The sequence below is a fragment of the Bradyrhizobium sp. WSM2793 genome (assembly GCF_000379585.1).
Taxonomy (GTDB): domain Bacteria; phylum Pseudomonadota; class Alphaproteobacteria; order Rhizobiales; family Xanthobacteraceae; genus Bradyrhizobium.
The window spans coordinates 56,718-112,013 of the sequence record NZ_KB902782.1; the positions used below are offsets into that span (position 1 = coordinate 56,718).

At 65.3% G+C, this 55,296-nt stretch carries 58 protein-coding genes (1 of these 58 cut by a window edge); 38 read left to right on the top strand and 20 right to left on the bottom strand.

Annotation, left to right across the window (positions count from 1 at the left end; genetic code table 11):
• Positions 1-1,710, bottom strand: partial view of an aconitate hydratase AcnA gene (gene acnA, locus A3AS_RS0117570; protein ID WP_018318884.1) — the 5' portion only. It extends 1,011 nt beyond the left edge of the window; 1,710 of the gene's 2,721 nt are visible here — the first part of the coding sequence; it begins with the start codon at positions 1,708-1,710; its stop codon lies off the left edge, out of view.
• A gap of 238 nt (positions 1,711-1,948) precedes the next feature.
• On the opposite strand from acnA, the gene ccmA reads away from it, so the two are divergent.
• The 5 genes from ccmA (at position 1,949) to A3AS_RS0117595 (ending at position 5,179) form a co-directional block, all read left to right on the top strand.
• Entirely contained in the window at positions 1,949-2,551 is a 603-nt protein-coding gene (ccmA, locus tag A3AS_RS0117575) for a heme ABC exporter ATP-binding protein CcmA (protein ID WP_026202088.1), read from the top strand.
• Positions 2,552-2,852: 301 nt separating this feature from the next.
• Positions 2,853-3,521, top strand: a complete 669-nt coding sequence (gene ccmB, locus A3AS_RS0117580) for a heme exporter protein CcmB (protein WP_018318886.1) — start codon at positions 2,853-2,855, stop codon at positions 3,519-3,521.
• A 91-nt stretch (positions 3,522-3,612) separates the two neighbouring features.
• Positions 3,613-4,407, top strand: a complete 795-nt coding sequence (locus tag A3AS_RS0117585) for a heme ABC transporter permease (RefSeq protein ID WP_018318887.1) — start codon at positions 3,613-3,615, stop codon at positions 4,405-4,407.
• Entirely contained in the window at positions 4,404-4,586 is a 183-nt protein-coding gene (gene ccmD / locus A3AS_RS0117590) for a heme exporter protein CcmD (RefSeq protein ID WP_018318888.1), read from the top strand. The genes A3AS_RS0117585 and ccmD overlap by 4 nt, the downstream gene beginning before the upstream one ends.
• The gene (locus A3AS_RS0117595; protein WP_018318889.1) at positions 4,583-5,179 is read left to right on the top strand and encodes a DsbE family thiol:disulfide interchange protein; all 597 of its coding nucleotides are present in this window, start codon (positions 4,583-4,585) and stop codon (positions 5,177-5,179) included. The genes ccmD and A3AS_RS0117595 overlap by 4 nt, the downstream gene beginning before the upstream one ends.
• A 147-nt stretch (positions 5,180-5,326) precedes the next feature.
• On the opposite strand, the gene A3AS_RS0117600 is transcribed toward A3AS_RS0117595, so the two are convergent.
• Both A3AS_RS0117600 and ftsY read right to left on the bottom strand, forming a co-directional pair.
• Positions 5,327-5,929: a septation protein A gene (locus A3AS_RS0117600; RefSeq protein ID WP_018318890.1), complete on the bottom strand. Its 603-nt coding sequence runs from the start codon at positions 5,927-5,929 to the stop codon at positions 5,327-5,329.
• A 3-nt stretch (positions 5,930-5,932) separates the two neighbouring features.
• Positions 5,933-6,880, bottom strand: a complete 948-nt coding sequence (ftsY, locus tag A3AS_RS0117605) for a signal recognition particle-docking protein FtsY (RefSeq protein WP_018318891.1) — start codon at positions 6,878-6,880, stop codon at positions 5,933-5,935.
• Positions 6,881-6,940: 60 nt separating this feature from the next.
• Between ftsY and A3AS_RS0117610 the strand changes: the two genes are divergently transcribed.
• Both A3AS_RS0117610 and A3AS_RS0117615 read left to right on the top strand, forming a co-directional pair.
• On the top strand, positions 6,941-7,642 hold the full coding sequence (locus A3AS_RS0117610; RefSeq protein WP_026202090.1) for an RluA family pseudouridine synthase: 702 nt from the start codon (positions 6,941-6,943) through the stop codon (positions 7,640-7,642).
• 273 nt (positions 7,643-7,915) lie between these two features.
• Complete coding sequence (locus A3AS_RS0117615) at positions 7,916-9,025, top strand: DUF2336 domain-containing protein (RefSeq protein ID WP_018318893.1); 1,110 nt, start codon at positions 7,916-7,918, stop codon at positions 9,023-9,025.
• A gap of 204 nt (positions 9,026-9,229) precedes the next feature.
• On the opposite strand, the gene mtaB is transcribed toward A3AS_RS0117615, so the two are convergent.
• A complete protein-coding gene (mtaB, locus tag A3AS_RS0117620) occupies positions 9,230-10,483 on the bottom strand; it encodes a tRNA (N(6)-L-threonylcarbamoyladenosine(37)-C(2))-methylthiotransferase MtaB (RefSeq protein WP_018318894.1) in 1,254 nt (417 codons plus the stop codon).
• Positions 10,483-11,358 (bottom strand): diaminopimelate epimerase, encoded by an 876-nt coding sequence (gene dapF, locus A3AS_RS0117625; RefSeq protein WP_018318895.1) that lies wholly within the window; start codon positions 11,356-11,358, stop codon positions 10,483-10,485. Before dapF ends, mtaB begins: the two co-directional genes overlap by 1 nt.
• Before the next feature lie 244 nt (positions 11,359-11,602).
• Here dapF and A3AS_RS45100 point away from each other — a divergent pair, with 244 nt between their 5' ends.
• Positions 11,603-12,382 carry a GyrI-like domain-containing protein gene (locus A3AS_RS45100; RefSeq protein ID WP_018318896.1) on the top strand — a complete coding sequence of 260 codons (780 nt, stop codon included), beginning with the start codon at positions 11,603-11,605 and terminating at the stop codon, positions 12,380-12,382.
• 5 nt (positions 12,383-12,387) lie between these two features.
• On the top strand, positions 12,388-13,104 hold the full coding sequence (locus tag A3AS_RS0117635) for an SIMPL domain-containing protein (RefSeq protein WP_026202091.1): 717 nt from the start codon (positions 12,388-12,390) through the stop codon (positions 13,102-13,104).
• Positions 13,105-13,317: 213 nt separating this feature from the next.
• Here A3AS_RS0117635 and A3AS_RS0117640 read toward each other — a convergent pair whose 3' ends face one another.
• Positions 13,318-13,728, bottom strand: coding sequence for a hypothetical protein (locus tag A3AS_RS0117640; RefSeq protein ID WP_245283207.1), 411 nt, complete (start codon positions 13,726-13,728; stop codon positions 13,318-13,320).
• 176 nt (positions 13,729-13,904) lie between these two features.
• On the bottom strand, positions 13,905-14,969 hold the full coding sequence (locus A3AS_RS0117645; protein ID WP_018318899.1) for an MBL fold metallo-hydrolase: 1,065 nt from the start codon (positions 14,967-14,969) through the stop codon (positions 13,905-13,907).
• 458 nt (positions 14,970-15,427) lie between these two features.
• On the opposite strand from A3AS_RS0117645, the gene ffh reads away from it, so the two are divergent.
• The 7 genes from ffh to A3AS_RS0117685 all read left to right on the top strand — a co-directional run bounded on the left by ffh (position 15,428) and on the right by A3AS_RS0117685 (position 21,268).
• Positions 15,428-16,975 carry a signal recognition particle protein gene (ffh, locus tag A3AS_RS0117650; RefSeq protein ID WP_018318900.1) on the top strand — a complete coding sequence of 516 codons (1,548 nt, stop codon included), beginning with the start codon at positions 15,428-15,430 and terminating at the stop codon, positions 16,973-16,975.
• A gap of 86 nt (positions 16,976-17,061) precedes the next feature.
• Positions 17,062-17,394: a 30S ribosomal protein S16 gene (rpsP, locus tag A3AS_RS0117655; protein ID WP_008133080.1), complete on the top strand. Its 333-nt coding sequence runs from the start codon at positions 17,062-17,064 to the stop codon at positions 17,392-17,394.
• A 9-nt stretch (positions 17,395-17,403) separates the two neighbouring features.
• Complete coding sequence (gene rimM, locus A3AS_RS0117660; protein ID WP_018318901.1) at positions 17,404-17,949, top strand: ribosome maturation factor RimM; 546 nt, start codon at positions 17,404-17,406, stop codon at positions 17,947-17,949.
• 33 nt (positions 17,950-17,982) lie between these two features.
• Positions 17,983-18,738 (top strand): tRNA (guanosine(37)-N1)-methyltransferase TrmD, encoded by a 756-nt coding sequence (gene trmD, locus A3AS_RS0117665; protein ID WP_018318902.1) that lies wholly within the window; start codon positions 17,983-17,985, stop codon positions 18,736-18,738.
• A 110-nt stretch (positions 18,739-18,848) separates the two neighbouring features.
• Positions 18,849-19,229, top strand: coding sequence for a 50S ribosomal protein L19 (rplS, locus tag A3AS_RS0117670; RefSeq protein ID WP_018318903.1), 381 nt, complete (start codon positions 18,849-18,851; stop codon positions 19,227-19,229).
• Positions 19,230-19,557: 328 nt separating this feature from the next.
• Entirely contained in the window at positions 19,558-20,964 is a 1,407-nt protein-coding gene (gene leuC, locus A3AS_RS0117680; protein ID WP_018318905.1) for a 3-isopropylmalate dehydratase large subunit, read from the top strand.
• Between the two features lie 94 nt (positions 20,965-21,058).
• Positions 21,059-21,268 carry a hypothetical protein gene (locus tag A3AS_RS0117685; protein ID WP_018318906.1) on the top strand — a complete coding sequence of 70 codons (210 nt, stop codon included), beginning with the start codon at positions 21,059-21,061 and terminating at the stop codon, positions 21,266-21,268.
• 53 nt (positions 21,269-21,321) lie between these two features.
• On the opposite strand, the gene A3AS_RS0117690 is transcribed toward A3AS_RS0117685, so the two are convergent.
• On the bottom strand, positions 21,322-21,861 hold the full coding sequence (locus A3AS_RS0117690; protein WP_026202093.1) for a hypothetical protein: 540 nt from the start codon (positions 21,859-21,861) through the stop codon (positions 21,322-21,324).
• A 178-nt stretch (positions 21,862-22,039) separates the two neighbouring features.
• Here A3AS_RS0117690 and A3AS_RS0117695 point away from each other — a divergent pair, with 178 nt between their 5' ends.
• Entirely contained in the window at positions 22,040-22,339 is a 300-nt protein-coding gene (locus tag A3AS_RS0117695; protein ID WP_018318908.1) for a DUF1330 domain-containing protein, read from the top strand.
• A 4-nt stretch (positions 22,340-22,343) separates the two neighbouring features.
• On the opposite strand, the gene A3AS_RS0117700 is transcribed toward A3AS_RS0117695, so the two are convergent.
• Complete coding sequence (locus tag A3AS_RS0117700; RefSeq protein ID WP_026202094.1) at positions 22,344-22,604, bottom strand: hypothetical protein; 261 nt, start codon at positions 22,602-22,604, stop codon at positions 22,344-22,346.
• Between the two features lie 17 nt (positions 22,605-22,621).
• Positions 22,622-22,897, bottom strand: coding sequence for a hypothetical protein (locus A3AS_RS0117705; RefSeq protein WP_018318910.1), 276 nt, complete (start codon positions 22,895-22,897; stop codon positions 22,622-22,624).
• A gap of 252 nt (positions 22,898-23,149) precedes the next feature.
• Between A3AS_RS0117705 and A3AS_RS0117710 the strand changes: the two genes are divergently transcribed.
• The 5 genes from A3AS_RS0117710 to A3AS_RS43500 all read left to right on the top strand — a co-directional run bounded on the left by A3AS_RS0117710 (position 23,150) and on the right by A3AS_RS43500 (position 27,141).
• Positions 23,150-23,548 carry a metallopeptidase family protein gene (locus tag A3AS_RS0117710; RefSeq protein ID WP_018318911.1) on the top strand — a complete coding sequence of 133 codons (399 nt, stop codon included), beginning with the start codon at positions 23,150-23,152 and terminating at the stop codon, positions 23,546-23,548.
• Positions 23,549-23,848: 300 nt separating this feature from the next.
• Entirely contained in the window at positions 23,849-24,454 is a 606-nt protein-coding gene (gene leuD / locus A3AS_RS0117715) for a 3-isopropylmalate dehydratase small subunit (RefSeq protein ID WP_018318912.1), read from the top strand.
• Between the two features lie 77 nt (positions 24,455-24,531).
• Complete coding sequence (locus tag A3AS_RS0117720) at positions 24,532-25,317, top strand: hypothetical protein (RefSeq protein ID WP_018318913.1); 786 nt, start codon at positions 24,532-24,534, stop codon at positions 25,315-25,317.
• A 219-nt stretch (positions 25,318-25,536) separates the two neighbouring features.
• Positions 25,537-25,956, top strand: a complete 420-nt coding sequence (locus tag A3AS_RS0117725) for a hypothetical protein (RefSeq protein ID WP_018318914.1) — start codon at positions 25,537-25,539, stop codon at positions 25,954-25,956.
• 396 nt (positions 25,957-26,352) lie between these two features.
• Positions 26,353-27,141 carry a Crp/Fnr family transcriptional regulator gene (locus A3AS_RS43500; protein ID WP_018318915.1) on the top strand — a complete coding sequence of 263 codons (789 nt, stop codon included), beginning with the start codon at positions 26,353-26,355 and terminating at the stop codon, positions 27,139-27,141.
• Positions 27,142-27,145: 4 nt separating this feature from the next.
• Here the strand turns inward: A3AS_RS43500 and A3AS_RS0117735 are convergent, their stop codons facing one another.
• Entirely contained in the window at positions 27,146-28,027 is an 882-nt protein-coding gene (locus A3AS_RS0117735; RefSeq protein WP_018318916.1) for a CoA ester lyase, read from the bottom strand.
• Between the two features lie 111 nt (positions 28,028-28,138).
• Here A3AS_RS0117735 and A3AS_RS0117740 point away from each other — a divergent pair, with 111 nt between their 5' ends.
• A complete protein-coding gene (locus tag A3AS_RS0117740) occupies positions 28,139-28,783 on the top strand; it encodes a carbonic anhydrase (RefSeq protein ID WP_018318917.1) in 645 nt (214 codons plus the stop codon).
• Between the two features lie 117 nt (positions 28,784-28,900).
• Here A3AS_RS0117740 and A3AS_RS0117745 read toward each other — a convergent pair whose 3' ends face one another.
• Positions 28,901-29,935, bottom strand: coding sequence for an aspartate-semialdehyde dehydrogenase (locus tag A3AS_RS0117745; protein ID WP_018318918.1), 1,035 nt, complete (start codon positions 29,933-29,935; stop codon positions 28,901-28,903).
• Between the two features lie 116 nt (positions 29,936-30,051).
• Here A3AS_RS0117745 and A3AS_RS0117750 point away from each other — a divergent pair, with 116 nt between their 5' ends.
• Together A3AS_RS0117750 and A3AS_RS0117755 are read left to right on the top strand one after the other, a co-directional pair.
• Complete coding sequence (locus A3AS_RS0117750; protein ID WP_018318919.1) at positions 30,052-30,840, top strand: hypothetical protein; 789 nt, start codon at positions 30,052-30,054, stop codon at positions 30,838-30,840.
• Between the two features lie 157 nt (positions 30,841-30,997).
• Entirely contained in the window at positions 30,998-31,384 is a 387-nt protein-coding gene (locus A3AS_RS0117755; RefSeq protein ID WP_026202095.1) for a hypothetical protein, read from the top strand.
• 188 nt (positions 31,385-31,572) lie between these two features.
• On the opposite strand, the gene A3AS_RS0117760 is transcribed toward A3AS_RS0117755, so the two are convergent.
• Both A3AS_RS0117760 and leuB read right to left on the bottom strand, forming a co-directional pair.
• The gene (locus A3AS_RS0117760; RefSeq protein WP_371260681.1) at positions 31,573-32,127 is read right to left on the bottom strand and encodes a DapH/DapD/GlmU-related protein; all 555 of its coding nucleotides are present in this window, start codon (positions 32,125-32,127) and stop codon (positions 31,573-31,575) included.
• 215 nt (positions 32,128-32,342) lie between these two features.
• The gene (leuB, locus tag A3AS_RS0117765) at positions 32,343-33,455 is read right to left on the bottom strand and encodes a 3-isopropylmalate dehydrogenase (protein ID WP_018318921.1); all 1,113 of its coding nucleotides are present in this window, start codon (positions 33,453-33,455) and stop codon (positions 32,343-32,345) included.
• A 131-nt stretch (positions 33,456-33,586) separates the two neighbouring features.
• Between leuB and A3AS_RS0117770 the strand changes: the two genes are divergently transcribed.
• Positions 33,587-34,807, top strand: a complete 1,221-nt coding sequence (locus A3AS_RS0117770; RefSeq protein WP_026202096.1) for a YbfB/YjiJ family MFS transporter — start codon at positions 33,587-33,589, stop codon at positions 34,805-34,807.
• 107 nt (positions 34,808-34,914) lie between these two features.
• Here the strand turns inward: A3AS_RS0117770 and A3AS_RS0117775 are convergent, their stop codons facing one another.
• The 3 genes from A3AS_RS0117775 to A3AS_RS0117785 all read right to left on the bottom strand — a co-directional run bounded on the left by A3AS_RS0117775 (position 34,915) and on the right by A3AS_RS0117785 (position 37,134).
• Complete coding sequence (locus tag A3AS_RS0117775) at positions 34,915-35,697, bottom strand: molybdopterin-binding protein (protein WP_018318922.1); 783 nt, start codon at positions 35,695-35,697, stop codon at positions 34,915-34,917.
• A gap of 70 nt (positions 35,698-35,767) precedes the next feature.
• Positions 35,768-36,397 carry a cytochrome b/b6 domain-containing protein gene (locus A3AS_RS0117780; RefSeq protein ID WP_018318923.1) on the bottom strand — a complete coding sequence of 210 codons (630 nt, stop codon included), beginning with the start codon at positions 36,395-36,397 and terminating at the stop codon, positions 35,768-35,770.
• Between the two features lie 182 nt (positions 36,398-36,579).
• The gene (locus A3AS_RS0117785; RefSeq protein WP_018318924.1) at positions 36,580-37,134 is read right to left on the bottom strand and encodes a fasciclin domain-containing protein; all 555 of its coding nucleotides are present in this window, start codon (positions 37,132-37,134) and stop codon (positions 36,580-36,582) included.
• Here A3AS_RS0117785 and A3AS_RS47275 point away from each other — a divergent pair.
• Complete coding sequence (locus A3AS_RS47275) at positions 37,121-37,456, top strand: hypothetical protein (RefSeq protein ID WP_157644286.1); 336 nt, start codon at positions 37,121-37,123, stop codon at positions 37,454-37,456. The two genes, A3AS_RS0117785 and A3AS_RS47275, sit on opposite strands and share 14 nt — an antisense overlap.
• An 11-nt stretch (positions 37,457-37,467) precedes the next feature.
• Here the strand turns inward: A3AS_RS47275 and A3AS_RS0117790 are convergent, their stop codons facing one another.
• Positions 37,468-38,229 carry an SDR family oxidoreductase gene (locus tag A3AS_RS0117790; RefSeq protein ID WP_026202097.1) on the bottom strand — a complete coding sequence of 254 codons (762 nt, stop codon included), beginning with the start codon at positions 38,227-38,229 and terminating at the stop codon, positions 37,468-37,470.
• An 85-nt stretch (positions 38,230-38,314) separates the two neighbouring features.
• On the opposite strand from A3AS_RS0117790, the gene A3AS_RS0117795 reads away from it, so the two are divergent.
• A complete protein-coding gene (locus A3AS_RS0117795) occupies positions 38,315-39,844 on the top strand; it encodes a malonyl-CoA synthase (RefSeq protein WP_018318926.1) in 1,530 nt (509 codons plus the stop codon).
• 184 nt (positions 39,845-40,028) lie between these two features.
• Here the strand turns inward: A3AS_RS0117795 and A3AS_RS0117800 are convergent, their stop codons facing one another.
• On the bottom strand, positions 40,029-40,889 hold the full coding sequence (locus A3AS_RS0117800) for a sulfite exporter TauE/SafE family protein (protein ID WP_018318927.1): 861 nt from the start codon (positions 40,887-40,889) through the stop codon (positions 40,029-40,031).
• Between the two features lie 518 nt (positions 40,890-41,407).
• On the opposite strand from A3AS_RS0117800, the gene sdhC reads away from it, so the two are divergent.
• From sdhC to A3AS_RS45105, 10 genes are all read left to right on the top strand, one after another.
• Entirely contained in the window at positions 41,408-41,806 is a 399-nt protein-coding gene (sdhC, locus tag A3AS_RS0117805; protein WP_018318928.1) for a succinate dehydrogenase, cytochrome b556 subunit, read from the top strand.
• Positions 41,803-42,207 (top strand): succinate dehydrogenase, hydrophobic membrane anchor protein, encoded by a 405-nt coding sequence (sdhD, locus tag A3AS_RS0117810; RefSeq protein ID WP_018318929.1) that lies wholly within the window; start codon positions 41,803-41,805, stop codon positions 42,205-42,207. Before sdhC ends, sdhD begins: the two co-directional genes overlap by 4 nt.
• 3 nt (positions 42,208-42,210) lie before the next feature.
• Complete coding sequence (gene sdhA / locus A3AS_RS0117815) at positions 42,211-44,046, top strand: succinate dehydrogenase flavoprotein subunit (protein WP_018318930.1); 1,836 nt, start codon at positions 42,211-42,213, stop codon at positions 44,044-44,046.
• Positions 44,047-44,070: 24 nt separating this feature from the next.
• A complete protein-coding gene (locus tag A3AS_RS0117820; RefSeq protein WP_018318931.1) occupies positions 44,071-44,853 on the top strand; it encodes a succinate dehydrogenase iron-sulfur subunit in 783 nt (260 codons plus the stop codon).
• 188 nt (positions 44,854-45,041) lie between these two features.
• A complete protein-coding gene (locus tag A3AS_RS0117825) occupies positions 45,042-47,240 on the top strand; it encodes a hybrid sensor histidine kinase/response regulator (RefSeq protein ID WP_018318932.1) in 2,199 nt (732 codons plus the stop codon).
• A gap of 53 nt (positions 47,241-47,293) precedes the next feature.
• The gene (locus A3AS_RS0117830; protein WP_018318933.1) at positions 47,294-49,249 is read left to right on the top strand and encodes an ABC transporter ATP-binding protein/permease; all 1,956 of its coding nucleotides are present in this window, start codon (positions 47,294-47,296) and stop codon (positions 49,247-49,249) included.
• A 274-nt stretch (positions 49,250-49,523) separates the two neighbouring features.
• Positions 49,524-50,348 (top strand): FkbM family methyltransferase, encoded by an 825-nt coding sequence (locus A3AS_RS0117835; RefSeq protein ID WP_026202098.1) that lies wholly within the window; start codon positions 49,524-49,526, stop codon positions 50,346-50,348.
• A gap of 20 nt (positions 50,349-50,368) precedes the next feature.
• The gene (locus A3AS_RS0117840; RefSeq protein ID WP_018318935.1) at positions 50,369-50,755 is read left to right on the top strand and encodes a VOC family protein; all 387 of its coding nucleotides are present in this window, start codon (positions 50,369-50,371) and stop codon (positions 50,753-50,755) included.
• 84 nt (positions 50,756-50,839) lie between these two features.
• Positions 50,840-51,082 (top strand): hypothetical protein, encoded by a 243-nt coding sequence (locus A3AS_RS0117845; protein WP_026202099.1) that lies wholly within the window; start codon positions 50,840-50,842, stop codon positions 51,080-51,082.
• A gap of 186 nt (positions 51,083-51,268) precedes the next feature.
• The gene (locus A3AS_RS45105; RefSeq protein WP_018318937.1) at positions 51,269-53,386 is read left to right on the top strand and encodes an OmpA family protein; all 2,118 of its coding nucleotides are present in this window, start codon (positions 51,269-51,271) and stop codon (positions 53,384-53,386) included.
• 66 nt (positions 53,387-53,452) lie between these two features.
• On the opposite strand, the gene A3AS_RS0117855 is transcribed toward A3AS_RS45105, so the two are convergent.
• Entirely contained in the window at positions 53,453-55,210 is a 1,758-nt protein-coding gene (locus A3AS_RS0117855; protein ID WP_018318938.1) for an alkaline phosphatase, read from the bottom strand.
• Positions 55,211-55,296 lie beyond the last annotated feature (86 nt).

Consider the following 55,296-nt stretch of genomic DNA (forward strand, 5'->3'; position numbering starts at 1 on the left):
GCCCGCGAGCGCATGCGCGACCACCAGCGGCGGCGAGGCCAGATAGTTCGCCTGCACGTCGGGCGAGACGCGGCCTTCGAAGTTGCGGTTACCCGAGAGCACGGCCGCGGCGACGATGCCGTTGTCGTTGATCGACTTCGAGATCTCCTCGGGCAGCGGACCGGAATTGCCAATGCAGGTGGTGCAGCCGAAGCCGACCAGGTTGAAGCCGACCTTGTCGAGATCCTTCTGCAGACCGGAATCGGCGAGATAGCCGGCGACGACCTGGCTGCCCGGCGCGAGCGAGGTCTTCACCCACGGTTTTGCTTTCAGGCCCTTCGCGGCGGCGTTACGGGCCAGCAGGCCGGCGCCGATCAGCACGCTCGGGTTCGAGGTGTTGGTGCAGGAGGTGATGGCGGCGATCACGACGTCGCCATGGCCGATCTCGAAGTCCTTGCCTTCGACGGCGAAGCGCTTGCTGGGCTCCTCTGCCTTCTTGTACTCGGTGCCGAGAGCGAGCGAGAAGCCTTCGGCGACCGACGGCAGCGCGATGCGGCCTTCGGGACGCTTCGGACCGGCCATCGACGGCACGACGTCGGCGAGATCGAGCGTCAGCGTCTCCGTGAACACCGGATCGGCCGACTTGGCGGTGCGGAACAGCCCCTGCGCCTTGGCATAGGCCTGCACCAGCGCGACGCGCGGCGCCGCACGGCCGGAGGTCTTGAGATAGTCGATCGCGGCGGCGTCAACCGGGAAGAAGCCGCAGGTCGCGCCATATTCGGGCGCCATGTTGGCGATGGTCGCCTTGTCGGCAACCGAGAGATTGTCGAGGCCGGGGCCGAAGAACTCGACGAACTTGCCGACAACGCCGAGCTTGCGCAGCATCTGCGTCACGGTGAGCACGAGGTCGGTCGCGGTGACGCCTTCCTTCATCGCGCCCTTCAGCTTGAAGCCGACGACGTTGGGCAGCAGCATCGACAGCGGCTGGCCGAGCATGCAGGCTTCCGCCTCGATGCCGCCGACGCCCCAGCCGAGCACGGCGAGACCGTTGACCATGGTGGTGTGGGAGTCGGTGCCGACCAGCGAATCGGGATAGGCGACCTCGAAGGTGCCGGTCTTCTTGCCGACCGTCATCTTCTCCTTCTTGGTCCAAACCGTCTGGGAGAGATATTCGAGATTGACCTGGTGGCAGATGCCGGTGCCGGGCGGCACGACCGAGAAGTTCGAGAACGCCTTCTGGCCCCATTTCAGGAACTCGTAGCGCTCCTGGTTCTGCTTGTACTCTTCGGTGACGTTCTTGCCGAAGGCCTTGTTGTCGCCGAAGAAGTTCACGATCACGGAATGGTCGATGACGAGATCGACCGGCACCAGCGGATTGATCTTCTCGGCGTCACCGCCAAGCTTCTGCATCGCGTTGCGCATCGCGGCGAGGTCGACCACCGCGGGCACGCCGGTGAAGTCCTGCATCAGCACGCGCGCCGGGCGGAAGGCGATCTCATGCTCCAGCGACTTCTTGCGCAGCCATTTCGAGACCGCGACGATGTCCTCTTTCTTGACCGAGCGGCCGTCCTCGTTGCGCAGGAGGTTCTCGAGCAGGACCTTCATCGAATAGGGAAGTTTCGAGATTCCCTTCAGACCATTCTTCTCGGCCGTGGGCAGGCTGTAATAGACATAGGTCTTGGCGCCGACCTTGAGGGTCTTTTTGCATTTGAAGCTGTCGAGCGAGGTCATGTAGGAATCCCAATTGTTAGTTATACCCGGCAGGGTATTTTAACACCGTTAGCGTATCAGGCTGGGCCGCTTGCAGGGGCAGGTTGAGTTGCTGCATCAAGTAGTTCCGGGCTTATAGAAGCTTTCTAACCGCGCCGCCACAGCCACAATCGTACCGCAGCATTCGCGAGCCAAAAATTCCCATGCGCTACCCCAAGTTTTCCTGAGGCCCGGCTTGAGCGGGGTGGACCAAGGCAAGATGCAGCTGTCCGGGCGCGGGGTCGTTTGCGTGCGCGGCGGCCGCGAGGTGTTTGCCGGACTCGATTTCGAGGCTGTCGCAGGCGAAGCGGTCGCGGTCGTCGGCCGCAACGGGTCGGGCAAGACCTCGCTGCTGCGGCTGATCGCGGGTCTGCTCGTTCCGGCAGGCGGTAAGATCGCGCTGGAGGGCGGCGATGCCGAGCTGACGCTGCCCGAGCAGTGCCACTATCTCGGCCATCGCGATGCCCTGAAGCCGGCGCTCAGCGTGGCGGAAAACCTGACTTTCTGGGCCGATTTCCTTGGGGGGGAGCGTTCTGACTTCGCCGAGAGCCTCGCCACGGTGGGGCTCGAGCATGCCACCCACCTGCCCGCCGGCTTTTTGTCCGCCGGCCAGCGCCGCCGGCTGTCGCTGGCGCGCCTTTTGACCGTGCGCCGCCCGATCTGGCTGCTGGATGAGCCGACCAATGCGCTGGACGTGACGGGACAGGACATGTTCGGCGGCCTGATGCGCGAGCATCTTTCGCGCGGCGGCCTGATCGTCGCGGCAACCCATGCACCATTGGGGATCGAGTCGCGACAGCTGCGGATCGGGGGTGTGGCGTGAGGCGACACGACCCTCAGCTTTCCGAGCGGCTGGGCCCCGCTCTCTCCGTTCCCTCCTCGCTTGTGTGGTCCGAGGCGAGCGAATCTCGCTCTCGCGGGCAGGGAGGGGGGTGCCACACGGCAAGACGTCTCGGTTCTGGCCTTCAAGAGGCGGGCGCTCTGTTGCTGGCGATCCGTTTCCACCGAGCATCTCTCCCCGGGCTACCCCTCTCCCCCGCCCTCCCCCACAGGGGGGGAGGGAGCGCACTGCGCCTGCGGCTCGATGCCATCAAACCAAGCGACTCCGCCGCGGGAGGCACCCCATGACCGCCCTCTCAGCCCTCGTCCGCCGGGACATCAGGATCGCGCTCCGCGTTGGGGGCGGGGCGCTGATTGGCGTGCTGTTCTTCTTGACCGTGGTGGTGCTGATGCCGTTCGCGGTGGGGCCGGATTTGGCGCTGCTGTCGCGGCTGGGGCCGGCCATCCTCTGGCTCGGCGCGCTGCTGGCGAGCCTGCTCACCCTCGACCGGCTGTTCATGGCCGACCACGAGGACGGCTCGCTCGACCTGATCACGATGAGCCGGACGCCGCTGGAACTCGCCTGCGCCGCCAAGGCGCTGGCGCATTGGCTGGCCGCCGGCCTGCCGCTGATTGTCGCAACCCCCGTGCTCGGCCTCTTGCTCAACCTCGACATGGTCGCGACCGGCGCGGTGGCGCTGACGCTGCTGGCCGGCACCCCGGCGCTGACGTTTACCGGCATGATCGGTGCGGCGCTGGCGGTGACGCTGCACCGCGGCGGGCTGCTGATGGCGGTGCTGGTGCTGCCGCTGTCGATTCCCGTGCTGATCTTCGGGGTGGCGGCCTCGCAGGCCGTGATCGTTGGCCCGATGACGTTCGGCGCACCATTCTCGATCCTGTGCGCGCTGTCCCTGGTCAGCCTCGTGATCGGCCCCTTCGCAGCCGCAGCGAGCCTGCGGCACGGGCTCGATTGAGATGCGCGCGACTGACCTTGACCCCGATCAACTTTCGTCCCTCGCTTTCGTGCTGATTGCCTGAGCGGCCACCGATGATTATCAGGGTACCATGACGCTGATCGACCTCGCCAACCCCACGCGGTTCCTCGCGCTGACAGCGCGGGTCTTGCCGTGGCTTGNNGCCGCGACCGTCCTGCTGCTTGCAATCGGTCTCTATCAAGCCGCGCTTGCGCCCGATGACTATCAGCAGGGCGCGACCGTGAAGATCATGTTCATCCACGTCCCCAATGCCTGGCTGTCGATGTTCGTCTGGGGCGTGATGAGCATCGCCTCGCTGGGCACGCTGGTGTGGCGGCATCCGCTCGCCGACGTCGCCGCCAAGGCCGCAGCGCCGATTGGCGCCGCCTTCACCTTCCTCGCACTGCTGACGGGCTCGCTGTGGGGCCGGCCGATGTGGGGCACCTATTGGGAATGGGATGCGCGGCTGACCTCGGTGCTGATCCTTTTCCTGATGTATCTCGGCCTGATGGCGCTGTGGCGCGCGGTCGACGATCCCTCGCGCGCCGCACGCGCCGCCGCGGTGCTGACCCTCGTCGGCGCGCTCAACCTGCCGATCATCAAGTTCTCGGTCGACTGGTGGAACACGCTGCACCAGCCGGCCTCGGTGATGCGCATGGGCGGCTCCGCGCTCGACAAATCGTTCCTGATTCCGCTGCTGGTGATGGCGATCGCCTTCACGCTGCTGTTCGTCACGCTGCATCTGGCGGCGATGCGCAACGAGATCCTGCGCCGCCGTGTCCGCTCCCTGCAAATGATGCAGGCAAGCCGTGTCGCGTTCTCGAACGAAATGGGCGCCGGTGCGCGCGGACAAAACGCGTCGAAAGAAATTGGGGCCGCAGGATGATGTCGCTCGGCCCTTATGCATCCTTCATCGTGACATCCTATGCCGCAGCGGCCCTCGTGGTCGCGATCCTGATCGGCTGGATCGTGCTCGATTATCGCAACCAGACGCAGCGCCTGCGCGAGCTCGACCGCAGCGGCATCACCCGCCGCTCCGGCCGTAGCGCCATGGACGCATCATGAGCGAACGATCGACCTCCGCACCGCCGCAGCGCCGCACTTTCCTGATGGTGCTGCCGCTGATCGCGTTCATCGGCCTTGCGCTGCTGTTCTGGTTCCGGCTCGGCAGCGGCGATCCCTCGCGAATTCCCTCCGCGCTGATCGGCCGTCCGGCGCCGCAGACGGCGCTGCCACCGCTCGAGGGATTGCAGATCGACAACGCGCAGGTGCCGGGCCTCGACCCCGCCGCGTTCAGGGGCAAGGTCAGCCTGGTCAATGTCTGGGCGTCCTGGTGCGTGCCGTGCCACGACGAGGCGCCGCTTTTGACCGAGTTCGCCAAGGACAAGCGCTTCCAGCTCGTCGGCATCAACTACAAGGACGCGGCCGACAACGCGCGCCGCTTCCTCGGGCGCTACGGCAACCCGTTCAGCCGGGTCGGCGTCGACGCCAACGGCCGTGCCTCGATCGAATGGGGCGTCTATGGCGTGCCCGAAACCTTCGTCGTCGGTCGCGAAGGCACCATCGTCTACAAGCTGGTCGGCCCGATCACGCCGGACAATCTGCGGACGGTGCTGTTGCCCCAGATGGAGAAGGCGCTGAAGGCAGCGGGGAGCTGAGCGCCGCGCTCGTGCCACACGCTCAACTGTCATCGCCCGNCTNGNNNGGGCGATCCAGTATTCCAGAGACGTCAGTCGTATACGGAAAAGCTGCGGCGTACTGGATGCCCCGGTCAAGCCGGGGCATGACAGCGGTATGTGGTCGGCCTATCCCTTCCGCACATCCCCCGCTTCCGCCTCGCTCGCCTCGAGCGACGCGGGCTCGATCCCGTAGCGCTTGGTCAGCGGCATCTGGGCGATGGCGAAGATCATCGTGATCGGGGTGACGCCGAACACCTTGAAGTTCACCCAGAAGTCCGTGCTCTGGGTGCGCCAGACGATCTCGTTCAGCACCGCCATGCCGGCGAAGAACAGCGCCCAGCGCAGCGTGAGGATACGCCAGCCCTGCGGCGTCAGATTGAACATCTGGTCGAACATCACGGCGATGAAGGAGCGGCCGAACAACAGACCGCCGCCGAGGATCGCAGCGAACAGGCCGTAGATGATGGTCGGCTTGAGCTTGATGAAGGTCTCGTCGTGCAGCACCAGCGTCAGCGTGCCGAACACCAGCACGATCACGCCTGTGACGATCGCCATGATCGGGATGTGGCGCGTCACGACGTAGGAGGCAACCATCGCCGCCACGATCGCAACCATGAAGGCGCCGGTCGCGGCGAACAGATTGAACTTCGCGTTCACGAAGAAGAACACGAGCAGCGGCCCGAGCTCAGTCGCGAGCTTGAACAGCGGATGCGGCTGGGTCTTGTCCATTCTTCAGCTTTCGATTCCGGCGATGGCGCGGGCGAAATCGCGCGCGGTGAACGGCGCGAGATCGTCGACGCCTTCGCCGACGCCGATGAAATGCACCGGCAGTTTGAACTTTTCCGCGAGCGCCACCAGAATGCCGCCGCGGGCGGTGCCGTCGAGCTTGGTCATCACGAGGCCGGTGACCCCGGCGGTGCGATGGAAAGCCTCGACCTGCGACAGCGCGTTCTGGCCGACGGTGGCATCGAGCACAAGCAGCACGGCATGCGGCGCAGTGTCATCCACCTTGCGGATCACACGCACCACCTTTTCGAGCTCGTTCATCAGCTCGGCCTTGTTCTGCAACCGGCCGGCGGTGTCGATCAGGAGCACGTCGATATTCTGCTCCTTCGCCGCCGTCAGCGCGTTGAAGGCGAGGCTCGCCGAATCCGAGCCCTGCGCGCCCGCAATTACGGGCGTCTTCGTCCGCTCGCCCCACACCTTCAGTTGCTCGATCGCTGCTGCGCGAAACGTGTCGCCGGCAGCCAGCATCACCTTGCGGCCTTCGGAGGCGAATTTCTGCGAGAGCTTTCCGATCGTGGTGGTCTTGCCCGAGCCGTTGACGCCGACCACGAGGATCACGAACGGCTTTTTGGCCGCATCGATCACGAGCGGTTTTGCCACGGGCGACAGCACCTTCTCGACCTCTGTGGCGACGACGTCCTTGACCTCGTCCGCCGAGATCGCCTTGTCGTAGCGGCCGGTGCCGACGGCGTCCGCGATCCGCACCGCGACTGACGTGCCGAGGTCGGCGCGCAGCAGCACGTCCTCAATGTCGTCGAGCATGGCGCGGTCGAGCTTGCGCTTGGTGACGAGGTCGGCGACCGCGGTCCCGAGCGAGGACGAGGTGCGCTTCAGCCCGTTGGACAGGCGGCGCCACCAGCTCAGCTTGGGGGGATCTGACGTGGTATCGTTCATGGCGGGGGTGTGTTAGCCGTTCCGGCTGCCAAACGAAAGTCTTGACCGAAAGTCTTGCAATTGCTCGATGTTCCCCAATTGACCGCCGATGAAATTCTGGCCCGCGTACTCCATCGCGACGGGCTGATGCTGGTCATCGACAAGCCGGCCGGCCTTCCCGTGCATCGCGGTCCCAAGGGCGGCGCCAATCTGGAGGATTCCTTCCACGCGCTGTGCTTCGGCCTGCCGCGGCCGCCGGTGCTGGCTCACCGGCTGGACAAGGACACCTCCGGCTGCCTCGTGCTCGGCCGCCACCGCAAGGCGACGGCCTCGCTCGGCCTCCTGTTCAAGCACGGCAAGATCGGCAAGACCTACTGGACCGTGGTCGAGGGCGGGCCAGCCGAGGACGAGGGCACCGTCGACATGCCGCTCGGCCGGCTCAATGCCGAACGCGGCTGGTGGCAGAAGCCTGATCCGGAGGGACAGAAGGCGATCACCAACTGGAAAGTGATGGGCCGGGGCGACGGCTTTACCTGGCTGGCCATGGAACCGGTGACCGGGCGGACCCATCAATTGCGGGTGCATTCGGCCGCGACCGGCTGGCCGATCTTCGGCGATAACATTTACGGCAACGGCCCGCGCTTCGGCGAGCCGAAGCTGCACCTGCATTCCCGCGAGATCGTGGTGCCGATCTCCCGGAACAAGGAGCCCGTCCGCGTCGTGGCGCCGGCCCCGCCCCACATGCACGAAAAGCTCCGCGCCTGCGGCTGGAACGGGGAATAGCCGCGGTGTCGCTCAACCTCTCCCGCTTGCGGGAGAGGTCGCGCCGAAGGCGCGGGTGAGGGTTCTCTCCTCTTGGGGACTGTCCCATTGCGGAGACAACCCTCTCCCCAGCCCTCCCCCGCAAGCGGGGGAGGGAGCGCACCGCATTCGCGGCGGAAGCTCGCCAAGCTAGCTGCCTTCGGCCCATGGTTTACGAAACGTTCAGTGCTCGCCGCTAATGATGACGGTTGCTTAGAACAAGCTTCTGTAACCGCTCAGGATGAGCAGGGCGTGATGTCCAAGGCCGAGCTATCGATCATCGAAGAGGTCGAATCCGCGATTCGCGCAGGCTCGGCGGAAAAGGGCCTGGAAACGGCCCGGCGCGTCACCGATCTGTTCCTCTCCTCTGCCGGCAAATTCGATGACGAGCAGATCGCGCTGTTCGACGAGGTGCTCGAGCGCCTGATCGGCACCATCGAGCTGCGGGCGCTTGCCGACATGGGCGCACGCATCGCGCTCGCCGAGATCAGCGCGCAGCTGGCGCCGATCGCGCAGGCGCCGCCCTCGGTAATCCGCCGCCTCGCCAGCAATGACGAGATCCGCATCGCCGGTCCCGTGCTGCAGGAATCGGCCCGCCTCGACGACGGCGAGCTGGTGAAGATCGCCTCCAGCAAGGGCGAGCCGCATCTGCTGGCGGTCGCCGGCCGCTGGTGGCTGAAGGAGATCGTCACCGACGCACTTCTGGCGCGGCGCTATCCCAGCGTCAGCCGGCGGCTCGCCGCCAATCCCGGCGCGCGCGTCTCCGGAAACGGATTCGCCGTCATGATCGGGCAGGCCGAAGCCGATCCCGAACTTGCCGTCAGCGTCGGCGTCCGCGTCGACCTGCCGTCGGAGCTGCGCCGCCGATTGCTGCGCTCGGCGAGCGACGCCGTGCGCGCCCGCCTGCTGTCGCGCGCGCCGCCGCATCTGTTCGAGGAAATCCAGAGTGCGATCGCCGCCGTCACCGTCGGTGTCGATCGCCAGATGTCTGGCGTCCGCGATTTCGAAGGTGCCAAGCGGGCGATTGCAATGCTCAAGGCGACCAGCCAGCTCAACGAAGCGACGCTGCTCGGTTTCGCCACGCAGCGGCGCTATGAAGAGACCGCCGCGGCGCTGGCCGCATTGTCCGGATCGACCGTCGAGGTGATCCGCCCGCTGATGCAGAGCCTGCGCGAGGATGGCCTGCTGGTGCCGTGCAAGGCGGCGCAGCTCAGCTGGGAAACCGCGGTGGCCGTGCTCGAAAGCCGTTTTGCAACAGGCGCCATGAAGCCGGCGGATCTTGCACGGGCGCAAGGGCACTACGCGCGGATGACGCCCGAGAATGCCAAGCGGACGCTGCGGTTCTGGCAGGTCAGGGCGTCGTAGCGGCGCGCGTTCCGCGGACGAAGTATCCACACTCTCGGTGTCGTCCCTGCGAACGCAGGGACCCATAACCACAGGGAGAAGTTTGGCGAAGATTCGCAATTCGGTACTGCGACCATCCACAGCCGATAAATCACGCGGTATCGGTCCCTGCGTCCGCAGGGACGACGCTGGGGATATAGCGCGTCGCAACTCGCCGTAGCCCGACTAAACAGTCAGCCGCTCGCCATCGCTGCTAACAATCCTGCGCGGCACCACGCTTCCCACGCGCCCGCCCGCGATCGCCACCGGCAGATAGTGCTCCGTACGCCCCTGGCCCTCGCTCTCGATCAGCACCTCGCGCGTGGCACCGATCTCGGCTTGCAGCCGCCGCCGTAGTGCCGTTTCGCCCGCCGCACGCAGCCGCTTCGCGCGCTCCTTGATCGCCGGCCCCGCCACCTGCGGCATCCGCGCGGCCGGCGTGCCCGGGCGGGGCGAATAGGGGAAGACGTGCAGGAATGTCAGGCCGCATTCCTCGACCAGATCGAGCGAGCGCGAGAACATCTCCTCCGTCTCGGTCGGGAAACCCGCGATGATGTCGGCGCCGAAGGCGATGTCCGGGCGCAGGCGGCGGACCTGCTCGCAGAACGCGATCGCGTCCTGCCGCGAATGGCGCCGCTTCATGCGCTTCAAGATCATGTCGTCGCCGGACTGCAACGACAGATGCAGATGCGGCATCAGCCGCGCATCGCCGGCGATGGCGTCAAGCAGATCGGCATCCGCCTCGATCGAATCGATCGAGGAAATGCGCAGGCGCTTCAACTCCGGCACGTGCCGCAAGATCTGCTTCGTCAGCATGCCGAGCTTCGGCGCGCCCGGAAGGTCAGCACCGTAGCTGGTGAGATCGACACCGGTCAGCACGATCTCGGCATGGCCGCGTTCGGCCAGCGTCCGCACCTGCTCGACCACCGCACCCATCGGTACCGAGCGCGAATTGCCGCGGCCATAGGGGATGATGCAGAAGGTGCAGCGATGGTCACAGCCGTTCTGCAGCTGCACGAACACGCGCGGCAGGCCGCTCGCATAGCCGTCGATCAGATGCGGCGCCATCTCCCTCACGGCCATGATGTCGCTGACGGCGATCTTCTCGCCGGCGCCGAGATCGAAGGCATCGCGGGCATCGCGCCACACGGATGACCGCATCTTGTCGTCATTGCCGACGACGCGATCGACCTCGGTCATGTCGGCGAACATCGCAGCTTGCGTCTGCGCCGCGCAACCGGTGACGACGATGCGCGCGTCGGGCCGTTCGCGCTTCAGCTTGCGGATCGATTGCCGCGCCTGCGCCACCGCCTCATTGGTGACGGCGCAACTGTTGATGACGATAGTGTCGGAGAGTCCAGCGCCCTCGGCCTCGCGGCGGATCACCTCGGCCTCGAAGGCGTTGAGGCGGCAGCCAAAGGTGACGACGTCGACGGCCATCAGGCGACCGGCGCAAACAGCGCCGGATCGAACCTGCCCTCATATTCGAAGGTCGCAGTGCCCGTCATCAGCACGTGGTCGTCGCGCTCGCGCCATTCGATGCCGAGCTTGCCGCCGGGCAGCGTAATCTCGACATTGCGCTCGACACGCTTCAGGCGGGCCGCGGCCACTGCCGTTGCGCAGGCCGCCGAGCCGCAGGCCCTGGTCAGGCCGGCACCGCGTTCCCAGGTGCGGATGGTGATGTGCTTGTCATCGACGATATGGGCGAGCGTGATGTTGGCGCGCTCCGGGAAGATCGGATGGTTTTCGAGCAGCGGACCGAAACGCTCGAGATCATAGGCGTTGACGTCGTCGACCCAGAAGATCGCATGCGGATTGCCCATGCTCACCACGGAGGGCGAATGCAGGATGGGATTGTCGATCGGCCCGATCTGCAATTCGATGTAGCGGGTATCGCGGAACTCTTCCGCCAGCGGAATGTCCTGCCAGCCGAACTTCGGCGCACCCATATCGACGGTGTAGAGATCGGGCGCCGGGCCTTGCCAGGCATTGAGCAAGCCGGCCGCCGTCTCGAACGTCGCGGCGGTCTGCCCGTTCTTCTCGAAGATGCGCCGCACCACACAGCGCATGCCGTTGCCGCAGGCGCCTGCCTCCGAGCCGTCATTGTTGTAGATGCGGATGAAGGCTTCGGTGCCGTCGAGCCGCGGCTTCTGCAGCACCATGAGCTGGTCGTAGGCCACACCGCCGTTCGCAGACGCCACCGCGCGGGCGTCGTCCGGCGTCACCGGGCCCGCAGAATCGCGCATGTCGACAACGACGATCTCGTTGCCGATGCCGTTCATCTTGGCAAATGCGTGATTGGCGAGCGAGCTCATGAAAATTCCCGAATTTCGCCTGTCTTATATGGCGATCCTTGCCGGCTTGGCCAGTGATTTGCGGTCGGCGGCCGAGCGGTCTGCCATGACGCATCTGTCATGGGACGAATTTGGCACCCGCGTGTTAGAACGGCGAAAGCTCGCCGCGAACCGGGATGCGCGGCCGGGCTCAAGCCGGATTAGGCCTTGGTGGGCAAGGTCTTGCTGATGAAGGGCCTTGGTTAAGGCCTTGGGGAGAATAAAAATGATCAGGTTTCGTCGTCTTGCTCTGGCCGCGCTGATCCCGGCAGCGGCCTTGTCGCTTGGCCTGCCTGAGGTTCTGGCGCAAACCCCGAGCCCGGCACCGGCGGCCTCGGCAAGTCCCTCGCCGGCCCCATCGGCTTCTCCCGCCCCGGCCGCGAGCGTCTCGCCGGCCCCTGCGGCGACGGCCTCACCCGCGCCGTCGCCTGCCGCCAGCGCGTCGCCGGCCCCGACAACGTCGCCCTCGCCCGCAGCCAGCGCCTCACCCAGCCCAACGGCCCCGCCACCGGCGGCGGCCGCAACACCTGCCCCGGTGCAGACCGCCGATCCGTTCGGCCTGGAGACCACGCTCGAGGCCAAGAAGGTCGTGATGGTCAAGGGCACTGCCAATTGGGACTCGGCCTTCGACACGCTGATCGATGCCTTCAAGGCACTGAACACGCTCCTGGACAAGCAGGGCATCAAGCCATCGGGCAATGCGATGATCGTCTACACCTCGACGGACGATACCGGCTTCACCTTCCTTGCCGAGATCCCTGTCGAGCAGGATCCCAAGAACCTCGCCAAGGACATGAGCATCGGCAAGTCGCCGGAAGGCAAGGTGCTGAAATTCGTCCATCGCGGCTCCTACGACAACATGGACAACACCTATGAGGCGATCACCAACCACCTCGACGACAAGAGGCTGGAAGCCAAGGACACCTTCATCGAGGAATACCTCACCGATCCGCTGAAGACGGCAGAGGACAAGCTCGTGATCAACGTTTTCGTGCCGCTGAAGTGAGACCAATGAAAAAGACTGCCGTACTTGCTACGTCCCTTGCCGCCGTTTTCGCCGCCACGCTGCTGACAACGCCCGCGCTTGCCGATGATTTTCCATCCGCCATTACGGTGAGCGGCGAAGCCAACATTTCCGCGGCGCCCGATCTGGCGCAGATCGACGCCGGCGTCGCCAACGACGCCAAGACGGCGAAGGAAGCGTCCGATGCCAACAACGCCGCGATGGGCAAGGTGCTGCTGGCGCTGAAGGGCGCCGGCATCGCCGAGAAGGATTACCAGACCTCGCGGCTGTCGCTGCAGCCGCAATACGGCCAGAACAAATCCACCGGCGCATCCCCGGTGGTCGGCTTCCGCGCTTCGAACCGCGTCACCGTGAAAATCCGCGACGTGACCAAGGTCGCCGGCATCATCGACACGCTGGTCAGCGCCGGCGCCAACGACATCGGCAACATCTCCTTCGAGGTGACGCAGGCGTCAAAACTGCTCGACGACGCGCGCGAGCAGGCGATCGTGGACGCCCGCCGCAAGGCGGAGATCTACGCCAAGGCCACCGGCGTGACGCTGGGCGCTCCGCTCAGCGTCACCGAGGGCGGCGGCCCGGTGCCGCTGTTCAAGGGGCGGATGGCAGCACCAATGGCCGCATCCCCGCAAGCCGCGGTTGCGCCCGGTGAGGAAACGCTGTCGGTGACGGTGAATGTGAGCTGGGCGATCAAGCAGGGGCAGTAGTCCCGTTCCTAAGAGGCACGTCGCCGCAACACCAATGGTGCAGTCCCTGCGAACGCGTTCGCAGGGACTTATCATGCATGCCCGTTAAGGGAGGTTCGCGGCGAGTCTTTCCGTTGATGAATCGGCCCATCGCCCAAGTTGCTGTATCCAGTATGTCGCTGAGCGAGGCGACCGATCAAGCGTCCGGCGGCAGTGGATAGCATTGTTGCCTGATCAATCATTCGCGCTGATATCAGTAAAAAGAAAACCCGCCGGCGTCTTGGTAAAGACGAAGATGAGCTCGCCGCAGAAGACGAAGTAACTGTCGTTCTTATAATCGTCGCGATCGTAGACGGCCTTGCCGCGCTGGATACACGCGCGATTTTTCGCCGTGAACGAGGTCCGATAGGTCTTGGCGCCAAATTGCGCGGCGTCGCGAATTGCGTTGTCGTTCATGAACGGCAATCGTGTCATACCGGCGACGGCGACGGAATCGTTTGCCTTCAGCGCCGCACGAAACTTCTCGATGAAGCCATCGAATTCCTTCTGCAAGGCAGGAGAAGCGACGGCGTTCTTCGCCCGGGCGACGGTTGGAGCAAGGTTCACAAGAGCGGTTGCGAGCACAATTCTCAGCAAAAATCCCACAGGCCAGCTCCATCCATCGATCAATCAAGGTCTTCCGACCAAAAGAAATCCATGGTGTTTTGTTGCGTCATGGGCTTTCTGGTTCAACCGCGCAGAGCCGTAGGCACTTGTCGCTATAGGAGCAAAGCGGACATTGCTTTCGTCGCATCACGCCGCCGGGTTTATGGGTACACGACCTAAATCTCCACCACCTGCCCCGGCTGCATCGCCACAAACCGCTCCTGCGGAAGCTTCGCGGCGTCGAGCGCCTCGACCAGCGCCTTGGCCGGCGCGTCGATCGCCTCATCCGTGAGCTGGAACGTGCCGTGATGATGCCCGAGCGCGGCCTCGGCGCCGCAATCGCGTAGCGCCTTCACCGCGTCCTCCGGGTTCATGTGCTGGTCGCGCATGAACCAGCGCGGCTCGTAGGCGCCGATGGGGAGGATCGCCAGACGCAGCTTGCCGTGCTTCTCGGCGACGCGGCGGAAATGCCGGCCATCGCCGTAGCCGGAATCGCAGACGACGTAGATTTTCCCCCCAGGCGTCTCCAGCACAAAACTCGCCCATAGCGCCTTGTTGCGATCGAACATGCCGCGCGCCGTCCAATGCCGGGTCGGCACCAAATGCACGGCGATGCCCCCGCCGAGCTCGACGCGGTCGTGCCAGTCGAAGGCTTCCACCTTGATCGTGGAATCCCAGCTGCGCATCGTCACGTCGTTGCCGAGCGGGGTGACCACGCGCGGGGCAAAATTCTTGGTGAGCCGCGACAGCGTCGCGATGTCGAGATGATCGTAATGGCCGTGCGAGACCAGCACGACGTCGATCTTCGGCAGCTTCTCGAAGGCGATGCCGGGATCGTTGTGCCGCTTCGGCCCGGCCCAGGCGACCGGCGAAACCCGCGTCGACCAGACTGGGTCGACCAGGATGTTGAGGCCGCCGGTCTGGATCAGCCAGCTGGCATGCCCGACGAAGGAGAGCCGCACCTTGTCGCCGTCGACGCGGGCCGGCGGGGTGTCGGCATGGGGGCTGGGCGCCCAGTCGGGCCAGGTGGCGCGCTGCCGCTTGCCGCCGAGCTGCCAGCGCAGCACCTCCCGAAGCGATTTCGGCGGCGCGCCGTCCGGATCGAAGAAGTTCAGACCGTCGAAATGGTCGGAGGCGGGACCGTCGTAGGTTTTCATGCGGGACATCCAGAGGGACGGGACACCGACCAGGGCGCCGGCCCCGGCAAGCAGTCCGAACAGGCGGCGGCGGGTGATCGGCACGGCGGGCTTCAGGAATGGTGGCGGAGGTAAGTCATCACCTTCTATATGGGCAGGGCAAAAGGAAAAAGGAACCGGCAGTCGAAAGCGCCATATTTTCAGGATGTTACCTTGATAGAGACATTTCGGCGCCCCAACTTTCCTTGACTTTTGGGCGGGAGCGGCGTTTAACCCCGCCACTTTCTCGGAAAGGCTTTCTTTTCCACCCGCCGACTGGTCCTCGAGGCCAGAGGTCAACGCCCGACAGCGCTGTGCGCCCTCGGGCGTAAAGGTGTTTGGAAGATCGCTTGCCCAAGGAGGTGGTCATCGCCCGACTTGATCGGGCGATCCAGTATTCCAGAGGCGGCTCGGCTGGAACCGAGGTGCCGCGGCGTACTGGATGCCCCGGTCAAGCCGGGGCATGACAGCAGTGAGTAACGGAGCGCTCCTCCCGTCGGGAGGACAGCAACAGGACAACGGCATTGTTCGACAATCTGTCGGAACGGCTTGGCGGAATTCTCGATCGTCTGACGGGGCGCGGTGCGCTGACCGAAAAGGACGTCGATGCCGCGATGCGCGAGGTGCGCCGCGCGCTGCTGGAGGCCGACGTCGCGCTGGAAGTGGTGCGCAGCTTCACCGAACGCGTGCGCGAGCAGGCGATCGGCGCCACCGTCGTCAAGTCGGTCACCCCCGGCCAGATGGTGGTCAAGATCGTCCATGACGAGCTGATCAACACGCTCGGTGCCGAAAGCCAGACCATCGACGTCAATTCCGTGCCGCCGGTGCCGATCATGATGGTCGGTCTGCAGGGCTCGGGCAAGACGACCACCACCGCAAAGCTCGCCCGCCGCCTGGTCCAGCGCGACAAGCGCAAGGTGCTGATGGCCTCGCTCGACGTCTATCGTCCGGCGGCGATGGAGCAGCTGGCCGTGCTCGGCCGCGACCTCGACATTCCGACCCTGCCGATCGTGGCGGGACAGCAGCCGCCGCAGATTGCCAAGCGCGCGCTGGAAGCCGGCAAGCTCGGCGGCTACGACATCGTGCTGCTCGACACCGCCGGCCGCACCACGCTCGACGAAGATATGATGGCGGAAGCAGCCGCGATCAAAGCCGCGGCCAATCCGCACGAAGTGCTGCTGGTCGCCGACAGCCTCACCGGTCAGGACGCCGTAAATCTCGCGCGCGCGTTCGATCAGCGCGTCGGCCTCACCGGCATCGTGCTGACACGAGTTGACGGCGACGGCCGCGGCGGTGCTGCGCTGTCGATGCGCGCGGTAACCGGCAAGCCGATCAAGCTGATCGGCACCGGTGAAAAGACCGACGCGCTGGAAGACTTCCATCCCGACCGTATCGCCGGCCGCATCCTCGGCATGGGCGACGTGGTGTCGCTGGTCGAGCGCGCTGCCGCCAATATCGACGCCGAGAAGGCCGCGCGCACCGCCGAGCGCATGCGCAAGGGTCAGTTCGACCTCAACGACATGCGCGAGCAGCTGCTGCAGATGGCCAATATGGGCGGCATCAGCGGCCTGATGGGCATGATGCCCGGTATCGCCAAGATGAAGAACCAGATCGCGGCCGCGGGGATCGACGACAAGATCCTGAAGCGCCAGGTTGCGGTGATCGATTCCATGACGCGCGACGAGCGCCGTCATCCCGATTTGCTCAAGGCCAGCCGCAAGAAGCGTATCGCTGCAGGGTCCGGCCAGAGCGTCGAGCAGGTCAACAAACTGCTCAAGATGCACCGGAACATGGCTGACGTGATGAAGGCGATGGGCTCGGGCAAGCGCGGCCCGCTCGCCGGCATCGCGCAGGCCATGGGCTTTGGCGGCGGCATGAAGCCGCCCTCGCCGGAAGAGATGAAGGCGCTGCAGGAGAAGATGCAGAGCGGCGGCGGACAGGGTTTGCCCAGTTTGCCGAAGGATCTGCCGGCCGGCTTGCGTCAGGGCCTGCCGAATGTGCCGGGCCTCACGGGCCTCAGCGGCAAGCCGATGCTGCCGGGCCTCGGCGGTTTTCCCGGCAAGAAGAAATGAGGAATTCGTCGCACGGGATCGATAAGCGTCCCGCGCAACGCGGAATACCAATCAACCGAACAAACTGTACTTTGAAGGAGAACTGAATGTCCGTCGTTATCCGCCTCGCTCGCGCAGGCACCAAGAAGCGTCCCGTCTATCACGTCGTCGTCGCCGACTCGCGCTTCCCGCGCGATGGCCGCTTCATCGAGCGTCTCGGCTATTTCAACCCGCTGCTGCCGAAGGACAACGAGACCCGTCTGAAGCTCGACATGGACAAGGTGAAGGCCTGGCTCGCCAAGGGCGCGCAGCCGTCCGACCGCGTGGCGCGTTTCCTCGACGCTGCCGGCGTCAAGAAGCGCGAAGCGCGCAACAACCCCGAGAAGGCCGTGCCGCGCAAGGAGCGCAAGGCGCAAGCCGAAGCCGCCGCGAAGGGCTAAGGCTAGATTATGTCGGCGCTGGTCTGCGTCGCGCGGATCGGCGCCGCGCATGGTGTGCGCGGTGCGGTCAAACTGTGGACCTTCACCGAGGATCCCTTTGCCGTCAGGCGCTATGGTCCGCTGCTGTCCAAGGACGGCAAGCGTCAGTTCGAGGTCGCAACGGCGCGCGAGGCCAAGGATCATCTGGTCGCGACGTTCAAGGGCGTCACGACCCGCGATGAGGCCGAGCGCCTCAACGGCATCGAGCTCTACGTCGCGCGCGAAAAACTGCCCGCGACCGATGCGGACGAATATTACCACACCGATCTGATCGGGCTCGTCGCTGTCACCACGGACGGCGACGCGCTCGGCCGCGTGCTCGCGATCCACAATTTCGGCGCCGGCGACATCATCGAGATCGCGCCCCCAAAAGGCACGACGATGCTGCTGCCGTTCACGAACGCCGTGGTGCCGGAGGTCGATCTCAAAGGCGGCCGCGTGGTGATCGCGCTGCCGCAGGAGATCGAGGGCGACGACGCTCCCTCGGCGGCTCCCCGCGAACGCGGGGACCCATAACCACGGGCCGTGGTTTTGGCTAAGCTGATTGCGATGGCAAACCCCTCACCCTGGCGCGCGACGGTGCTGACGCTGTTTCCGGAGATGTTTCCGGGACCGCTGGGCGTGAGCCTTGCCGGCCGGGCGCTGGCCTCGGGGCTCTGGGAGATTGAGGCGCGGGACATCAGGGCGTCCGCCACCGACCGCCATCGCAGCGTCGACGACACCCCGGCCGGCGGCGGGCCGGGCATGGTGCTGCGGGCGGATGTTCTGGCGGCAGCCATCGATGCCGCCGAGATCGCCCCCGAGCGGCCGCGCCTGCTGATGAGCCCGCGCGGTCGGCCATTGACTCAGGCCCGGGTGACAGAGCTTGCCTTCGGCCCCGGCCCCCTGATCGTCTGCGGGCGGTTCGAGGGGATCGACCAGCGGGTGATCGACGGGCGGGGCCTGGAGGAGGTCTCGATCGGGGATTACGTGCTGTCCGGGGGCGAAATCGCAGCTTTAGCCCTGATCGATGCCTGCGTTCGGCTGCTGCCGGGCGTGATGGGCAAGGAGGCCTCGGGAACCGAGGAAAGCTTCTCCGATGGCCTTTTAGAGTACCCCCAATACACCCGTCCGCAGCTGTTCGAGGGGACCCCGATCCCGGAGGTCCTGACCTCCGGCGACCATGCCAAGGTGGCCAGCTGGCGGCGGGCGCAATCGGAGGCCCTCACGGCGGCCCGGCGGCCCGATTTATGGGCCCAGATCCCACCCAAGCCGGCGAATCGGGCCGGTCGCCAAAAAACGCCAAAAAACAAGACAGACGGGTGACAAACGCTCCGGCTTGCCTTATAGGAGCGGCCAAATCCGCAATGGCTGGATAGACGAATTTTGCGCAGCCCCCCGTTTCCAGGGCTGGGCGCGCCGATGGAGATTTACCCATGAACCTGATCAAGCAGCTCGAGCAAGAGCAATTCGACAAGCTGTCCGCCGGCAAGGACATTCCGGAATTCGGTCCCGGCGACACCGTGATCGTCAACGTGAAGGTGGTCGAAGGCGACCGCACCCGCGTGCAGGCCTATGAAGGCGTCTGCATCGGCCGTTCCGGCGGTGGCCTCAACGAGAGCTTCACCGTCCGCAAGATCTCCTATGGCGAGGGCGTGGAGCGCGTGTTCCCGGTGATGTCGCCGATGATCGACTCGATCAAGGTGGTGCGTCGCGGCAAGGTGCGTCGCGCCAAGCTCTATTACCTCCGCAACCTTCGCGGCAAGTCGGCCCGCATCGTCGAGAAGCAGGACCGCCAGACCGCGGTCGGCGAGTAAGCTCCGCCCCACCAGGCAAGTTTTCGAAAGCGCGGGGCTCGGCTCCGCGCTTTTTTGTTGCGTCAGCCGTGCGCGTCAAACCACTCGCGCTTCCAATTCGGCCTGCTATATATTCTTGGAATGTTTCCAGATCCGACCAGCCTCGCCCCCGTCAAGCGCATCGTCATCGACGATCGCTCGCGGCTGCCTGGCCGGTTCTTCGGACGCTTCGCGACCTCGGCAACGTCAGAGCTTACGCGCGCAGCCTAAAAGCTGCGCTGACGATTTTGTTGCCGGCGCGCCGCGCGCGCCTATCCGCTGACACAACATTCTTTCGGAGCTCAAGCTCATGTCCAAACCGACCACATTGTACGACAAGATCTGGAACGACCACCTGGTGCACGAAGCCGAGGACGGCACCTGCCTGCTCTATATCGACCGCCACCTGGTGCACGAGGTGACCTCGCCGCAGGCGTTCGAAGGCCTGCGCGCCACCGGCCGCAAGGTGCACGCGCCCGAGAAGACGCTCGCCGTCGTCGACCACAACGTGCCGACCACCGATCGCACCAAGCCGAATCCCGATCCTGAAAGCATCGAGCAGATCAAGGCGCTGGCCGAGAACGCCAGGGAATTCGGCATCGAATATTACAACGAGTTCGACAAGCGCCAGGGCGTCGTCCACGTCATCGGCCCCGAGCAGGGTTTTACCCTGCCCGGCACCACCATCGTCTGCGGTGACAGCCACACCTCGACGCATGGCGCGTTCGGCGCGCTCGCGCACGGCATCGGCACGAGCGAGGTCGAGCACGTTCTGGCGACGCAGACGCTGATCCAGAAGAAGGCCAAGAACATGCGCGTCACCGTCGACGGCAAATTGCCCGATGGCGTGACGGGCAAGGACATCATCCTCGCCATCATCGGCGAGATCGGCACCGCGGGCGGCACCGGCTACGTGCTGGAATACGCCGGCGACGCCATCAGCGCGCTCAGCATGGAAGGCCGCATGACGGTCTGTAACATGTCGATCGAAGGCGGCGCGCGCGCCGGCCTGGTTGCGCCCGACCAGAAGGCGTTCGACTTCCTGCGCGGCCGCCCCAAAGCGCCGAAGGGCGCGGACTGGGATGCCGCCATGCGCTACTGGGAGAAGCTGCGCTCCGACGAGGGCGCGCATTTCGACAACGAGCTGCGCCTCGATGCGGCCAAGCTGCCGCCGATCGTGACCTGGGGCACTTCGCCTGAGGACGTCATCTCGGTGACCGGCATCGTGCCCGACCCCGACCAGATTGCGGACGAGGCCAAGCGTCTCTCCAAGCATCGTGCGCTCAAGTACATGGGCCTGACCGCGGGCACGAAGATCACCGACATCAAGGTCGACCGCATCTTCATCGGCTCCTGCACCAACGGCCGCATCGAAGATCTGCGCGCTGCTGCGAAGATCGCCGAAGGCAAGACCGTTTCGGCGCATGTCAACGCCATGGTCGTGCCGGGCTCCGGCATCGTCAAGGAGCAGGCCGAGGCCGAGGGTCTCGACAAGATCTTCATCAAGGCCGGCTTCGAATGGCGCGAGCCGGGCTGCTCGATGTGCCTTGCGATGAACCCGGACAAGCTGGCTCCGGAAGAGCGTTGCGCCTCGACCTCGAACCGCAATTTCGAGGGCCGCCAGGGCTTCAAGGGCCGCACCCATCTGGTGTCGCCGGCGATGGCGGCAGCGGCGGCGATCGCGGGTCACTTCGTCGACGTCAGGGACTGGCGCTAAGCCACTGCCTGCAATTGTAGCGATCGCGGCAAACAGCCGTTAAACGATCGCCTGACACTCTCGTCCTCGCGAGGTTTTCGCGAGGACGCGCGCCATGGCCAACAAGCCCGAATATGTCGACCTGATCAGCGAGGCCACGCGCCAGCACCGCCGGCGCGCGCCGCGCCTGCACATCGTCGCCAAGCCCGAGGTCGAGGAGACCTCGAAGCTCAGCCGCTGGCCGCCTGCGATGTTCAAGCAGTGGAAGCTCGATAATCTGATGCGGTGGAAAGCTTCGTCGTGGAAGCTGAAGGATTGGCTGTAGCCGCCGGACGAGCAAAGGGCGCCACTGAGGCGCCCTTTTCACGTCGATCGTGCTTACCAATAGTACCTGTACGGATGGTGCCAGCGATGCCAGCGGCAGATGCGGCGCGGGCCGTAATAGGTCCAGATGACCCGGCAGCGGCGCGGATAGTGGTAGTAGGGATAGTAGCCGCCGACATAATAGCGCCGGTGGAAGTGGCGATAGCCGAAATGGGGACGATAGCCCCAGTGGCGGTGATAGCCGCCATAATGACGAAATCCGCCGTAGCGAATGCCGCCGCCGTGGAAGGCCGGCCCGGCGCGGAAGCCGCCGCCATGAAAGCCGCCGCCGCGGAAGCCGCCGAAATGTCCGCCGCCACCGCGGAAGCCACCGCCGCCGTGAAAATGTCCGCCACCACCATGCCCACCGCCGCCCTGCCGGACCTGCGTGACGAGGTCGTCGGCCGCAGCTTTCGTCGCAGGTGACGTCGCCGGATTGATCAAGGTGAGCGCTTCAGCGCGATGCGCGCTCCCGGCCGACAGCATCAGCGTCGCCGCAGCCGCAATCCCGAGCAGGCGCACCGGGCCTGCCCGGAGACCCAAACTCCTCAGCATGGACTTCTCCCTGAATTTGGACAGCGGAGTGGCGATGCTCGTTCCCGGCCCGCGTCATCCCTGTTCAATTGCAGTCGCTCGCGGGGTTAAATTGCTAACAGCGATGTGAACGCGCCATGAATGAACGAGGCGGGCGCCGCGCTGCGGCGCTGTGCCGCTACGGGAAGGAAGTCTTGAGATGACCGTCTACGCGATTGCACAATTGAAGATGACCGACCGCGCAGCCTACGATCGCTATCAGGCGCGGTTCTTCGATGTGTTCAAGAAGTACAATGGGCGCCTGCTCGCTGCCGATGAGCGACCGCGCGTGCTCGAAGGGGCGTGGCCGCACGACAAGCTGGTCATGATGTCGTTTCCGGACGAGGCCGCCTTCCTCGCCTTCTCGAACTCACCCGACTACGAGGAGATTTCGCGCGACCGCAAGGCGGGCGCGCAGGCGACCGTGTTACTGGTCAAGGGATTTGCGCCCGCCGGCTAGGACGTCACCAGAACGGCCCGTAGCCGAACACGAAGGGCGCGGGCACGCCGTAGGGATAGGGACGATAGTGGACCGGCCGCGCGTAATAGCGGGGATCATGGCGCACGACGGGCCGGGCAATATGTTGGGGCGGCGCGGGTCGCCGCACATCGAAAACTGCGATCCCCGCCGAGGCCTCCGGCACCGTCGTCCTTGGCGCCGCGGCCGCGCAGGGCAGGCCGGCGGCAAGCGCGACGACAACGGCCCATGCAAACCATCTCGCCATGACGATCCCTTGGGGCATCAGCCGGGGCGCCAGTAGCAGCTCATCCGCGGCACGATCACCGTGCCGCTGGGTCGGAATTCCTGCACATAGGTCGCGTTGCATTCGCGGACCGCATTGGGACCCGGATTGTAGCGCGGATAGACGCCGTCAGGGCTGTAATAGGGCGTGACGCGCAAGCGTGGCGGCCGCTTGCGCGGCGGCGGGGCATCAGGCGGGGCTGCCTGGGCGAGGCGAATCTCGGGGCCGGCGGTCTGGGCCTCGGCGCCAACGCAAAATGGCGAAAACAACCCCATGCACAGTAGCGTCAGCGCTGTTTTCGCTCGCATTTTTCCGCCCACCTGAAACGTCCCGTTCGAGGCCCACGCTCCCCGTTTTGGCGGCGCCCGTCAACCTCGCCGCGCTTTATAAAGCGGGATGCATCAGCGGGAAACCCGCGCTGGAGCCCGTTTCAATGGAATTGAAACCGGCTCCAGATTCTTACTTTGACGCGTTTTCTTCGCGCGAAGCAGTATCCACTTCGCTCGAAAACGCTTTAGAACAACCCCATGTGGACGGAATTGAAAGCGCCCTCGCTGGCCGAGATGGAAGCGACGGCACACGAGATCTTCGAGCGCCTGCCGGCGGAATTTCGTAGCCTGTGCGAGGGCGTGATCCTCCGCGTCGACGACTTCCCGACCGAGGAGGTCCTGGACGAGATGGAATGCGAGAGCGAGTTCGACCTGCTCGGCCTGTTCCAGGGCGTCGGCCTGCCGCAGCAGAGCCTTGGCGACGTGGCGCGGCTGCCCAACATGGTCTGGCTCTACCGCCGGCCGATCCTGGATTACTGGGCCGAGCACGACGAGAGCCTTGGCCATATCGTCCGCCACGTCCTGATCCACGAGATTGGCCACCATTTTGGCCTGTCGGACGACGATATGGCGGCGATTGAGGCAAAGGCAGAGTAGGAGGCGCCGGCGTGAGATGAGCCCCCTCCCCCGCTTGCGGGCCGCGACGAGCTTCCCTCGCGCTGAGAGGGTTGGGGAGAGGGTCTCTCCGCAGCGGGACAATCCCTCGGAGGATAGAGCCCCCACCAGCCGCGCTTCGCGCGTCGACCTCCCCCGCAAGCGGGAGAGGTGAAGTCCCGACGCCGCACCAGCTCTGCCTCAAACCAGCCAAGCAGACGAGACCTGCCGAATTCGGCCTAGGATTCAGGCCCCGGACACGATAAACACGCCTTCCCTGAACCACCCCGGAAAAGCGCAACCATGGACAAGTTCACCACGCTGGAAGGCGTCGCGGCGCCGCTGAAGATCATCAATGTCGACACCGACATGATCATTCCGAAGCAGTACCTCAAGACCATCAAGCGCACCGGCCTTGGCAAGGGGCTCTTCTCCGAGCAGCGCTACAAGGACGACGGCAGCGAGAATCCGGACTTCGTTCTCAACCAGCCCGCCTATCGCAATGCCAAGGTGCTGGTCGCCGGCGACAATTTCGGCTGCGGCTCGAGCCGCGAGCATGCGCCCTGGGCGCTGCTCGACTTCGGCATCCGCTGCGTGATCTCGACCTCGTTCGGCGACATCTTCTACAACAACTGCTTCAAGAACGGCATTCTGCCGATCCGCGTCAGCCAGGAAGACCTCGACAAGCTGTTCGACGATGCCGAGCGCGGCGCCAACGCGACGCTGACGATCGACCTGCCGAACCAGGAGATCCGCGGCCCCGATGGCGGCAAGGTCAAGTTCGAGATCGATCCGTTCCGCAAGCACTGCCTGATCAACGGCCTCGACGACATCGGCCTGACGATGGAGAAGAAGTCCTCGATCGACACCTATGAGGACAAGCTCAAGCGCGAACGCGCCTGGGCCTGATCATAGGATTTCATTCGAGCCCCGGTGCTGTCGGCGCCGGGGCTTTTTCTTTGTCCTGAATATTATAGCTTCCGCGCATGCTGCCCGACATCGTCACCTTCTGGCATGGCCCGATGGACGCCCTGCGCCAGACCTGTCTGCGCTCGCAGCTCGCGGCCGGCCACAAGGTCACGGTCTACAGCTTCGACACCATTCCCGGCCTGCCCGCCGGCGTCGCCAACGCGGATGCCGAAGCGATCCTGCCGCATGCGTTCTCGGAACGCTTGCGGCCCCCGCAACCGGATGGAAGCTGGCGCGACTGGACCACGCTGCAGTTCAGCGATTTCTTCCGCATGAAGCTGATGGCGAAGAATCTCGGCCTCTGGCTCGACGCCGACGTGCTGCTCTTGAAGGCGGTCGAGATTGATCCGGCAAAGCCTTACTTTGCCTGGGAGCGGCCACGCCAGCTCGGCAATTCCGTGATCTACCTGCCGCCCGGGCACGGCATCGTTGCCGCCTTCGAGGAGCTGATGGAGCAGGAGGAGCTGACGCCGAACTGGCTGTCGGTCCGCCATCGCATCACATTCATGATGCGCCGCCTGCGCGGCGGCTCAAGCCGCCTCTCCGATATCCGCGTCGCGATCTTCGGACCTGCCGCGCTCACCGCGCTCGCGCGCCGTACCGGCGAGCTGCAGAACGCGCTGCCCAAGCAATCGTTCTATGCCGTGCATGCCGAGCCAAAACTGTTCTTCGATCCCTCGAGCTATCTCGGCCTCGTCACCAACCCCGAGATCATCGGCCTGCACATCTCGCCCAAGGGCCGCGGTGGCGAAAAGCCGATTCCGGGCAGCCTGTATGCCTGGGCGGCGGAGCGGTTTCCGTAAGCGCCTCTCCGTGTCCCGGACGCGGTGCAGCGTGCAACGCTGCTCCGCAGAGCCGGGACCCAGCTACCTGTGGGCCCCGGCTCAGCGGCGCACCACTGCGTGCTGCGCCGCGTCCGGGGCACGCGATCAACCTCGTCCCTCCAGTTTGATCCAGCGCAACGCGCTTCTGCATCATTGTGCTTAATTCGCTCCAATTCCGCTGTTCGAAGGGAGCTTTCCATGAGCACCGCAAGCAGGCCATATCCCATCGTCCAGGACCTCATCGACTCCTTTGCGAGCTGGCTGAAGCATCGCCGCGAGATGAACGAGATGCGGCAGCTCGATCGCGCCGATTTCGACCGGATCGCGAGCGACTTGAGGATCGCGCCTGACGATCTCGAGGAACTGGTCCGCCACGGCAAGCATTCTGCCGACGAGCTGCCAATGATGCTGCAGCAACTCGGCATCAGCGCCGAAGGCCTCGGCCGCGCACAGCCGCTCCTTCTCCGCGACATGGAGCGGGTCTGCTCGCTATGCAATAACAAGGGACAATGCGACCGCGATCTGGCCGACGGCACTGCCGCGGAGAACTATCACGGCTACTGCGGCAACGCCGCGACGCTCGAATCGCTCGATCGCGCCGATGTCGCGCCGCGGTGAGCGGCGCAGAAGATTCGCTCGCCGCACACTCATCAATCCCGACCTTGGATCGGCGCAAGGATGTCTGCTGTGCCGCTGATAGCGGGGTATGGCAGATCTCCCCAGAGGTCCGCGCCGGGTCAGGGTTAAACTCGCGCGCTGCCGCAACCAACACTGGTCGATCAGCACGTGGTGCACCTCGCCGAGCGGCAAAAAATCGCGAATAGTATGATGTATGCAAGATTCCGTTTGCGCGAGGAGGATGCCGGCAAGGTCACCGCAATTATCCGTGCTTGATCTCGACGAATGGCTCTGTTTGGATAGTTTCGCTTCGGGCAATTCGTATTTCGGATAATCATGGCAAATGAAGTAGATCGATCCCGTCGTTCATGGGGTGCTCGTTCACAAGAAAGCATCGTGACCGTCCACCGCGCGGGCATCGGGAATCGGCTGCTGGCGGCGCTGCCGCCGGCGGATCTCGGCTTGCTCACGCCCTACTTCCAGAAGGTCTCGTTCGAACCCGATGCCGTCCTGGTGCGGTCGGGCGATGAGCTCGACCCGGTTTATTTTCCCCATAGCGGCGCAATCGCCTTCATGCTCGATATGCCGGACGGGCAAACGGTCGCAACCACCTTGATGGGACGGGAAGGCGCTTTGGCCTCGTTCTCCGTGCTCGGCCCGTCGCTTTCATCCGTGACGGCGGTTACTCGCATAGCCGGCACAGCATCGCTGATTTCCGCCGCCAAATTTCGCGCCGCCTTTGCGCAAAGCACAGCCATCAGGAACGTCGTGCAGGTCCACGCCCGCGCGGTGTTATTGCAGCTCCAGCACGTGGCCGCTTGCAACGCGCTCCACCGGGTGGATGGCCGCATGGCGCGGTGGCTCCTGCAGCTTCACGACCGCGTGCCCGATGACCGGCTTCCGGTGACGCAGGAGGCGCTTGCGCAACTGCTTGGGGTGCGACGGACGACAGTAACCCTGACGATGAGCAAGCTACGCGAGGCCGGCGCGGTCCCGTCCGACGGACGCGGGTTTGTAGAGATCGATCGGGCGCGGCTCGAGAAGGTCGCATGCGATTGTTATGCGCTCATGCAGCGCAACATCGATCGGATGTATTGCGAGGAATTGGCCGCACCGTCCTCTGCTCTCGGCGAACAGAAGATGGCGCTTTGTCGCGGAAAAGCGGATATCGCTTTTTCGAGTTGACGCTTCAGCCCTTGCTCATCGCGGCAATAGCATCCGCGATTGCGATCGTGCGCCTTGCCATGTCGGCGTGCAGGCGCTCCACCATCGCACCATCCAACCGGATCGCGCCGCGCGAGACGTTCTCCGGCAGCTCGAACGCCGCGATGATTTTTCGCGCGCGCGCGACTTCCTCTTCGGGCGGCGTGAAGATCGCGTTGCAGGCGTCGATCTGCGAGGGGTGGATCAGCGTCTTGCCGTCGAAGCCGAGATCGCGGCCCTGCGCGCATTCGGTGGCGAAGCCGTCGGAATTGGCGATGTCGCTGTAGGGGCCGTCGAGGATTTCGAGGCCGTGGGCGCGCGTCGCCAGGATGCAGTGCGTGATCATCGGGATCATCGCGGCGCGGCCGGGCAGCATCCTGATGCGCGTTTCGCGTGAGATATCGTTCGGGCCGAACACGAAGCCTGACAGGCGCCGCGATTGATCGCGCCCGGCCTCGGCCAGCTCCTCCGCGTGCAGCACGGCGCGCGCGGTCTCGATCATGGCCCAGACCTTCACCGTCGGCGCCGCGCCAAGCTCGGTAAGACGGAGGCCGATCGTATCGAGATCTTCGACACTTGAAACTTTTGGAACCAGGATGCCGTCGGGCGAAGTCTTGGCGGCCATGGCGAGATCGTCGGCCCACCAGGGCGTGTCGAGACCGTTGGTCCGGATCAGGATCTCGCGCTTGCCAAAGCCCTTGGCTGCGATCGCGGCGGCGATCCCATCACGGGCCACCGCTTTGGCATCCGGCGCGACGGAATCTTCCAGATCCAGGATCAGGCCGTCGGCGGCGAGATTGCGCGCCTTTTCCAGCGCACGGGGGTTGGAGCCGGGCATGAACAGATGGCTGCGGCGCGGGCGGGTCATGCGAGCGTTCCTTCCGGTTTCCTCAAGCGGGCTCTTGATCGAAGCCGATAGCACCTGGCCTGCCTATTCGAAAGGCTTGTTCGCCCCTGCGGTCTATGATTAGGCATAGGTATGATGACATTCCCAGAGCATTTGCTGGAAGGCTACAGGGCCTTCGCCACCCAGCGGCTGCCGACCGAGCAGACCCGCTATCGCGACCTCTCGGTGAAGGGGCAATCGCCGGAAGTGATGGTGATCGGCTGCTGCGACAGCCGCGTCTCGCCGGAAGTGATCTTCGACGTCGGCCCGGGCGAATTGTTCGTGGTCCGCAACATCGCCAATCTGGTGCCCGTGTATCAGCCCGACGGCAACGCGCATGGCGTCTCGGCCGCGCTGGAATATGCGGTGACGGTGCTGAAGGTGAAGCACATCGTGGTGCTCGGCCACGCCCAATGCGGCGGCATCCGCGCCTTCGTCGACAAGATCGAGCCGCTCACGCCCGGCGACTTCATCGGCAAATGGATGCAGATGTTCATCAAGCCGGGTGAAGTGGTCGAGCAGCGCGACCATGAGAGCATGGCGCAATTCGTCGAGCGCATCGAGAAGGCCGCGGTGTTCCGCAGCCTGGAAAACCTGATGACGTTCCCGTTCGTACAGAAGGCAGTCGACAGCGGCCAGATGCAGACCCACGGCGCCTATTTCGGCGTCGCGGAGGGATCGCTGTTCGTGCTGGACAAGGTTGCGAAGGAATTCAAGAACGCGCGGGGCGTGGCGTAGGCCACCGCTCTCGTAGGGTGGGCAAAGCGAACCGTGCCCACCACCTGTCGCAATCGGAAAGAATGGTGGGCACGGCGCTTTGCGCCTTTGCCCACCCTACGGCAGCGGTGACGTGCCTTACGCCGCCTGCTTCTTCGCGCTGATCAGCTTGCGGTTGATCAGCACTTCCGCGATCTGGATGGCGTTGAGCGCGGCGCCCTTGCGGAGGTTGTCGGACACGCACCACAGCACGAGACCGTTCTCAACCGTCGCGTCCTCGCGGATGCGGCTGATGTAAGTCGCGTCCTCGCCGGCCGCTTCGTAAGGCGTCGCGTAGCCGCCGGGCTCCTGCTTGTCGATGACGAGACAGCCGGGCGCCTTGCGCAGGATGTCGCGCGCCTCATCCGCCGTGATCGGATTCTCGAACTCGATGTTGACGGCCTCGGAGTGGCCGACGAACACCGGCACGCGCACGCAGGTGGCGGAGAGCTTGATCTTGGGATCAAGAATCTTCTTGGTCTCCGCCATCATCTTCCACTCTTCCTTGGTGTAGCCGTCCTCCATGAAGACGTCGATGTGGGGGATGACGTTGAAGGCGATGCGCTTGGGGAATTTCTTCGCGACCAGCTCGTCGTTGGTGTAGACGGCCTTGGTCTGCGAGAACAGCTCGTCCATCCCGTCCTTGCCGGCGCCCGACACCGATTGATAGGTCGAGACCACGACGCGCTTGATGGTCGCCTTCTCGTGCAGCGGCTTGAGCGCGACCACGAGCTGCGCGGTCGAGCAGTTCGGGTTGGCGATGATGTTCTTCTTCTTGAAGCCTTCGGTCGCGCCTGCGTTCACCTCCGGCACGATCAGCGGCACGTCCGGATCCATGCGCCAGGCCGACGAGTTGTCGATCACGACGGCGCCGGCGGCGCCGATCTTCGGCGACCATTCCTTCGACACCTCGCCGCCGGCCGACATCAGGCAGATGTCGACGTCGGAGAAGTCGTAATGCTCGAGCGCCTTGCACTTCAGGGTGCGGTCGCCATAGGAGACCTCGACGCCGACGCTGCGGCGTGACGCCAGCGCCACGACCTCGTCCGCGGGGAATTTGCGCTCATCGAGAATGTTGAGCATTTCCCGTCCGACATTGCCGGTCGCGCCGACGACTGCGACTTTGTAACCCATCGTTCACTCTCCGATGAAAAAGCCCGTTCCCGAAGCTGACGCTTAAACGGGAAGAGCAGCGCTTCTATGCGAGAACCGGCCTCAAGACAACGTTGGACCATGCCTTAGGGACGTGGATGCAGTCGCCTGAGGCCAGCACGGCCGTTAGCCCTACCCAGATCCACCTGACTCTCTTGGCTATCGCCGACGAGGTCGTCGGCACGCTGGCGCATCTGGTCGCCTATGTGGGGGCGCTCGCGCTGTTTGCCATCCTCGCCCTCGCGGCGCTCGGCCAGCTGCCCGAGCTGCGCGGCGATGATCCCGCAGACAAGCCGGGCTGGAGCACGGCCGATCGCTCGCACCCGGCCTTCGCCCTGAGCCGGATCGATTCATCAGATAAAACAACCTCTTACACCATCCTTCGGCATCCCGAAGGCGGCCGCAAAGACGTGATGCGCTGGGCGAGCGCGGCGGACCAGCCGGTGGCCGAGCTCGAAATCTATCGGGAAGGTGGCGAATTCGATGTGACCCGTCCTGTCGCGATGGACCTCGCCGTCCAGATGGGCCTCGGAGCGGCCACCCCGCTCGAGCAAGCCGGCCTGATCGAGACGAAATTCGGCCCCGTCGCGCTGTTCCGGCCGATCGGCACGGACAAGGGGACGCCGGCCTGCCTCGGCTACCTCAAGCGCAACGAGGAGCCGGCCTTGCAGATCTCCGGCTTCTCCTGCCAGGGCGATACCCTGCCCGCCCGGCGCGCGGCGATCGCCTGCACGCTGAACCGGCTGACGCTGCTGACCTCCGGCAACGAGCCGAAGCTGGCGGAATTGTTCGCCCATGCCGAGCTGAAGCGCCGCGGTTGTGACCTCGCGGGCTCGCCGGACTGGCTGCTGGGCGCCGCCAACGCGCAATTGCGCGGGGCGCTTTGACCGGCATCAAGCTCAAGTGGCTGGTATTGATGCAACTTTTGCCAGCGCGCGCGATTATTCCGAGCTGGTGTGACCCAATAGACCTAGTTGCGCTCACCCCGGCCGGGCTAGTATGGGGGTGAAATCGACTGGCGGCCTGCCGCCTGAAGGGGACGTGATGAGCTCGAAATTCTCTGCCAAATTGGCGACCTTGCTTGCAGCGGGCGCCGTGATTGCCATGTCCTCTGCCATTGTGGCGACGCCGGCCTCGGCCGACACCAAGACCAGGCGCTATGACGAGCGTGGCCGGCACTATTACGGCCCTGGTGGACCCAACGCCGTCTACCAGCAGGGCCGCACCCGCATCTATGTCAGCAAGCGCTCCTGGCTCGACGGCGGCACCGAGGTCAATCCGGGCGACCGCAAGTTCTCCGACTACGCCTTCCCGCCGGCGGTCGGCTATCCGTCATTCGCCCGCGAGAATCTCAACCGCCCGATCGACCGCCAGCCGCTTTCGCCCCCGCAGGACGTCGGCGGCTACCCGCAGAATTTCCCGCTGTACTGAGCGGAGTTATCGACCGAATCAAAATGGCCGGCTCGCGCCCGGCCATTTTTGTTTTTGCGAGGTGCCGTAGGGTGGGCAAAGGCGCCCTTGCGCCGTGCCCACGATCTCTCTCGGTCACGAAAAATGCGTGGGCACGCTTCGCTTTGCCCACCCTACGATTCCTGTTGCTTGGGTGAGATGCGTGCGCCTCACGCGTTCGCAGCCGGATCATAGCGCCTGCAAAACTCCTCGATCGCTTCGGAGCGGAAATCGGCGAGGCGCTCGAAGATGAGCTCATCCGGCCAATCCCACCAGGCGATGCGGCGCAGGCTGTCCGCAACGGAATCAGGAAAGCGCTTGCGGATCGGACGCGCGGGAACGCCGCCGACGATCGTGTAGGGCTCGACATCGCGGCTGACCACCGCGCCCGCAGCGATCACCGCGCCGTCACCAACGTTCACGCCGGGCAGCAGGATGGCGGCGTGCCCGATCCAGACATCATTGCCGACGATCACCCGGTCGCCGCGGCGGTCCGCGAAGAAGTCGCGGTCGCGCGTCACGCCCGCCTCGTAATATTCCGGGCAGTAGGTGAAGCGATGCTGCGACGGCCGGCCCATCGGATGATTGGGCGCACCGATCCGCACCGAATTGGCGATGGCCGTGAATTTTCCGATTTCCGCGTCGGCGACCTCGCAGTTCTCGCCGAGATAGGAGTAGTCGCCGAGCGAGGCATATTCGATGCGGGGTGGCTGAGGACGTCGCAGCGCCGCCCGATCTGCGCCTCGCGCTGGCGCACCGTGTCATGGATGATGGTTTCCGCGATCTTGGGGCGGGGTGAAGCGTCCATGAATCAGCTCCGAGAGCAGGTGCCGCAGGGTGGGCAAAGGCGCAACGCGCCGTGCCCACCATCTCTTTCTAATCAGCACTCAGAACGTGGGCACGCTTCGCTTTGCCCACCCTACGAGAGCGGTGCCTGCCGTTACGCGTGCAGCTTCTGCAGTTCCTTCAGGATCGCTTCGCCCATCTGCGTGGTCGAGGCGGCCGTGGTGCCTTCCGACTTGATGTCGGCGGTGCGCAGACCGCTGGCGAGCACCGCGGCGATCGCGGCGTCGACCTTGTCGGCGAGCGCGCCCATGTCGAAGGAATAGCGCAGCGCCATGCCGAACGACGAGATCATCGCGATGGGATTGGCGAGGCCCTGGCCTGCGATATCAGGCGCCGAGCCATGCACGGGCTCGTACAGCGCCTTGCGCTTCTTGGTCTTGACGTCGACCTCGCCGAGCGAGGCCGAGGGCAGCATGCCAAGCGATCCCGTCAGCATCGCCGCGATGTCGGACAGCATGTCGCCGAACAGATTGTCGGTGACGATGACGTCGAACTGCTTCGGCCATTTCACCAGCATCATGCCGCCGGAATCGGCGAGCTGGTGCTCGAGCGTGACATCAGGGTATTCGCGCTTGTGGACCTGGGTCATGACCTCGTTCCAGAGCACGCCCGATTTCATGACGTTGCGCTTTTCCATCGACGTCACTTTGTTCTTGCGCTTCCTGGCAAGCTCGAAGGCGACGCGGCCGATGCGCTCGATCTCATAGGTGTCGTAGACCTGGGTATCGACGGCGCGCTTCTGGCCATTGCCGAGGTCGGTGATGGTCTTGGGCTCGCCGAAATAGACGCCGCCGGTGAGCTCGCGCACGATGACGATGTCGAGGCCTTCGACGGCCTCACGCTTCAGGCTCGATGCATCGGCCAGCGCCGGGTAGCACACCGCGGGACGGAGGTTGGCGAACAAGGCCAGATCCTTGCGCAGGCGCAAGAGGCCGGCTTCGGGGCGCACCTCGTAGGGCACCGCGTCCCACTTCGGACCGCCGACCGCGCCGAAGATGATGGCATCGGCGGCAAGCGCCTTGGCCATGTCGCCCTCGGAGATCGACACCTTGTGCGCGTCATAGGCGGAGCCGCCGACGAGGCCGGTGTCCGTCTCGAACTTGGCGATCCCGGCCGAATTGAGCCAGTCGATCAGCCGCTTCACCTCGCCCATCACCTCGGGGCCGATACCGTCGCCGGGAAGCAGCAGCAATTTGTGGGTCGCCATGGTCGTTTCCTCTGAGATCGATTTCGGCCGGAGTGCTAGAGCGGCGTTGCGCGCTTGGCAAGACACCATTGCCGGGGTGCGGCTGTGCAAGGCGGACGGGGCCTGCCACACTGGGTGGGCCGGAGAACCCCTTGCACGCCCAAAACTGCTTTACTAAAGACCGCCGTGTCCCGCCTGACGCGCATCCCGCGCGGCTGATCCTGACCCTGTCGCTGGCGGCGACGGTCGGGCTCGGCATCGGCCGCTTTGCCTATGCGCTGGTGCTGCCCGACATGCGGGAGGCCCTCGGCTGGTCCTACTCGGCGGCCGGATTCATGAACACCATCAACGCCGTCGGCTATCTCGTCGGCGCGCTGGTGGCGTCGCGCCTGATCCAGCGCGTCGGCTGGGCAGCCGCGATCCGCGGCGGAACTGTGGCCTGCGTCGCCGCGCTCGCCATTTGCGCGCTGACGGGGAATTTCGTCGCGCTGAGCTTGGCGCGCCTCGTACTCGGTCTCGGGGCCGCGGCGGGCTTCGTCGCCGGCGGCGCGCTCGCTGCGACCATCGCCCAGTCGCGCCCGGAGCGGGCCAATTTCCTGCTCAGCCTGTTCTATGCCGGGCCCGGCATCGGCATTCTGTCCTCGGGGCTGATCGCGCCGTTCACGCTGCAATATTTCGGGCCGGGCTCGTGGTGGATGGTGTGGTGGGCGCTGACACTGCTCTCGGCCGCGATGACCGTGCCGCTGTTCCTGATCCGCATCGAGAGCGGCGCCCGTTTCTCGGAAGGCAGCCACGCCGCCTTCGCGATTCGTCCCGTGCTGATCTACCTCGCGGGCTATTTTCTGTTCGGCGCGGGCTACATCGCCTACATGACCTTCATGATCGCCTATGTACGCGACGGCGGCGGCGGGGCCGCAGCACAAGCGGCGTTCTGGGGCCTGATCGGCCTGTCCGCCTTCGTGACCCCCTGGGCCTGGCGCGGCGTGCTGGCGCTCGATCGCGGCGGATTGGCCACCGCCATCATCCTCGGCACCAACGCGCTCGGCGCGGCCCTGCCGATGCTCGGGCATTCACCGGCCTGGCTCGCGGTCTCCGCCGTGGTGTTCGGCGTCGCCTTCTTCGCCGTGGTCGGCTCGACCACCGCCTTCGTGCGCTTCAACTATCCGCCGGCGATGTGGCCGACCGCGATCGCGGCGATGACGATTTCGTTCGGCGTCGGGCAAACGCTGGGGCCGATCGTGGTCGGCGCCATCACGGACGCGCTGGGGAGCTTGAGCTACGCGCTCAACGTATCGGCGGCGCTGCTGGCGCTGGGGGCGGTCGCGTCGCTATGTCAGCGGAAGGTGGGGCCAGCCAAGGAATCGGCGCCGTAGGGTGGGCAAAGGCGCGTAGCGCCGTGCCCACGGTTTTATTCATGATGGATGGAATGGTGGGCACGCTTCGCTTTGCCCACCCTACGGCAGCTTCGCCGGAACGGCGATCAGCTCCCGCTAAACGAATTGTACCCCTGGTCTTCCCAATAGCCGCCCTTGTAGTCGTTGGTGACTTCCATCGAGACCACGTATTTCGGGTTCTTGAAGCCGAGTTTTGTCGGCACGCGGATCTTCATGGGAAAACCATAGGCGCGCGGCAGGATTTCATTCGCGTATTTGAACGTCATCTGGGTCTGCGGATGCAGCGCGCTGCGCATGTCGAGCGGCGAATTGTAGCCGTCCTTGTCGGCGCACTGGAACCAGACGTATTTGGCGCGCGTGTCGGCGCCGATCAGCTTGAGGAAATCGCGCAAGGGCGTGCCGGTCCAGCTGCCGATCGCGCTCCAGCCCTCGACGCAGATGTGACGCGTGATCTGCGTGACCTCAGGCAGCTTGTAGAGCTCGTCCAGTGTCCACGACTTCTTGTTGTCGACCAGACCGCGAACCTCGAGTTTCCAGTCGGCGCCAGCGACGTCGGGTGCGTCGTCGAGATCGTAATAGGCATTGAACGGGAACGGCTTCGTGATCGCGCTCTCGGGAAAAGTCGGCGCCAGCGCGTCGGGATTGAAGATGAAGGCCTGCACCGCGTCGTTGAATTTCGAGACCTGCTTCAGCATCTCCTCCGCCGAGGACGAGTCGATCACACCGCAGCCGGTGAGCAACGTCAGCGCGCCGAGACTGGCGCCGCCCGCGATGAAGCGACGGCGGGTGACGTCGGGCATCGTCTTGATGGAGTCCTTGATCAGGAGCCGCTTGTCGACGCCGGGGATCAGGAATGAACGCTTGGCCATGTTCTCCTCACAAATCTATTTTGAGCATGATCTTGTCGGAAAACCGCTTTACACTTTTCCGGATCATGCTCTAGCGACCGATGATCATGGCGCGCAGGCTCTTCGGCACGAGCAGCGCGAGCAGGACGTGAACGACGAGGAACGCGCAGATCGCGACCATGCAGAAGAAATGGATGTAGCGCGCGGTCGGGTAGTCGCCGAACAGGGCGACGAGATAATAGAGCTGCACCGGCTTCCACATCCCTAAGCCCGTGAGCACGATCAGCACGCCGACCACGATGATGCCGGCATAGAGCAGGCGCTGCACGTAATTGTAGACGGTAAGGTCGTCATGGCCGAGCTTGAAGGTCAGCGCTGCCCTGACGTCGTGGAGCACGCCCGACGGTGTGATCGGCAACAGCTTCTTGCGGAAGCGGCCGGTGGCGAAGCCAGTGATGAGATAGGCGAGCCCGTTGATCATCAACAGCCACATCGCCGCAAAGTGCCAGAGCAGGCCGCCGCCGAGCCATCCGCCGAGCGTGTACTCGCGCGGAAAACTGAAGCCGAACAGCGGCGAGGCGTTGTAGATCTGCCAGCCCGACAGGATCATCAGGATCATGGCCAGCGCATTGACCCAGTGCATGACGCGAACCCAGGCCGGCTGGATCACTTTGGCCGGGGCGGCGCTGACCTGTTCGTCGGTGACTGTGAGGCTCGACATGATGGTTCCGTCCTGAATGTCGTGTGACACCGATTATACGCCGATGCGCCCGCTTTCGTTACGCCCTGTCCGCCATCGAATCGATAGCGTCGGGCTATGACGGTCACAATAAAGCGAGCCGGATGCCCCCGGCTCGCCGTTTCGTCGCATCCTGTTCGGGGATGAAACAGGATCGCGCGGTGTTACGTCGCCGGCATCAGCACGGTGTCGACCACATGGATCACGCCGTTGGACTGGTTGACGTTGGAGATCGTGACCATCGAGGTGCCGCCCTTGGCATCGACTATCCAGGTCTTGCCGTCCATCTTCTTGACCGTCAGTTCCTCGCCTTCGGCGGTCTTCAGCTTCTTGCCCTCGGTGAGGTCGGAGGCCTCGAGCTTGCCGGGCACGACGTGGTAGGTGAGGATCCTGGTCAGGGTCGCCTTGTTCTCGGGCTTGACCAGATTGTCGACGGTGCCGGCCGGCAGCTTGCCGAAGGCGGCGTTGGTCGGCGCGAACACCGTGAACGGACCCTTGCCTTCCAGCGTCGGCACCAGGCCGGCCGCCTTCACCGCCGCGACCAGCGTGGTGTGGTCCTTCGAATTGACCGCGTTCTGGACGATGTTCTTGGACGGGAACATCGCGGCGCCGCCGACCATGACGGTCTTCTCCTCGGCGCGGACAGGCGCGACGACGGTCGCGGTGATGGCCAGGGCGCTGAAGGCGGCGGCGGCGAGATAGGCAATGCGCTTCGACATGGAAAGTCTCCCGATTGAATTGGTACCGGCGATGACCGGTGTTGGGTTGGGGCAACAACGGCGACTGCGACCTGTTGGCGTGAAGCAGCAGCGCCGTCGTTGGACCGAACTACGGGAGGGTTCGGGTTGCGGTTTCGGAGAAAAATTCTTTGTGATGCGTGAAACTATGGAGCGGCGTGTCCGTGTGATGCGCGAGCACGCCAAGGACGGTGCCGTAGGGTGGGCAAAGCGCAGCGTGCCCACCAACCGCAAATGGAGAGAGATGGTGGGCATGGCGCTTTGCGCCTTTGCCCACCCTACGACAGTGCGCCCGTTGCAGTAGTTGTGCCCGCACTAATCCCTGTTGTTCGGCGTCTGAATGAATCCGCGATTATGCGTCGGGCTGATCAGCAGCTCGTTGATGCAGACGCGCGGCGGCATACTCGCGATGAACGCGATGGTGCGGCCGAGATCTTCGGATTGCAGCATCTTGGCCTGCTCGTCCTCGCTCGGCACCACCGGGCGCAGCTTGAGGATCGGCGTCGCTACCTCGCCCGGCATCAGACAGCAGGCGCGCAGGCCGTTGACGCATTCGTCCATGTTGAAGGAATGGGTCAGCGCCAGCACCGCATGCTTGGTCGTGGTGTAGGCCGGCCCCGGCATCTTCGAGACGTGGCGGCCGGCCCAGGACGAGACGTTGATGATCGCGCCGTCCTGCTGCTTGCGCATCGTCGGCAGCACCGCGCGCATGCAATAGAGCACGCCGTTGAGATTGACCTGGACCAGTCTGTCCCAGCCCTCCAGTTCCATGTCCTTCCAGCTGCGCTTGGGAACATTGATGCCGGCATTGTTGACCAGGAGGTCGATGCGGCCGTGCCTGGCGACGATCTGATCGGCGGCTTTCTGGGCTTCCGCAGCGTTGGCCACGTCCAGCGCGATGGCCTCGGCCGCCCCGCCCGTCTTGGCGATTTTGGCAACCACGGTATCCAGGGCGTCCTTCCGCCGGCCGGACACCACCACCGTCCAGCCGTCGGCCGCCAGCGCCTCGGCGCCGGCCTCGCCGATCCCGCTGCCTCCACCCGTGACCCAGGCCACGCGTTTCCCACCTTTTGTCATGCAAACTGTCTCCGTTGCTTCATTGGGGCGGTTTTTGCTAATCCAGCCGTCGGTTTGACCGGCCTTCGCCGGCGAGGAATGTTGCATGAACCCAGCTGCCAACGCCAATTTGTTCTCCCGCCTGTTCGACGGCCTGGACGATCCGAAGCGCCTCGCGATCGAGACGCATGACGGCGGCCATATCAGCTATGGCGAGTTGATCGCGCGGGCCGGGCAGATGGCAAATGTGCTGGTCGCGCGCGGCGTGAAGCCGGGCGACCGCGTTGCGGTGCAGGTCGAGAAATCCGTCGCCAATATCGTGCTGTATCTCGGCACTGTCAGGGCCGGCGCGGTCTACCTTCCGCTCAACACCGCCTATACGCTGAACGAGCTCGATTACTTCATCGGCGACGCCGAGCCGTCGCTGGTGGTCTGCGATCCCTCCAAGGCGGAGGGCCTCGCCCCGATCGCCGCCAAGGTAAAGGCCAAGATCGAGACGCTCGGAGCTGACGGCAAGGGCTCGCTGACGGAAGCCGCCGACAATGCCAGCAGCGAATTCACGACCGTCGCGCGGGCGAACGACGATCTCGCCGCCATCCTCTACACCTCGGGCACCACGGGGCGCTCCAAGGGCGCGATGCTGACGCATGATAATCTGGCGTCGAACTCGCTCTCGCTCGTCGGCTACTGGCGCTTCACCGACAAGGACGTGCTGATCCACGCGCTGCCGATCTATCACACGCACGGCCTGTTCGTGGCGACCAACGTGACACTGTTCGCGCGGGCGTCGATGATCTTCCTGCCGAAGCTCGATCCGGATTTGATGATCAAGCTGATGGCGCGCGCCACGGTGCTGATGGGCGTGCCGACCTTCTATACGCGCCTGCTGCAAAATTCCGCGCTGTCGCGCGACACCACAAAGCATATGCGACTGTTCATCTCGGGCTCGGCGCCGCTGCTGGCCGAGACCCATCGCGAATGGTCGGCGCGGACGGGGCACGCCGTGCTCGAACGCTACGGCATGACCGAGACCAACATGAATACGTCGAACCCCTATGACGGCGAGCGCGTGCCCGGCGCAGTCGGCTTTCCCTTGCCGGGCGTCTCCGTGCGCGTGACCGAGCCCGAGACGGGCAAAGAGCTGCCGCACGAGGAGATCGGCATGATCGAGGTCAAGGGCCCGAACGTCTTCAAGGGCTATTGGCGCATGCCGGAGAAGACCAAGTCCGAATTCCGCGACGACGGCTTCTTCATCACGGGCGATCTCGGCAAGATCGACGCCAAGGGCTACGTCCACATCCTCGGCCGCGGCAAGGATCTCGTGATCTCCGGCGGCTTCAACGTCTATCCGAAAGAGATCGAGAGCGAGATTGACGCCATGCCGGGCGTGATCGAATCCGCTGTGATCGGCGTGCCGCACGCCGATTTCGGCGAGGGCGTCACGGCGGTTCTGGTCTGCAACAAGGGCGCGGACGTGAGCGAGGCCTCGGTACTGAAGGCGCTCGACGGGCGGCTTGCGAAGTTCAAGATGCCCAAACGCGTCTTCGTCGTCGACGAGCTGCCGCGAAACACCATGGGCAAGGTGCAGAAGAACATCCTGCGGGATACGTACAAGGATATCTACGCGAAGAAGTGAAGGGACTCGTCGCAGGTTGCGACGAGGAGCATCCACAAAACGCGCTGTCATGCCCGGCTTGACCAGGGCATCCAGTACGCCGCAGCCTTTCGAGGCAAGCACCGCCGTCTCTGGAATACTGGATCGCCCGATCAAGTCGGGCGATGACAGCGGAGTGTGTGGTAAGCGTTATGGCGCACGCCACTCACAGCCCGCCGACCAGACTCATCACGAACCGGCTGCCGACGATCAACAGATAACATCCGAACGCGACTTCCAGCGTGCGCTTCGACATCGCATGCGCGGCTCTCACGCCTAGCGGCGCGGTGACGAGGCTCATCGGCATCACCAGCATGGCGCCGATCAGCGAGACGTAGCCGAGTGCGAACGGGATCTGCAGGGCTGCGACGGCCGGATAGTTCGCCGCCGCAGGCCAGCCCGCATAGATGTAGCCGAGCGCGCCGGGGATCGAGATCAGCACCGCGAGTGCGGATGACGTCGCCACCGCCTGATGGATCGGACGGCTGTAGAAGGTCATCAGCAGGTTCGAGAACAGGCCGCCGCCGATGCCCATCAGCGTCGAAAGAATACCGACGCAAAAGCCGTAGACGCGCATCAAGGGACCCTTCGGCAGATCGTCGCCCAACTTCCAGCCTTCGCGCGCGAAGATGAGGCGTGCCGCCGCCGACCAGGCGACACAGACGAACACGATCTTGAACAGCCGCTCCGGCGCATAGCGCGCGACCACGCTGCCGGCGACCACGCCCATCACGATCGGCAGCCACCACACCCGCAAGATGGCCATATCGACGGCGCCGCGCTTGTAATGCGCCTGGAACGAACGGATCGAGGTCGGGATGATTACCGCGAGCGAGGTGCCGATGCAGAGCGGCATGCGCACCTGCAGCGGCACGCCGGCGATGCGAAAGCATTCGTAGAACACCGGCACGAGAATCGCGCCCCCGCCGATGCCGAACACGCCGGCCAAAAATCCCGAAAGCGCGCCGGTTGCGATCAGCAGCAGCGCGAGCTCGACGATGTCCCTGATATCAAGTCCTGCAATCACCCCAGACCTGCCCCGGCGACTGGTCGCAACCTCTCCCGACGTCAGCCGGAGACGGCTGCGGTCCCAGCTTTAGGCGATCCGGGTTGCGTGGTCGACGCACCGGACGTGCCGGCTGGGGTGGAATGCGGGCTGCGCATATCCGCGGTCCCAGCGAAACCGGCCCAGCGTACGGCGGGCCGAGTCGCCCTGGCCCTGGCGGGGCGGCTACGGCCGACACGGACCGATTGCTGCGAGCGGCGAGCGGCGGGGCAGTGGGTTAGAGGCGTTCCAATAGTGATTTCAATGCGCCCTGCTCGCGCCACCAAGTAATGAATTTATATTCTTAATTTCGCTGGCAGACAGATGCTCTGGTATACCAAGCCCCTGATTGGCCTTGTTTCATCAACGCTCTAGAGCTGAACCATGGTTCGATTTATGGCAATTTGGAGATTGCGCAGGCCAAATCGACTCCGTAAATAGAGCCGACCTTTCCGATCCCCGCGCGCCCCCTGCTGGGCCGCCATAAAACATCAAAGCCCATGACCGCACGGATCGAACGACCCCTCTCGCCGCACATGCAAGTCTACCGCTGGACGCTGACGATGGCTCTGTCCATCATCCATCGCGCCACCGGTATTGCCCTCTATTTCGGAACCCTGCTGCTGGTCTGGTGGCTGGTTGCCGCGGCTTCCGGCCCGGCCGCTTACGCGCACGTCCAGGCCTTCGCCGGCAGCATCATCGGGCGGCTGATCGTGTTCGGCTACACCTGGGCGCTGATGCACCATATGCTCAGCGGCATCCGGCATTTCGTGTGGGACCTCGGCTACGGCTTCAAGGCCAATGAGCGGGAAGCGCTGACCTGGGGTGCCCTGATCGGCGGCATCGCGCTGACGGTGCTGATCTGGATCATCGCCTATGCGAACGGAGGTGGACGATGAGCGCATCCGATACGCCGAAGCGCAGCCTGCGCACCCCGCTCGGCCGCGTCCGCAATCTCGGCGCCGCGCATTCCGGCACGTCCGATTTCTGGCGTCAGCGCATCACCGGCGTCGCCATGACGCTGCTGATGATCCCGGCGCTGGTGATCATCGTGATGCTGCTCGGCCGCAATCAGGTCTACGCTGCGCAGACCCTGAGCTCCATTCCCGTCGCGGTGATCCTGCTCCTCTTCATTTTCGCCAGCGCCTGGCACATGAAGATCGGCATGCAGGTGGTGATCGAGGACTACGTCCATAACGAGAAGCTGAAGCTCGTCTCGATCATGCTCAACAATTTCTTCTCGGTCGCCGTGGCGCTCGCCTCGACCTACGCGATCCTGAAACTGTCCTCCGGAGTGTAACCCATGGCCACCACAACGAATGGCACGGGCAACGGCGCTCCCGCCACCAACGGCAAAGCCTATCCGATCGAAGACCACACCTATGACGTCGTCGTGGTCGGCGCCGGCGGCGCGGGCCTGCGCGCCGTGGTCGGCTGCAGCGAAGCCGGCCTGCGCACGGCCTGCATCACCAAGGTATTTCCGACCCGCTCGCACACGGTGGCGGCGCAGGGCGGCATCTCCGCCTCGCTCGGCAACATGCACAAGGACGACTGGCGCTGGCACATGTACGACACCGTGAAGGGGTCGGACTGGCTCGGCGACCAGGACGCGATCGAATACATGGTGCGCAACGCGCCCGACGCGGTCTACGAACTCGAGCATTGGGGCGTTCCGTTCTCTCGCACCGAGGACGGCAAGATCTATCAGCGTCCGTTCGGCGGCATGACCATGGACTACGGCAAGGGCCAGGCGCAGCGCACCTGCGCCGCCGCCGACCGCACCGGTCACGCCATGCTGCACACGATGTACGGCCAGTCGCTGCGCCACGCCGCCGAGTTCTTCATCGAGTTCTTCGCCATCGACCTGATCATGGACGACCAGGGCACCTGCCGCGGCGTCATCGCGCTCAAGCTCGACGACGGCACGCTGCACCGCTTCCGCGCCCAGACCGTGATCCTCGCGACCGGCGGCTACGGCCGCGCCTATGCCTCCTGCACCTCGGCGCACACCTGCACTGGCGACGGCGGCGGCATGGTGCTGCGCGCTGGCCTGCCGATGCAGGACATGGAGTTCGTGCAGTTCCACCCGACCGGCATCTACGGCTCGGGCTGTCTCGTCACCGAAGGCGCCCGCGGCGAAGGCGGCTATCTCGTCAACTCGGAAGGCGAGCGCTTCATGGAGCGCTATGCGCCCTCGGCCAAGGACCTCGCCTCGCGCGACGTCGTCTCGCGCGCGATGACCATCGAGATCCGCGAAGGTCGCGGCGTCGGCAAGAAGAAGGACCACATCTTCCTGCATCTGGACCATCTCGATCCCGCGGTGCTGGCCGAGCGGCTGCCGGGCATCTCGGAATCCGCAAAGATCTTCGCCAATGTCGACGTGACGCGCGAGCCGATCCCAATCGTGCCGACGGTGCACTACAACATGGGCGGCATCCCCACCAACTATCACGGCGAAGTCCTGACCAAGAAGGACGGCGACGACAACGCCATCATCCCCGGTCTGATGGCGATCGGCGAAGCCGCCTGCGTCTCCGTGCACGGCGCCAACCGCCTCGGCTCGAACTCGCTGATCGACCTCGTCGTGTTCGGCCGCGCCGCAGCACTCCGCCTTGCCGAGAAGCTGACGCCCAATGCCAAGCAGCCGGAGCTGCCGGCGAACTCGTCCGAGCTCGCGCTCGGCCGGCTCGACCATTACCGCTACGCCTCCGGCGGCACGCCGACCGCAAAGCTGCGCGAAGGCATGCAGCACGTGATGCAGAGCAATTGCGCGGTGTTCCGCACCGGCGAAGTCCTCAGCGAGGGCCAGAACCTGATCGAGAAGGTCCACAGCGGCATCACCGACATCGCCGTGTCCGACCGCTCGCTGGTGTGGAATTCGGACCTCGTCGAGACGCTCGAGTTCGACAATTTGATCTCGCAGGCGGTGGTGACGATGAACTCGGCCGCCAACCGCACCGAGAGCCGCGGCGCGCATGCGCGCGAGGATTTCTCCGAACGCGACGACAAGAACTGGATGAAGCACACGCTGGCCTGGCTGGACGATGCCGGCAAGGTCAAGATCGAGTACCGCCCGGTTCACGACTACACCATGACCAACGACGTGCAGTACATCCCGCCGAAAGCGCGTGTGTATTGAGCGAACAGCGAAGGCCTTATCGAGATGGTTGAATTCGCACTTCCGAAGAACTCCAAGATCACTGGCGGCAAGACCTGGCCGAAGCCCGCGGGCGCGACCGAGACCCGCGAGTTTCGCGTCTATCGCTGGAATCCGGACGACGGCAAGAATCCGAGCGTCGACACCTATTACGTCGACACCAATGATTGCGGCCCGATGGTGCTGGACGGCCTGATCTGGATCAAGAACCACATCGACCCGTCGCTGACCTTCCGCCGCTCCTGCCGCGAAGGCGTCTGCGGCTCCTGCGCCATGAACATCGACGGCCAGAATACGCTCGCCTGCACCCGCTCGATGCACGACGTGAAGGACGGCGCGGTGAAGATCAATCCGCTGCCGCACCAGCCGGTGGTGAAGGACCTCGTCCCCGACCTCACCAATTTCTACGCCCAGTACGCATCGGTCGAGCCGTGGCTGAAGACCACCTCGCCGACGCCGCAGAAGGAATGGCGCCAGACCCACGAGGACCGCGAGAAGCTCGACGGCCTCTACGAGTGCATCCTGTGCGCCTGCTGCTCGACCTCGTGCCCGAGCTATTGGTGGAACAGCGAACGTTATCTCGGCCCCGCCGCGCTGCTCCAGGCCAACCGCTGGGTGTCCGATTCGCGCGACGAGGCGACCGGCGAGCGGCTCGACGATCTCGAGGATCCATTCCGCCTCTACCGCTGCCACACCATCATGAATTGCGCCAAGGCCTGCCCGAAGGGACTGAACCCGGCGGAAGCCATCGCCGAGCTCAAGCTCAAGATGGTCGAGCGCCAGATCTAAAGGCGCGGTTCATGCTTCCTGTCCCGGCCAGTCCGGCCGGGATATTCCGAGATCGCAGTCAATTCGAGTAGAATTTTCTCCGACCCGCGGTGCGCGTAAGTTCCCGGCGCACAACCAGCGGTTCCGGCACAAGTTGCTTCCTTCCCCGCGCGAGATTCAGTTAAGCTCCCGTCAGGGACGGAGCGACTGTGCAGAGGGCGCAACGCAATTCGCTGAAGCTGTTGCAGTGGATGATGGCGGCATCCCTGGCGCTGCCGGTTGCGCTGTTCATCATCACATCCGCGATCTCCTACACCTCGACCAGGGACATCGCCGACCGGGAGATCGAGCGCACGCTCGACGTCGTGCATGAGCACGCGCTCAAGGTGTTCGAGACCATCGATCGCAGCCTGGCCGAGCTCAACGAGGTCGTGCGCGGCCTTCCCGACGAGGTCATCCGCGCGCGCGAGCCGGCGCTGCACCGCCGCCTGAGGCGGCTGACCGATTCGCTGCCGCAGCTCAAATCGGCATGGATCTTCGACGCGGACGGAAGAGCGCTGGTCAACAGCCTCGCCTCGCCGCCGCCGGAGCTCCGCTTTGTAGACCGCGACTATTTTTACGCTCATGTCGACCAGACCATCGGCAGCTTCATCGGCACGGCCCTGACACCCCGTCCGCCCTATCAGGGCGCGCGCTTCTTCGGGATGAGCCGCCGCCGCGACTCCGACGACGGCAGCTTCATCGGGGTGATCCAGGCCTCCGTCCTGCCCGAATATTTCGAGAGTTTCTATGCGCGGATCGGCTCCGATGCCGGCAGCTTCTTCGCGATGGGACGCGCCGACGGTGTGCTGCTCGCGCAGTTCCCGCGGCTCGAGCGCGACCTTCGGCTCGATCCGACTGGACCGGTCGGCCGGGAAATCGCGGCGCGGCCCGCGCACGGCCTCATCACCGTCGCCTGGCCGTCGGATGGGATTGAGCGCCGCATTGGCTATCGGCGCGTCGCCGAATATCCGATCTATGTCAGCGCCGGGCTCGAGACCTCGGCGATCCGCGCGCGCTGGCTCGCCACCATGGGCCAGCATCTGGTGTTCGGCATTCCCGCCACCGCACTTCTTTTTCTGCTGTTGGCGCTGGCATTGCGGCGCACGCAGCACCTTCAGGCCGAAGCCGCCAAGCGGCGTGAGGCCGAGGAGGCACTCAAGCACAGCCAGCGCCTGGAGGCGCTCGGACAGCTCACCGGCGGCGTCGCGCATGATTTCAACAATCTGCTGACGGTGATCCGCGCCTCGGTCGACCTGTTGAACCGGCCGCAACTGACGGAGGAGCGGCGGCAGCGCTACATCACGGCCATTGCGGACGCGGTGGCCCGCGCGGCCAAGCTGACCTCGCAGCTGCTCGCCTTTGCGCGGCGTCAAACCCTGAAGCCGGAAGTGTTCGACGTCGGCGAGCGGATGCAGGCGCTGCACGACATGCTGGCGCCGCTGCTGGGGCCGGCCATCGAGATCACCATGCGCCTGCCCACCGAGCCCTGCCTCGTCCACGCCGATGCCGGCCAGTTCGAGACGGCGCTGATCAACATGGCGACCAACGCGCGCGATGCCATGCAGGGCAAGGGCAGGATCGTTTTCACGGTCGAGACCGCGACGACCGTTCCGGACACGCTGGCCCATGCCCCAGGCAGCCAGAACTTGGTAAGCCAGAATTTGGGAAGCCAGAGCTTGGCAAACCAGAACCTGGCAAACCGCGGCTTCATCAGCGTGACCGTCAGCGACACCGGCATCGGCATTCCTGCCGCACGACTGGAGCGCATCTTCGAACCGTTCTTCACCACCAAGCAGGTCGGCCATGGCACCGGCCTCGGCCTGTCCCAGGTGTTCGGCTTCGCCCGGCAATCCGGCGGCGAGGTGACGGTTGCGAGCGAGGTCGGTCGCGGCAGCACCTTCTCGCTCTACCTGCCGCGCGTGCCGCCGGATCTGCTGCCGCAGCGGCAGGCGCCGAACACGGCGCCGGCGGTGGCCGGCAGCGGCATGTCGGTGCTGCTGGTCGAGGACAATATCGAGCTGGCCAATTTTGCCGCCGACGGCCTCACCGAGCTCGGCTACAGCATCACGCTGGTCGACAACGCGACCGATGCGCTCGCCGAGCTCGTCATGGACGCGGATCGCTTCGACGTCGTGTTCACGGACGTGGTGATGCCTGGGATGACCGGGCTCGATCTGGCGCAGGCGATCCGCGACCGCGGCATCGACGTGCCGGTCGTGCTGACCACGGGCTACAGCCAGGCCCTGTCGCAAGAGGGCGTGACCGGTTTCGAACTCGTGCAGAAGCCTTATTCGATCGAGGAATTGTCGCGCGTTCTCCACCGGGCGGCCCGCATCCGGCGCGTCCGGGACGGCGCGGCCGAGTGAGGCGCCATCCGGAACCTGAGGGAACCGATTGATTTCCTTCGCGTTGTCCGCTCATGCAAAAGCCGGCCGCGAAGCGCGAACAGGGCCCCAAACCGCCCATCGTCGGGATCAAGGGGGAGAATGGCGACGAGGTCGCCGCGCCACCGCCGGAATTGCTCGAGCCTGACCCGGAGCTAACGCCCGAGGAAGCCGAGCAGGCCCGCAAGGATTATCTGCTGACGCGGTTCTGGATCAGTGCGCGCGGCTTCTGGGGCCGCAACGGCGATCGCCTCGCCTGGCCGTTCTCGCTCGGCCTCGGCGCGCTGATCGTCCTGACCGTCGGCTTCCAGTACGGCATCAATGTCTGGAACCGGGCGATCTTCGACGCGATCGAGAAACGCGATGCGACCGCCGTCTTCCATCTCACCGCTTTGTTCTTCCCGCTTGCGATCGGCAGCATCGTGCTCGGCGTCATCCAGGTGTTCGCGCGCATGGGCATCCAGCGGCGCTGGCGGGCCTGGTTGACTGCGAGCGTGCTGACGCGGTGGCTCAAGAACGGGCGCTATTACCAGCTCAACCTCGTCCGCGGCGACCACGAAAATCCGGAATACCGGATTGCGGAGGATCTGCGCATCGCGACCGATTCGCCGGTCGATTTCCTCGCGGGCGTCACCTCGGCGCTGCTGTCGGCCGCGACCTTCATCGTCGTGCTCTGGACCATCGGCGGCGCGCTCACCGTCACGTTCGGCGGGTCGAGCATCACCATTCCCGGCTTCCTCGTGATCGCCGCGATGCTCTATGCCGCGATCGCGTCCGGCTCGATCCTGGTGATCGGCCGTCAGTTCGTCCAGGTCTCCGAGAACAAGAACCAGGCCGAGGCCGATTTCCGCTATACGCTGACGCGCGTGCGCGAGCACGGCGAGAGCATCGCGCTGCTCGGCGGCGAGGAGGAAGAGCGCGACGGCATCGACCGCAATTTCACGAGCGTGCTCAGGCAATGGGCGCGGCTCGCCGGCCAACACATGCGCACCACGCTGGTGTCGCAGGGATCGAGCCTGGTTGCGCCGGTCGTGCCGCTTTTGCTTTGCGCGCCAAAATTCCTCGACGGCAGCATGACGCTGGGACAAGTGATGCAGGCGGCCTCCGCCTTCACCATCGTGCAGAGCGCGTTCGGCTGGCTGGTCGACAATTATCCGCGGCTCGCCGACTGGAATGCCTGTGCGCGCCGCATCGCCTCGTTGATGATGTCGCTCGACGGCCTCGAACGCGCCGAGCAAGGCGATGGCCTCGGCCGCATCAAGCGCGGCGAGACCCGCAACGACGCCATGCTGGAGCTGAACGACCTCTCGGTCACGCTCGACGACGGCACGGCCGTGGTCGGCGAAACCGAGGTGGTGATCGAGCCCGGCGAACGGCTGCTGGTCGCCGGCGAATCCGGCACCGGCAAGAGCACGCTGGTGCGCGCCATCGCAGGCCTGTGGCCCTGGGGCGGCGGCAGCGTGAATTTCCATCCCGACCGGCGCCTGTTCATGCTGCCGCAGCGGCCCTACGTGCCTTCCGGATCCTTGCGCCGCGCGGTCGCCTATCCGGGCGCCGCCGACCACTGGACCGTGGAGGAGATCGGCGAAGCCTTGCACAAGGTCGGGCTCGATCATCTCAAGGAGAAGATCGAGGAAGAGGGCCCGTGGGACCAGACGCTGTCAGGCGGCGAGAAACAGCGTCTCGCCTTCGCGCGGCTGCTGCTGCACAACCCCGATATCGTCGTGCTGGATGAGGCGACCTCGGCGCTCGACGAGAAGAGCCAGGACAAGATGATGAAGACGGTCACCGACGCGCTACCGAAGGCGACCATCGTCAGCGTCGCGCATCGCGCCGAGCTGGAAGCCTTCCACAGCCGCAAGATCGTGCTGGAGCGCCGCAAGGGCGGCGCCAAGCTCGTCAGCGACATCGAGCTGATCCCGCGCAAGGGCAAGCGCAGGCTGCTCGGCCGCTTCCTGCGGCAGCGCAAGGCACCGAAGAAGGCGGCGTGAGGAAAGCGGTGTAACGCACTCTCTCCGTCGTCCCGGACGAGCGCAGCTCTAGGTAACGCGAAGCGTTGCCTAGAGCTGCGTGCAGATCCGGGACCCATACCCACAGGGAGGAGTTTGGCGACGACTCGGAGTGGGCATCTCGCATTAGACTCCTCCCTGGGGTTATGGGTCCCCGCGTTCGCGGGGACGACCCCGAGATTGTGGCTCGCATCGAGCGTTGGAGTCCCGCGCAAAACCGGCTATGCATGCGCCGCTTGCAACGAGGATCGCCTGCTTGACGACCGACAACGCCCCTTCGTCCGCGCCGTTCGGCGCGTTTGCGCCCAATGCGGCGCAAGCTGCGATCATTCGCCTCGCACAGCAGTCGGGGCTGAAGCGCGGCGCATTCCGACCCTGGATGTCGCGGCTGGTCAACCTGCTGCGCGGCGGCCCGGTCGACGTGCAATATCAGGGCGCATCGTTCCGCTTCTATCACCAGGGCAGCGCGACCGAGCGCGGCGCGCTGTTCAATCCCGATTACAATCTCGACGAGCTCGACTTCCTGCGCCAGCACACCCCGGCGGGCGGCACCTTCGTCGACGTCGGCGCCAATGTCGGCACGTTTGCGCTGGTGATGGCGCAGCAGGTCGGCAGCTCAGGCAAGGTGGTCGCGATCGAGCCACATCCGCTGACGTTTGGACGGCTTTCCTTCAACCACACCGCGTCGAAGACGGCGCAAGTGCGCCTGGTGCAGGCTGCGGCCGGCGACAGCGACGGCGAGCTGATGATCGAGAGCGGCGGCGGCAATCTTGGCGCCACGCACGTCGTCACCGGCACGGCGACCGCCGAGGCCATCAAGGTGCCGTCACTACGGCTGACACGCATTCTCGACGAGGCCGGCGTCCGCCAAGTTGATTCGCTGAAGATCGACGTCGAGGGTTTTGAGGACCGCGTGCTGATCGGCTTCTTCCGCGATGCGCCGCCTGCGCTATGGCCGCGCGCGGTCGTCATCGAGCATCTGTCCCAAAACGAATGGCAGCAGGATTGTATTGCCGACATGGTCGCGCGTGGATTTGCGATCATGCGCAAGACGCGAAGCAATACGTTCCTCTCACGCTGACAAGGACGAAGGAGGTTACGATGATCGACCATCTGGGTTTCTCCGTCTCCGACTATGAGCGCGCCAAGGCGTTCTACGCCAAGGCGCTGGCTCCGCTCGGCTACGGCCTGATCATGGAGGTCACGGCGGAGCAGACCGGCCACGCTGCCGCCGCAGGCTTCGGCGCCAACGGCAAGCCCGATTTCTGGATCGGCGGCGAAGGCGCCATGAACAAGCCGGTGCATGTCGCAATCGCGGCCAGGGACCGCGCGACCGTCGACGCCTTCTACAAGGCGGCCATCGCGGCCGGCGGCCGCGACAACGGCCCGCCCGGCATCCGCCCGCATTACCATGCGAACTACTACGGCGCCTTCGTGCTCGACCCTGACGGCCACAACATCGAGGCCGTCTGCCACGCGCCGGAATAAGGCAGATCCAGCGCGACGCGATCTGGGAACATCGGCGCGGCATCATCGTTGTCCTTCTCCGGACAACTGATCCCGATGATGCCGATGCCGATCGAACCGCCCGAGATTCCACCGGCAACTCCGGGGACTCCAGCCGAACCGCCGCCCGGCATTCCGCCGGGCAATCCGCAGCCTGAAATCACGCCGCCGGTGCGCGAACCCGGCTCGCCACCGCGGCCCGACGAATTGCCGGGCCGCATGCCTGAAGAGATTCCATCGCGCGGGCCGAACGGGCCGCTGACGCCGAATCCTGCGACGGATGCAATTCCGCCGCGGGATCGCGCATGAAGCAGCCGATCACATGTGGGGCAATTGCAACCAGCGTCTGAATGCGCAATGAACGTTGCCGGAGTGACGTGATTTCCGTGCAGAAATAAATCGGGCCGCGACCGCATCGCCCGCCACAATCCGGCCTAACGCGTAGCTGTTCATTCCAACACTTCGTCAAAGAACCTTCCGGGGAAGTTCACCACCATGACCAATCTTCGTTTCGTGCTGCTCGCGACGACGGCTCTGACCGCGATGCAATTCGCAAGCTCCGCATCGCAAGCGCAAAGTGCGCCGCCGCTCGTGGTCGCACAGGCGCAGCCTCAAGATGCAGGCCCTGACGGAAAACCGAAGCAGCCGCCGAAGGGACCCGCGGCTGCGCCGCCTGCTGGGCCCGCGCGCCCGGCCGCTCCGCCGCCCGCCGCTGCACCGCCCCACCCGCCGGCTGCGCCGCCGCCGGCCGCCGCACCGCCGCGTCCCGCCGCGCCGCCACCGCCTCCGCCGCCACCTGCGGCCCGTCCGGCTCCCCCGCCGCCACCACCGCCGCCTGCCGCACCGAAGCAGCCCTCGCCGCCCCCGGCCGCGGCGCCGCAGCAGCACGCCCCGACACCTCCACCTCCGCCGCCTGCGGCACGCCCGGCTCCCACGCCGCCGGCACCGCCGCCTGCTGCAGGTCCGCAGCACGCACCGACGCCGCCGCCTCCCGCAGCACGTCCGGCCCCGACGCCGCCAGCGCCGCCGCCCGCTGCAACGCCTCCGGGCCGCCCCGCTCCGGGCCCCGCGGCGACGCCTTCTCCCGCACCCGCAGCGCCGACGGCGCGACCGGGAGCGCCTGCTCCGACCGCCACACCTGCCCCGACTGCGACACCCGCGCCGACTGCAACGCCGGCTCCGGGCAGCACGCCTGGCGCACCGCCGGCGGGCCGACCCGGCGCACCGCCGCCCGGCGCACGTCCCGGCACGCCTCCGGCTGCAGGATCGCCGGCTCCCGGTGCCGCGCCCGCTCCGACGGCCACGCCGGCTCCCGGCAGCACGCCGACGCCACCGCCCGGACGTCCGGGTGCGGCAACGCCGGGCCCCGGCGCGGCTCCGGCCCCGACTGCGACGCCAACCCCCGGTCAGCAGGGTGCAACGCCGCCCGCAGCCGGAACCCCGCCTGCAGGCCCGCAGGCTGGTGCCCCGCCCCGGCCGCCGGCGCCTCCCGCCGGCGCTGCCGCGCCGACCGTCGTCCCTGGCACACCGGCCGCCGCGCCGCCGCCCGACAGGGCACAATACAGGCCGCCGACGGTCGCGCCCGCCTTCCGGGCCGCGCCGACGGTCGCCGCACCCTTGCCGCCTCCGCCGCGCCCGCAGCAGCGCGACCTGACCCCGCTCGCGATCGGTGCAGGCGTGGTGGCCGGCGCCGTGATCGGCGCCACCATTGCCGACATGCACAGCCAGCGACGCGAGGTCGTCGAAGGCGGCCGCACCGTCTACACCGAGCCGGACCGCATCATCATCCGCGATCCGGGCGGGCAGGCTTACGTCCGCGGCAACGACCTCTATCGCTTCCGCTATGGCGCCCGTGACATCCGCACCGACACCGTCGGCGGTGAAACCCGCACCGTCGTGGTCCGTCCCGACGGCAGCGAGATCATCACCGTGGTCGGTGCGGACGGTTCGCTGCGGCGGCGAATCCGCAGGGACCCCCGCGGGGGCGAGCTCGTCATCATCGACAACACCTACCGCGATCCGCGGGCAGTCGGCGGCTTCTATGTCGACGTGCCGCCGCCGGTCGTGAACATTCCCTACGACCGCTACATCGTCGACGCCCAGGAGGCATCGCCGGACGTGATCTACCAGACCATGGTGGCACCGCCGGTACAGCGGATCGATCGGCGTTACTCGCTCGACGAGATCCGCTACAGCCCCAATGTTCGCATGCAGATGCCGAGCATCGACGTCAACACGATCAACTTCGAGACGGGATCGTGGACCATCCCGCCGGACCAGGCGGCCCGGCTGCAGGTGATCGCCGACGGCCTCAACCAGGCGATTCAGCAGAACCCGCGCGCGGTGTTCCTGATCGAGGGACACACCGACGCGGTCGGCAACGAGGTCGACAATCTGTCATTGTCGGACCGTCGTGCGCAGTCCGCGGCCGAATTGCTGACGCAGCAGTTCAACGTGCCCGCGGAGAACCTGACGTCGCAGGGCTATGGCGAGCAGTATCTGAAGGAGCAGTCGCAAGGGCCGAGCCTGATCAACCGGCGCGTGACCATCCGCAACATCACGCCGCTGCTCAATGGCGGCCAGGCCAACGCGGCGCCTCCGCCGCGGCAGTAAGTCCCTCGCAACGAGAAAATGGCCGGGAGCAATCCCGGCCATTTTTGTTTGGCGCGCGTCTCGCCCTTAATGCGCGGCGGCAAGCCCAAGCGCATCCGCGATGACGCGAAACACTTCCGTATTGTCCATCGAACCCTGCACGCGCTCGCTGCCTGGACCCGTCGCCGTGAGGATGACGTCCTCACCCGAATGCACACTGGCGCCGATCATCGCCGGCAGATTGCCCGGCCGCAGCACGACGCCTGGAACATCCTTGTATCTGTCGTTGGCCTTGAACGTCCCGTCCTCCGCACCCTTCACGGTCGGCTCGTTGGGATTGTCGAGCTTCGGGCGGAACGTCTCGTAATGGTCCGGCAGGCTGGCCGAGAAGATGGCAAGCCGCCGGCTCACGTCGATGCGGGCCGGATAGCCCTCCGCATCCGGCGCCGGATAATTCGGAAACCCGGCCTGATCGTAGACGCCGATGCGCTCGCGCAGCGGCACGTTGGGCGCGGTGCCCATGTCGTCATTCACCGTGCCGACGAGGCTGTTGGGATGATTGTGGTCCGCCAACACCAGGATGAGGGTGTCCTCGCCCCGCGCGCGCGCCCATTCACGGGTCTGGCGCACCGCGTTGTCGAGCATGATCGTGTCGAAGACGGCACGCTCCATGTCGAGCAAATGCGCGTATTTGTCGATCATTCCGGACTCGACCATCAGGAAGAAGCCAGCCTCGTTCTTCGCCAGGATGTTCAGCGCTGCCTGCACCTGCTCGGTCAAGTCAGGTTGCTCGGGAAATTTCTTCACGCCGCCGCCTCTGAGGAATTTGCGATCCAGCGCGCCGTCCATGTTGCCGGCGGCGAACAGGCCGAGCAGCTTGCTGGTCTCCGGCTTTGCGGCAGAAGCGCCGAGCTCGCCCGCGGTGGTCGCCACCTGGTAGCCTGCGTCACGAAACTTCGCGATGTAGTCGGTCTCGTCCTTGCGCTTGGAGCCGGCGGCGGATTTCGGCAGGAAATTCGCGCTACCGCCGCCCATCAGCACATCCGGCTTGGCCGCGAACAACTGCTCGACGATCTCGTCATAGGCCGCGCGCCGGCGCGTGTGCGCGACCATCGCCGCCGGCGTTGCGTCCTCGATCTCGGTGTTGGTGACGACGCCGATCGCCATGCCGAGCCGCCTCCGGGCAAGGCTCGTGATGGTTTCGACCCGGGGATCGTCGAACGGGCTTGCGGTGCGGTCCGCGTAGACGCCGAGGGCGTTGACGGCAGCCTTGTGCCCGGTCGCATAGGCGCTGGCCGAATTCGCGGAGTCCGTGATGATCGAGTCCGAGCCCGCGGTCGCCACCAGTGCCATGTGAGGCATGTCGTCGATAGCGAGCTTGCCGCGGCTCTTGCCCTCCGAGATGCCCTTGGACAGGATTCGGGCCGCGACCCGATGCGCCGGCGACATGCCGTCACCGATGAACAGGATGACGTTCTTCGCCTTGCGCGGACCCGTGTCGTAGACCGTCCATGTGACGCTGCGCTGGCGCGTGCCGTCACTCACATCCACGGCAATGCTGCCCGGCGTGGTCAGCGTGACGTCGCGCAGGATCAGCGCCGACTGTTCCTTGCCGTCCTCGCGGTCGATGAAGGTCGCCGAACGGCCGAACGCGGTCGCGTAATCCGCGCCGTTCACCGTCACCTTCAGCTTGGCGGGATCGACCGGCCCGGGGAATTCGACCTTGAAGTCGAATTGGGCTCCGGCCAGGATCTCGGCACGATCGATCGGATAGATCGTCTGTGCCGACAGTGACGTTGTCCAAAGCAAGACGATGAGAGAGGCGAGTGCCGATCCCTTGACCATGTTCGATGCTCCGCGATGCCCATTCCGGGGGAAACGGGGAGCCTAACGGCCGAGGATGACACCGTCATTATGTCGCGCATCGCCCG

Bases quoted from the DNA above. Each gene is read 5' to 3' on its own strand.
- ccmA (WP_026202088.1), top strand. From the start codon at position 1,949: ATGCAGCTGTCCGGGCGCGGGGTCGTTTGCGTGCGCGGCGGCCGCGAG.
- ccmB (WP_018318886.1), top strand. From the start codon at position 2,853: ATGACCGCCCTCTCAGCCCTCGTCCGCCGGGACATCAGGATCGCGCTC.
- ccmD (WP_018318888.1), top strand. From the start codon at position 4,404: ATGATGTCGCTCGGCCCTTATGCATCCTTCATCGTGACATCCTATGCC.
- A3AS_RS0117595 (WP_018318889.1), top strand. From the start codon at position 4,583: ATGAGCGAACGATCGACCTCCGCACCGCCGCAGCGCCGCACTTTCCTG.
- A3AS_RS0117600 (WP_018318890.1), bottom strand. From the start codon at position 5,929: ATGGACAAGACCCAGCCGCATCCGCTGTTCAAGCTCGCGACTGAGCTC.
- ftsY (WP_018318891.1), bottom strand. From the start codon at position 6,880: ATGAACGATACCACGTCAGATCCCCCCAAGCTGAGCTGGTGGCGCCGC.
- A3AS_RS0117615 (WP_018318893.1), top strand. From the start codon at position 7,916: ATGTCCAAGGCCGAGCTATCGATCATCGAAGAGGTCGAATCCGCGATT.
- mtaB (WP_018318894.1), bottom strand. From the start codon at position 10,483: ATGGCCGTCGACGTCGTCACCTTTGGCTGCCGCCTCAACGCCTTCGAG.
- dapF (WP_018318895.1), bottom strand. From the start codon at position 11,358: ATGAGCTCGCTCGCCAATCACGCATTTGCCAAGATGAACGGCATCGGC.
- A3AS_RS45100 (WP_018318896.1), top strand. From the start codon at position 11,603: ATGATCAGGTTTCGTCGTCTTGCTCTGGCCGCGCTGATCCCGGCAGCG.
- A3AS_RS0117635 (WP_026202091.1), top strand. From the start codon at position 12,388: ATGAAAAAGACTGCCGTACTTGCTACGTCCCTTGCCGCCGTTTTCGCC.
- rpsP (WP_008133080.1), top strand. From the start codon at position 17,062: ATGTCCGTCGTTATCCGCCTCGCTCGCGCAGGCACCAAGAAGCGTCCC.
- rimM (WP_018318901.1), top strand. From the start codon at position 17,404: ATGTCGGCGCTGGTCTGCGTCGCGCGGATCGGCGCCGCGCATGGTGTG.
- trmD (WP_018318902.1), top strand. From the start codon at position 17,983: ATGGCAAACCCCTCACCCTGGCGCGCGACGGTGCTGACGCTGTTTCCG.
- rplS (WP_018318903.1), top strand. From the start codon at position 18,849: ATGAACCTGATCAAGCAGCTCGAGCAAGAGCAATTCGACAAGCTGTCC.
- leuC (WP_018318905.1), top strand. From the start codon at position 19,558: ATGTCCAAACCGACCACATTGTACGACAAGATCTGGAACGACCACCTG.
- A3AS_RS0117685 (WP_018318906.1), top strand. From the start codon at position 21,059: ATGGCCAACAAGCCCGAATATGTCGACCTGATCAGCGAGGCCACGCGC.
- A3AS_RS0117690 (WP_026202093.1), bottom strand. From the start codon at position 21,861: ATGCTGAGGAGTTTGGGTCTCCGGGCAGGCCCGGTGCGCCTGCTCGGG.
- A3AS_RS0117695 (WP_018318908.1), top strand. From the start codon at position 22,040: ATGACCGTCTACGCGATTGCACAATTGAAGATGACCGACCGCGCAGCC.
- A3AS_RS0117700 (WP_026202094.1), bottom strand. From the start codon at position 22,604: ATGGCGAGATGGTTTGCATGGGCCGTTGTCGTCGCGCTTGCCGCCGGC.
- A3AS_RS0117705 (WP_018318910.1), bottom strand. From the start codon at position 22,897: ATGGGGTTGTTTTCGCCATTTTGCGTTGGCGCCGAGGCCCAGACCGCC.
- A3AS_RS0117710 (WP_018318911.1), top strand. From the start codon at position 23,150: ATGTGGACGGAATTGAAAGCGCCCTCGCTGGCCGAGATGGAAGCGACG.
- leuD (WP_018318912.1), top strand. From the start codon at position 23,849: ATGGACAAGTTCACCACGCTGGAAGGCGTCGCGGCGCCGCTGAAGATC.
- A3AS_RS0117720 (WP_018318913.1), top strand. From the start codon at position 24,532: ATGCTGCCCGACATCGTCACCTTCTGGCATGGCCCGATGGACGCCCTG.
- A3AS_RS0117725 (WP_018318914.1), top strand. From the start codon at position 25,537: ATGAGCACCGCAAGCAGGCCATATCCCATCGTCCAGGACCTCATCGAC.
- A3AS_RS0117735 (WP_018318916.1), bottom strand. From the start codon at position 28,027: ATGACCCGCCCGCGCCGCAGCCATCTGTTCATGCCCGGCTCCAACCCC.
- A3AS_RS0117740 (WP_018318917.1), top strand. From the start codon at position 28,139: ATGATGACATTCCCAGAGCATTTGCTGGAAGGCTACAGGGCCTTCGCC.
- A3AS_RS0117745 (WP_018318918.1), bottom strand. From the start codon at position 29,935: ATGGGTTACAAAGTCGCAGTCGTCGGCGCGACCGGCAATGTCGGACGG.
- A3AS_RS0117750 (WP_018318919.1), top strand. From the start codon at position 30,052: ATGCAGTCGCCTGAGGCCAGCACGGCCGTTAGCCCTACCCAGATCCAC.
- A3AS_RS0117755 (WP_026202095.1), top strand. From the start codon at position 30,998: ATGAGCTCGAAATTCTCTGCCAAATTGGCGACCTTGCTTGCAGCGGGC.
- leuB (WP_018318921.1), bottom strand. From the start codon at position 33,455: ATGGCGACCCACAAATTGCTGCTGCTTCCCGGCGACGGTATCGGCCCC.
- A3AS_RS0117775 (WP_018318922.1), bottom strand. From the start codon at position 35,697: ATGGCCAAGCGTTCATTCCTGATCCCCGGCGTCGACAAGCGGCTCCTG.
- A3AS_RS0117780 (WP_018318923.1), bottom strand. From the start codon at position 36,397: ATGTCGAGCCTCACAGTCACCGACGAACAGGTCAGCGCCGCCCCGGCC.
- A3AS_RS47275 (WP_157644286.1), top strand. From the start codon at position 37,121: ATGCGCTTCGACATGGAAAGTCTCCCGATTGAATTGGTACCGGCGATG.
- A3AS_RS0117785 (WP_018318924.1), bottom strand. From the start codon at position 37,134: ATGTCGAAGCGCATTGCCTATCTCGCCGCCGCCGCCTTCAGCGCCCTG.
- A3AS_RS0117790 (WP_026202097.1), bottom strand. From the start codon at position 38,229: ATGACAAAAGGTGGGAAACGCGTGGCCTGGGTCACGGGTGGAGGCAGC.
- A3AS_RS0117795 (WP_018318926.1), top strand. From the start codon at position 38,315: ATGAACCCAGCTGCCAACGCCAATTTGTTCTCCCGCCTGTTCGACGGC.
- sdhC (WP_018318928.1), top strand. From the start codon at position 41,408: ATGACCGCACGGATCGAACGACCCCTCTCGCCGCACATGCAAGTCTAC.
- sdhD (WP_018318929.1), top strand. From the start codon at position 41,803: ATGAGCGCATCCGATACGCCGAAGCGCAGCCTGCGCACCCCGCTCGGC.
- sdhA (WP_018318930.1), top strand. From the start codon at position 42,211: ATGGCCACCACAACGAATGGCACGGGCAACGGCGCTCCCGCCACCAAC.
- A3AS_RS0117820 (WP_018318931.1), top strand. From the start codon at position 44,071: ATGGTTGAATTCGCACTTCCGAAGAACTCCAAGATCACTGGCGGCAAG.
- A3AS_RS0117830 (WP_018318933.1), top strand. From the start codon at position 47,294: ATGCAAAAGCCGGCCGCGAAGCGCGAACAGGGCCCCAAACCGCCCATC.
- A3AS_RS0117840 (WP_018318935.1), top strand. From the start codon at position 50,369: ATGATCGACCATCTGGGTTTCTCCGTCTCCGACTATGAGCGCGCCAAG.
- A3AS_RS0117845 (WP_026202099.1), top strand. From the start codon at position 50,840: ATGCCGATCGAACCGCCCGAGATTCCACCGGCAACTCCGGGGACTCCA.
- A3AS_RS45105 (WP_018318937.1), top strand. From the start codon at position 51,269: ATGACCAATCTTCGTTTCGTGCTGCTCGCGACGACGGCTCTGACCGCG.
- A3AS_RS0117855 (WP_018318938.1), bottom strand. From the start codon at position 55,210: ATGGTCAAGGGATCGGCACTCGCCTCTCTCATCGTCTTGCTTTGGACA.